The organism is Halanaerobaculum tunisiense, assembly GCF_054657635.1.
Genome location: NZ_BAAHYI010000011.1, coordinates 1 through 56,133 on the forward strand (window position 1 = coordinate 1; position 56,133 = coordinate 56,133).

Below are 56,133 nucleotides of genomic sequence, written 5' to 3' on the forward strand. Positions count from 1 at the left end.
AACCTACCAGAAGATGTAGATATGGTAATGCCAGGAGATAACATTGAGATGGATGCAGAATTAATTTCACCGATTGCAATGGAAGAAGGATTAAGATTTGCAATTCGGGAAGGTGGCAAGACTGTAGGCGCTGGTGTGGTAACTGAAATCGTTGAATAATGACAGGATAACAAGAAAATGAGGAGCTTTTTCTCCTCATCTTTTTTTCTGTCTAATTAATGTTAATCGGAGGTGAAGATAAATGGCTGAAGAAGGTAGAGAGAAAGTTAGAATCAAACTCAAGGGTTATGAACATCAATTATTAGATAATTCAGCAGAGAAGATTGTAGAAACAGCTAATCGAACTGGTGCTGGGGTTTCTGGTCCTGTTCCTTTACCTACTAAAAAAGAAGTATTTACTATTTTGCGTTCTCCCCATGTAAATAGTAAATCAAGAGAACAATTTGAAATTAGAACTCATAAACGATTAATCGATATTAAGGAACCGACACCAAAAACAATTGATTCACTAATGAGATTAGATTTACCTGCTGGTGTCGATATCGAGATTAAATTATAATAGCTTGTTAGCTTGAGGAGGTGTAGTCAAATGAAAGGTATTTTAGGAAAAAAGATTGGTATGACGCAAGTGTTTGCTGATAATGGAGAAGTCATACCGGTAACAGTTGTTGAAGCAGGTCCTTGTCCTGTTATTCAGAAAAAGACAGAAGAGGTAGATGGATATACTGCTGTACAGTTAGGTTTTGAGGATGCTAAGGTGTCTAGAGTAAATAAACCATTACAGGGTCATTTTGAGAAGTATGGGATTGAACCTAAAAAATATATTAAAGAATTTCGGATTGATGGTGTAGAAGAATTAGAAACAGGAGCTGAAGTTGCAGTCGATACTTTTACTCCTGGTGATAAGATTGATGTAACTGGTACTTCTAAAGGGAAAGGGTTTACTGGTACCGTTAAGAGATGGAACTTTAATATGGGGCCTAAGACTCATGGTTCTAGAAATTATAGGTTACCAGGTTCTATCGGCCAGAGTGCTGATCCATCAAGAGTATTCAAAGGTAAGAAGATGGCTGGACGTATGGGTCGAGAGAAAGTAACAATTCAAAACTTAGAAGTAGTTAAAGTTGATCCGGAAAAGAATTTATTATTGGTTAAAGGTTCTGTACCAGGACCTAAAGAAAACTTATTAACTATTACAGAAGCAGTAAAGTAGTCTTAGAAAGGAGGATAAATCATGCCCGAATTACCTGTATATAATACTGAGGGCCAACAAGTAGGAAGAAATGTAGGCCTGAAAGAAGATGTGTTTGCTGTAGAAATAAATGAGCATGTTGTTCATGAGGCAGTTACTGCTCAATTAGCTGCTAAAAGAGCTGGTACTGCTAAGACAAAAACACGGGGAGAAGTAAGAGGAGGTGGCCGTAAGCCTTGGAGACAGAAAGGTACCGGTCGAGCTCGTCACGGAAGTATTCGTTCCCCAATCTGGGTTGGTGGTGGAACAACATTTGGACCTCAACCACGTAGTTATGAGAAAGATATTCCGAAGAAAGTTAAAAAGTTAGCAGTTAAGTCTGCTTTAACTTCTAAACTTGAGGAAGAAGAATTAACTATTGTTGATGGTTTTGAGTTTAATCAACCTAAAACTAAACAAATGATTTCTGTTTTGGAGAATCTTGATGCAGCTGATAAAAAGGTATTAATTGTGCTTGATGCTCGCGATTATAATCTTTACAAGTCAGCTCGCAATATTCCAGAAGTTAAAGTTATTGGTTCCCAACAGGTAACAGTTTATGATATCTTAAATAGTGACCGAGTACTAATGACTGAAGATGCTATTAATCAAGTTGAGGAGGTGCTTGTAGTATAATGGATTTACGAGATATTGTGATTGCACCTCATATTTCCGAAAAGAGTATGGCCGATATGGAAGAGAGAAACTGGTATACTTTCAAGGTTGTACTAGATGCTAACAAACCGCAAATTAAACAAGCAATAGAAGAGATCTTTGATGTGCAAGTAGATAAAGTTACTACTTGCAAGATGCCAAGTAAAAAACGAAGAATGGGCCGGCATGAAGGTACTACTGCAGCTTGGAAAAAGGCTCGAGTTAAATTAGCTGCTGACGATACGATTGAAATCTTTGAAGGTGTATAATCTTTAGAAAAAGGAGGGACTAAGAATGGCAATTAAAACATTTAAGCCGACTACCCCATCCCGAAGATATATGACAGTTGATACTTTTGAGGATGTTACGGCTGCTGAACCAGAAAAGTCTTTATTAGAACCACTAAAGAAGACTGGAGGTCGTAATAACAAGGGTAGAGTTACTGCTAGACACCGTGGTGGAGGACACAAGAGAAAATATAGAGTGATTGATTTTGCAAGAGATAAAGATGGAATTCCAGCTAAAGTGGCTACTATCGAATATGATCCAAATCGATCTGCCAGAATTGCTTTATTGAATTATGCTGACGGAGAAAAGAGATATATTCTTGCTCCGAGAGAACTAGAGGTAGGAGATCAACTTATGTCTGGTGCTGAAGCTGATATTAAACCAGGTAATGCACTACCTTTAGATAGAGTTCCGGTTGGTACTATAATTCATAATATCGAACTAAAACCAGGTAAAGGTGGTCAGTTAGTTCGAGCTGCTGGAGTTCAAGCACAGGTAATGGCTAAAGAAGAGGATTTTGTTCATGTTGAATTACCTTCTGGAGAAGTAAGGTTGATTAATGCTAACTGTAAAGCTACAGTAGGCCAGGTTGGTAATGTAGAACATGAAAATATTACAATTGGTAAAGCAGGACGAAGTCGTTGGTTAGGTCGCAGACCTAGTGTTCGAGGTGTAGTTATGAACCCACATGATCACCCACATGGTGGTGGTGAAGGTAAAAAGCCTGCTGGTAGACATCCTGTAACTCCATGGGGTAAACCTACTATGGGGAAAAAGACACGTAAAAACAAAAAGTCTGATAGAATGATTGTTAAAAGCAGACATGAGGATAAAGCTGGTAACAACCAAAAATAATAATTGGAAGGAGGCTAACTAGTGGCGCGCAAGAGGCCTTTCGTAAAACAGAAACTGCTGGATAAAATTAAAGAAATGAATGAATCTGGAGAAAAAGAAGTTATCAAAACATGGTCACGAAGTTCTACTGTTTATCCACAGATGGTAGGGCATACAATTGCTGTTCATGATGGACGGAAGCATGTTCCTATCTATATTACTGAAGAAATGGTAGGTCATAAACTAGGTGAGTTTGCACCAACTAGAATCTTTAGAGGTCACGGAGAGTTTACTGAACGATCTACATCACTTAAATAGTAAAGGGGGTTAAACTCGTGGAAGCAAAATCTATTGCTAAACAAGTACGAATTTCCCCACGTAAGGCAAGATTAGTAATTGATTTAGTGCGGGATAAAGATGTAGCAGAAGCAATTGGTATTTTAAAGAATACACCTAAGAAAGCAGCAGGAATGATAGAAAAGGTACTTAATTCTGCTATAGCCAATGCTGAGCATAATCATGGTATGATTGCTGATGAACTTTATGTTTCGGAAGCTTATGTAGATGAAGGACCAACAATGAAGCGTTATAAGCCAAGAGCTATGGGGCAAGCAAGCCCAATTAAAAAACGAACAAGTCATATTACTGTTAAAGTAGCAGAGAAGGAGGGATAATGAGATGGGAAATAAAATTAATCCGCATGGTTTAAGAGTTGGATATATTAAAGACTGGGATGCTAAATGGTATGCTGATAAAGACGAATACGCTGATTTATTACACGAAGATTTAGAAGTTAGAGAGCATATTAAAGAGAAAATGTACGAAGCTGGTATTTCTCGGATTGTAATTGAACGAGCAGCAGATAGAATTAAGATTGATGTTCATTCTGCTCGACCAGGAATGGTAATTGGTAAGGGTGGTTCTGAAGTAGCCCAATTACGGAATGAATTAGAGGAAATTACTGATAAACAAGTCCAAGTTAATGTAGTAGAGGTTAATCGGCCGGATAAGAATGCTCAATTAGTAGCAGAAAATATTGCCCAGCAGTTGGAAAATAGAGTATCTTTCCGAAGAGCTATGAAGCAAGCACTTAATCGGGCAATGCGCCAGGATGATGTAGAAGGATTTAAGATTGAATGTGCTGGTCGTTTAGGTGGGTCTGAGATGGCTCGGACTGAAGAATATAATGAAGGTAGTGTTCCACTTCATACTTTACGAGCAGATATTGATTACGGATTTACAGAAGCATATACAACTTATGGTAAGATTGGAGTTAAAGTTTGGATTAATAAAGGTGAGATATTACCAGAAGTTGAGGATGAAGAAGAGTAATAGAAAGGAGGCCGTAAAATGTTAATTCCAAAGCGTATCAAGCATAGAAAACAGCATCGTGGGCGATTAAAAGGTAAAGCTACACGGGGAACTGAAGTTAATTTTGGTGACTTTGGACTACAAGCTTTAGAACCAGCTTGGATTACAAATCGTCAGATTGAAGCTGCTAGAATAGCCATTACGCGTCAACTTGAAAGTGATGGTAAGATGTGGGTTAATATTTTCCCTGATAAACCAGTTACTTCTAAACCTGCTGAAACAAGAATGGGTAGCGGTAAAGGTGAAACAGAAGAATGGGTTGCTGTTGTCAAGCCGGGACGGATTATGTTTGAAGTGGGCGGTATCAGTGAAGAAGTTGCCCAAGAGGCTATGCGATTAGCAACACACAAACTACCTATTAAGACTAAATTTGTAAAACGGGGAGAAATGGACGGTGAGCAAGATGAAAGCTAAAGAATTACGTCAGCTAACGGATCAGGAATTAGACCAGAAGTTAAGTGAGTTAAAAGAAGAATTATTTAACTTACGTTTTCAGAATGCTACAATGCAATTGGATAATCCAAGTCGGATTAAGCAAGTTAAGCGTACAATTGCTAGAGTAAAGACGATTATGAATGAACGAGAATTAGGTATTAACCAAGCTTAATAAGGGGGGAGTATTATGGCTGATAAACAGACAAAAGAGGAAATAGGCAAAGTAGTTAGTGCCAAAATGGATAAGACTGCTGTAGTAGCCGTGGAAAGAAAGCAACAGCATCCTCTATATAAACGAGTAATTAATAAAACTTCTAAGTTTAAAGCGCATGATGAGAATAATGAATGTAGCGAAGGAGATAAGGTCAAGATTGTGGAGACTCGTCCACTAAGCAAGACTAAAAACTGGAAAGTTGCTGAAATAATTCGGCAAGCTAAATAATTTAAATTGTCTGATCGGAAGGAGGGACTATAATGATCCAAACAGAATCTACATTGCAAGTAGCAGATAATTCAGGTGCTAGAGAATTATTATGTGTTAAAGTTTTAGGTGGTTCTGGAAAACGCTATGCTTCGTTAGGAGATGTAGTGATTGCTACAGTTAAGGAAGCAATTCCCGATGGTATGGTAGGTAAAGGTGAGGTTGTTAAAGCTGTAATTGTACGTACTAAACGTAAAGTAAAACGAGATGATGGTTCTTATATTAGCTTTGATGAAAATGCAGCTGTAATAGTTGATGACAATGATGCCCCTACTGGAACTCGAGTCTTTGGTCCAATTGCTCGGGAATTAAGAGATGAAAATTATACTCGCATTATTTCTTTAGCTCCTGAAGTTTTATAATTGGTTGTTTGAATTCAGAAAGGAGGTTGACAGTATGTCTAAGCCTAAGGTACACGTTAAAAAAGGTGATCAAGTAGAAGTTATTGCTGGTAAAGATAAAGGACGCCAAGGAGAAATCTTAAAAGTGATTCCGCAGGAGAGTCGTGTGATTGTAGAAGGGATTAATATTATTAAAAAGCATGCTCAACCAACACAGGATAATCCGCAAGGTGGTATTGTAGAAAAAGAAGCTCCGATTCATAGTTCTAATGTGAAATTAGTCTGTGAACATTGTAATCAACCAGCCCGGACTGGTAAGCAGTTTTTAGATAGTGGAGAGAAAGTACGTTACTGTAAAAATTGCGATGAGATTGTAGATTAATTGGTGGAAAGGAGGTAGCAAATATGTCAGTACTAAAAGAAAGATATACTGAAGAAATAGTAGCTTCGTTAATGGATGAATTTGACTATGATAATGTGATGGAAGTTCCTGAGCTAGAAAAGGTTGTAGTTAATATGGGTCTAGGAGAGGCACCGGAAAATGCTAATTTATTAGATGAAGCAGTTGCTAATTTAGAGGCAATTACCGGTCAACAGCCAGTTGTTACTAGAGCTAAAAAGTCTATAGCTAATTTTAAGGTTCGAAAAGGAATGCCAATTGGATGCAAGGTTACTTTACGAGGTGAAGGAATGTATGAGTTTTTATATAAATTAGTTAGCGTTGCTTTACCACGTGTTCGTGACTTTAGAGGGGTTCCTACTAATTCTTTTGATGGCCGAGGTAATTATTCTTTAGGTCTTGATAACTACACAGTTTTTCCTGAACTTGAAGTTGATGATATTACTACAGTCTTAGGTATGGATATTACGATTGTAACTAGTGCAGAGACTGATGAAGAAGCTAAAGAAATGTTGGCCCAGATGGGTATGCCTTTTAGAAAATAACTAAAGGAGGGAAAATAGTGGCTAAAAAATCCAAAATAGAAAAGGCTAAGAGAAAGTCTAAGTATGAGACTCGCGAAGAAAGAAGATGTAGACGTTGCGGTCGATCTCATGGTGTACTACAAAGATTTGAATTATGTAGAATTTGTTTTCGAGAATTAGCTCACGCTGGTAAATTACCAGGCGTGCAAAAATCTAGTTGGTAAAATAAGTGATTATTTGAAGGGAGGTTAGTATTTATGTCTGTAAACGATCCGATTGCTGATATGTTAACGAGAATTAGAAATGCCAATCAAGTTTATGATGATCAAGTAGAGATCCCAGCATCTAACTTAAAAGAAGAAGTTGCTCGGGTATTAACTGAAGAAGGTTTTACTAACGATTACAACAGACAAGAGGATACTGCTCAAGGAACGATAACTCTTGATCTGAAGTATGGTTCTAAGGGAGAAAAGGTGATTACTGGTTTAAAGAGAATTAGTAAACCAGGTTTAAGAGTTTATGCTGATAAAGAGGAATTACCAAAGGTATTAGGTGGATTAGGTATTGCAATCATTTCTACTTCGCAAGGTGTAATGACAGATAAGGAAGCTCGTAAAGCTGGAATTGGTGGCGAGGTTCTCTGTTACGTTTGGTAATTAAAAATCAAGGGGGGTGTAGATTATGTCTCGAGTCGGTCATATACCTGTTGAAATCCCAGAAAAAGTTGAAATATCTGTAGAAGGTACTGCTGTTACGGTAGAAGGTCCTAAAGGAGAACTAGCGGAAGAATTCAGTTCTAGACTAGATATTGAGGTTAATGAGGAAGAATTAGTTGTTACTAGATCTACTGATTCTAAAGAAGATAAATCTTTACATGGTTTAGCTCGGAGCCAGATTGTTAATATGGTTGAAGGAGTAACTGAAGGTTATGAGAAAAAACTAGAGCTAAATGGTGTTGGTTATAGAGCTGTTAAGAAAGGAAATAAATTAGAATTGCAAGTTGGTTATTCTCATCCAGTAGTTATTGAGCCAGAAGAAGGAATTGAATTTGAAGTGGAGGAGAATGAAATCACTGTTAAAGGTGCTGATAAACAACTTGTAGGTCAGGTAGCAGCTGATATTAGAGAAGTTAGAAAGCCGGAACCTTATAACGGTAAAGGAATTAAGTATGTTGACGAAAAGATTAGACGTAAAGAAGGTAAAACTGCTTAATAATTGTTAATTTTGGTGGAAAAGGAGGGAAAGCCATGAGTAAACTAGATAAAGAAGAAGCTAGACAGCGAAGACATAAACGAGTTCGGAAAAAGGTAGAAGGAACTCCTACTCAACCTCGTTTGCATGTTTCTAAGAGTTTGAATCATATTTATGCGCAAGTTATTGATGATTTTAGAGAAATAACTTTAGCGTCAGCTTCCACTGTTGATACTGAAATTAGAGATGAGATTGAGAATGGTGGTAATGTTGAAGCTGCTCAAATTGTAGGGCAGTATATTGCTGAGCGTGCTTTAGAAGAAGGAGTCGAAGAAGTTGTCTTTGATCGTGGTGGTTATAAGTATCACGGTCGGATTAAAGCATTAGCTGAAGCAGCTCGTGAAGGCGGGCTCGACTTTTAAGATAAAGGAGGGAAGAAAATGAATAAAGCTAAAAGAGAGATTATTGATTCCAGTGATTTAGACTTAGAGGAACGTGTTGTAGATATTCGTCGAGTTTCTAAAGTAGTTAAAGGTGGACGTCGGTTTAGTTTTAGTGCTTTAGTAGTTGTAGGTAATGGTAATGGTTATGTAGGAGCTGCAATTGGAAAAGCTAATGAGGTTCCAGCTGCTATTCGAAAAGGGATTGAAACTGCTAAGAATCAATTAGTGGAAGTTCCGTTAACTGATACAACTATTCCTCATGAGATCACTGGTGTCTTTGGGGCTGGGCAAGTATTGTTAAAGCCTGCTTCTGAAGGTACTGGAGTAATTGCTGGTGGTCCAATTCGTGCTGTTATTGAATTAACTGGTATCCAAGATATTTTAACTAAGTCATTAGGTACTGATAACCCAATTAATATGGTCCGAGCAGCAATTCAAGGTTTAAGTAGCTTGAAAGATGCCGAAAATGTTGCTAAACTAAGAGATAAGTCAGTAGAAGAATTATTAGGATAGTAAGTTATTAATTTTTTAAAGGAGGTGACAACTATGGGATTAGACTTACATGATCTACAGCCAGCTGAAGGTTCTAAGCAGGATAAAAAACGTGTTGGACGAGGAGTAGGTTCTGGTAAAGGTAAGACTAGTGGTCGTGGAACGAAGGGCCAAAATGCTCGTTCAGGAGGTAGCGTAGGAGTTATCTTTGAAGGTGGTCAGACTCCTTATTTTAAACGCTTCCCTAAGCGAGGATTTTCCAATGCTGAGTTTAAGACGGAGTATGCTATTGTTAATATCAAGGATCTTAATCGGTTTGAGGAAGAAGTTACTATTGCTGATTTAAAAGACGCTGGATTAATCAATAAAGAAAAAGATGGCGTTAAGATTCTTGGCGATGGCGAATTAGACAAGTCTTTAACTGTTAGAGCACATAAGTTTAGTAAATCTGCAGTTAAAAAAATTGAAGCTGTTGGGGGAAAGGCTGAGGTGATTTAATAAATGTTATCAGCGTTAGGGAATGCCTTAAAAATTGAGGAATTACGTAATAAGCTGTTATTTGTGTTAGCTATGATAGTAGTTTATAGAATTGGGGCCCACATTCCAGTTCCTGGTATAGATACTGAAGTATTAGGTCAACTCTTTGCCGGTCAAGGTGTGCTGGAGTTTTTAGATATGTTTGCTGGTGGTGCTCTGAGAAGATTTACTATCTTTGCTATGAGTATCAGTCCCTATATTACTTCTTCGATTATTATGCAATTATTAACAGTAGTAATCCCTAAATTAGAGGAACTATCACAACAAGGTCAAGAAGGGAAAAAGATCATTAACCGTTATACTCGGTATGCTACTGTAGTATTAGGATTAGTCCAGGGAACTGGTATTACAATGATGATCAAAAGTCAAGGGGCAATTGCTAACCCAACATTTTTCAATTTAGCTACTATTGTAATCACTTTAACGGCTGGAACTATCTTTTTGATGTGGTTAGGTGAACAGATCACAGATAAAGGCATCGGAAATGGTATCTCAATAATTATTTTTGCATCAATTATTTCTCGGTTTCCAACAGCAGTGATGACAACCATTGAAGGACTAAGAGCAGGAACAATTAATATTTTTAATGTATTAGTCTTTATAGCAATTGCAGTACTAGTGATTGGAGTAGTAATTTATATCCAAGAAGGGCAAAGAAAGATACCAGTCCGTTATTCTAAACGAGTAGTAGGGAATAAAGTATATGGAGGTCAAAATACTCATATTCCGATGAAAGTAAATCAGGCTGGGGTGATTCCAGTTATCTTTGCTTCTTCTGTTTTATTATTCCCAGCTACTATTGCTAGGATTATCCAGTATGATTGGGCTCAATCTATTGCTGAAGCTTTAAGTCCGGGGTCAACATTATATATAATTTTATATGCAGTGATGATTGTCTTCTTTACTTATTTTTATACTGCAATTCAGTTTGATCCCCGAGAAATCGCAGAGAATATGAAACAAAAAGGTGGTTTTGTACCTGGGCGTCGTCCTGGGAGACCTACTTCTGAGTACTTGGATAAAATCTTAACTCGGATTACTTTAGCAGGAGCTATTTTCTTAGCTGCTGTGGCTGTATTACCAAACTTTGTTATTAAGTTAACTGGGATACAAGCCCGGTTTGGCGGAACAGCTTTATTGATTGTTGTTGGTGTTGCTTTAAGAACTATGAAGCAGATTGAGACTCACTTGTTATCTCGACATTACGAGAGCTTTATGCAGTAATTCGTAGGGAGGGATAGTTATGCGTCTAGTATTACTTGGTCCACCAGGAGCAGGGAAAGGTACTCAGGCTGCTCGTCTAGAAGCAGCTTATGACCTGCCCCAGATTGCTACCGGAGATATATTCCGTCAGGCAATGCAAAATGAAACTGAATTAGGCCAGAAAGCTAAAGAATATATTGACCAAGGACAGTTGGTGCCTGATGAAATTGTAGTAGGTATTGTAGAAGAGAGACTACAAGAAGAAGACTGTCAAGCCGGATTTATTCTTGATGGTTTTCCGAGAACAATTGAGCAAGCTGAAGCACTAGCTGAGTTGGATTTTTCTTTGGATGCTGTCTTGAATATTGAAGTCAGTGACCAGGAAGTAGTTAATCGCTTATCTGGTCGTAGAGTTTGTGAAGATTGTGGAGCTACTTTCCACTTAGAATATGATCCGCCTGAGAAGGATATGATTTGTGATCAATGTGGTGGAGAATTGTACCAAAGAGAAGATGATACTCCAGAGACAATTAAAGAAAGACTAGAGGTCTATCAAGAGAAAACTGCTCCTTTAGTTGATTATTATCAAGATAGAGATCTGTTGTACTCAGTAACTGGTGAACAGGATCTGGAGCAAGTTTTTGCTGAGATAACTTCTGTTTTAGAGGAGTTAAAGTAGATGATTATCAGAAAATCTCAACGTGAGATCGAGCTGATGAAGCAGGCTGGTCAGATAGTTGCTGAGACTCATAAATTATTAGCTGATAAAATTGAACCAGGGATTACAACGCAGGAAATTGATCAGTTGGCAGAAGAATTTATCTTAGACCAGGGGGCTGAGCCTGCCTTTAAAGGTTATCAAGGATTTCCTAATACCGTTTGTGTTGCTATTAATGAACAAGTAGTCCATGGGATTCCCGGTTCTTATTCTCTCAAGTCAGGTGATATTATTGGTCTGGATATTGGAGCAGTAATTAATGGTTATTATGGTGATGCTGCGCAAACTTTAGCAGTTGGTGAGGTATCTTCTACTGCTCAGGATCTATTACAGGTAACTAAAGAATCACTCTTACAAGGAATTGAAGAGGCTAAGATTGGTAATAGAGTCTCTGATATTTCACATGCTATTCAGCAACACGCTGAAGGTAATGGTTATTCTGTAGTCCGCAAATTTGTAGGCCATGGCATCGGAAAGAAGATGCATGAAGATCCCCAAGTTCCTAATTTTGGTGCTCCCAATCGCGGGCCTAGATTAAAAGAAGGAATGGTCTTAGCTATTGAACCTATGATTAATCTTGGTACCCCACGGGTTAAGACTTTGGATGATGGTTGGACTGTAATAACGCAGGACGAAGAATTATCAGCTCATTTCGAGTATACAGTAGCTATTACAGAGTCAGGACCCCAAATTTTAACTCAGTTTTAGTTAAGATTGCATAAAATGATTCATTTGTGATATAATCATATATTGAGAGTCTGTAAATCAAGGTGGACTGAATTTAACTTAATCTTTATTTATAGAGGAGGTTTAATAGACTTAATGTCTAAAAAAGAGGAACCTATTGAAGTTGAGGGTACCGTAGTTGAGACACTGCCAAATGCTAAGTTTAAAGTGGAGTTAGAAAATGACCATGAAGTGTTGGCCCATGTGTCCGGTAAGATGAGAATGAACTTTATTAAGATTTTACCTGGTGATACGGTAACTGTTGAATTGTCTCCTTATGATTTAGAACGAGGTCGAATCACTTATCGTCATGAATCCTAAATAGATCTAAAGGAGGGGTAGCATGAAAGTTCGACCATCAGTTAAACCTATTTGTGATAAATGTAAAGTAGTTCGTCGGAATGGTACAGTTTATGTTATTTGCGAGAATCCTAAACACAAACAGCGACAAGGATAGAGAACAGTTGATAATTGATAGTTAAAATTCAAAACAATTAAAGTAATTTTAAAACGACTTTAATTCTTAAGGTTTTAACTATAAATTACTACCAGGAGGTGTAATAGTTATGGCACGGATAGAAGGTGTCGATTTACCAAAGGATAAAAAAGTAAAGGTTGGATTAACTTATATTTATGGTATTGGTCGCTCTTCTGCTTTAGATATTCTAGAGGAAACAGAAGTTGACCCAGAGATTAAGGTACATGAATTATCAGAAAGCCAGATTGCTAAGCTACGATCAGCAATTGATGAAGAATATGTAGTTGAAGGTGAGTTACGTCGTCAGGAAAAGGCTGATATTAAAAGATTAAAAGATATTGGAAGTTATCGAGGTATTAGACACAGAAAAGGTTTACCAGTTAGAGGACAGCGGACACAGACTAATGCCCGAACTAGAAAAGGACCAAATCAATCAGGAGAATAGATAATTAAGGAGGGATAATATGGCTCAAAATACTAATAGGAGAGTAGAAAGAGGGCAAGCACATATTCGTTCTACTTTCAATAATACAATTATTACTTTAACTGATCAAAAAGGTAATACACTTACTTGGTCAAGTGCTGGTAATTTAGGATTTAAAGGCTCTAGAAAAGGGACTCCTTATGCTGCACAACAAGCAGCTGACGAGGCCGCTAAAGAGGCAGCTGAGTATGGATTAAAAGAAGTTAAGGTCTTTGTTAAAGGACCTGGGTCTGGTCGTGAGTCTGCTATTAGAGCTTTGCAGGCTGCTGGGATTGAGGTTACTTCTATTAAAGATGTAACACCTATTCCCCATAATGGTTGTCGACCACCAAAACGTCGGAGAGTATAACACTAGACAATAATATACTTTGGAGGTGTAAGGAATATGGCAAGATATACTGGACCGGTTTGTAAATTATGTCGACGAGAAGGAGAAAAATTATTCTTAAAAGGTGAGAGATGTCACACTGATAAGTGTGCTATCGAACGTCGTCCTTATGCGCCGGGAGATCAAGGACAGAATAGAAGAGGTAATTTATCTGAATATGGATTACAATTAAGAGAAAAGCAGAAAGTTAGAAGAGCTTATGGTGTGTTAGAAAATCAATTTAGACGTTACTTTGAGGAAGCAGAGACTGAACCAGGAATCACTGGTGAACAGTTCTTACAGCTATTAGAAAAAAGATTGGATAATGTTGTTTATAGATTAGGTTTTGCTACTTCCCGTAATGAAGCTCGTCAACTTGTAAAGCATGGTCATATTGAAGTGAATGGTGACCGAGTTGATATTCCATCTTATCGTGTTGAAGTAGATGATGAGATTGAGATAGCAGAAGGTAGCAAAAATATGAAGCGGATGAAAGAAGTTAGAGAGTATAACCAAGATGTAGAAGTTATTTCTTGGTTGCAGGTTAACTTAGAAAAATTAACTGGTAAGGTATTAGCTGAACCAGTAAGAGAAGAAATTGATCTACCAATCCAAGAGCAGTTAATTGTAGAGTTCTACTCTAGATAATAGCAGGTAGGTGGTTCAGATCTGAACCACTTTATATTACCCTTAAAGTTGATTAATAAACAAAGGGGGAGAAATACTAATGATTGAGATTGAAAAACCGACTATTGAACGTGTTGAATCCGATGATACTTATGGTGAATTTGTGATTACTCCCTTAGAAAGAGGTTATGGTACTACTCTTGGTAATTCATTACGTAGAATTATGTTATCTTCTATGCCAGGGGCGGCAATAACTTCAATCAAAATTGAAGGAGTCCAGCATGAATTTTCTACTGTACCAGGGGTTAGAGAAGATGTAGCTGATATTATTTTGAATTTAAAAGATTTAGTTATTAGGATGGAAGAAGAAGAACCCCAAACAATTAGGATTAATACTGATCAAGAAGGTACAGTGACTGCTGATCAATTTCAAGTTAGTGGTAATTTAGAAATTCTTAATCCAAAATTAGAGATTGCTACATTATCTGGTGAGGGAGAATTCAACTTAGAAGCAGTGGTAGAAGAAGGTCGAGGTTATGTTAGAGCGGAAGATAATGAATCCGAAGAGGATGTAATTGGAGAGATTGCTGTTGATTCTGATTTCTCCCCTATTCGTAGAGTTAATTTTGATGTTACTGATACACGAGTAGGAGATAGAAGTGATTTAGATGAATTAACTCTTAAAGTGGAGACAGATGGTAGTCTGGATGCTGAAGATGCTATCAGCTTAGCCTCTAAGGTGTTAGATGAACATCTGGATATGTTAATTAACTTAAATGAAGAAATCAGTGAATCTGATGTGATGGTAGAAAAAGAAGAAGAAGAAAAGAATGAAATCTTAGAAACTACTATTGAAGAGCTTGATTTATCAGTCCGTTCTTCTAACTGCCTCAAGAGAGCTGGTATTGATACAGTAGAGGAATTAACGTCCACTACTGAAAATGAGTTAATGCAGATTAGAAACTTAGGTAAGAAGTCATTACAGGAGATCAAGGCCAAGTTAGCTGAACTGGATTTAACTCTAAAACACCCTGAATTATAATAGAATATAGGAGGTGGATGCTATGTCACAACGTAGTTTAAATCGCAAAAGTGCTCCCCGCAAGGCATTATTAGTTAACTTAGCTAATTCCTTGTTCCAAGAAGGTAAGGTGGAGACAACTCTTCCTAAAGCTAAAGAAGCAGGAAAGTTTGCGGAAAAGATAATTACTAAAGCTAAAGAAGGTAGTCAGCATGCTAGAAGACAAGTTATGAGTAAGTTGCAGGATCAAGAAAGTGTTGATCTGTTATTTGATGAGCTGGCTGACCAATTTGCTGATAGAACTGGTGGATACACAAGAGTTATTAAGTTAGGGCCAAGACGAGGAGATAGTTCTCAAATGGCTATTTTAGAATTAGTAGAGTAGTAGTTGGATTATTATTTGGAATAGAATTAATTTAGAATTTAATACTTCTAAACAGCCATGACCAGTTATTTGGTACTGGACTGATGTCCGGTATAAATGGCTGTTTTTTTATATCAGGTTGGTGAGATTATGCCATTAATTAAAATTAGTGATGTCTCCTATAGATATAACCAAGCAGATGATTGGGTACTACAAGAAATTGATTTAGAGATTGAGGCAGGCGAGTTTGTTGCTATTGTAGGCCACAATGGATCAGGTAAATCAACCCTGGCTAAAATGTTAAATGGATTATTAGTACCTAAGCAAGGTCGAGTCCAGGTAGCTGATTTAGAGACCAGTAATCAGGACCAACTGTGGGAGATTAGACAACAAGTAGGAATGGTCTTTCAAAATCCTGATAACCAATTAGTAGCTAATATTGTAGAAGAAGATGTAGCTTTTGGCCCGGAAAATTTAGGGTTAGAATCAGCTGTGATCCAGCAAAGAGTTACTGCAGCCTTACAAAGGGTAGGTATGGAAGAGTTACGCCGCGAGGCACCTCATGATTTATCAGGAGGGCAAAAACAACGGGTAGCAATTGCTGGTATTTTAGCTATGCACCCCGAGTGTCTAGTGCTAGATGAGCCAACAGCTATGTTGGATCCAGTAGGTAGAGAACAGGTGATGAGTACTATCCAAGATTTAAATCGTAATTTGGATATGACAGTAGTCCACATTACTCACTTTATGCAGGAAGCAATTCAGGCTGATAGAATTATTGTTCTAGAGCAAGGAGAAGTTGCTCTAGAAGGTACTCCGCAACAGATATTTAGTCAAGTTGATCAGCTGCAAGAATATAATCTTGATCTACCTCAAGTAACTGAATTAGCTGTCAGATTACAGCAGGCTGGAGTCGATATAGCAACTGATATTCATCAGGTGGATAGGTTGGTGACAGAATTATGTTCATTGAAGTAAGTAATTTAAGTCATAATTATAACCCTGATTTAGCTCCAGATGATTACACTTTAGAGAATATTAATTTTACTATTGAGCATGGTGAATTTGTGGGGCTAGTTGGACATACTGGCTCTGGTAAATCAACTTTAGTTCAAACCTTAAATGGTTTAGTGGATCCTACGGCTGGGCAGATCAATATTGCTGGAGTAGATATTACTGCTAGTGATAATTTACAAGAAATCAGACAGCAGGTAGGATTGGTTTTTCAGTATCCTGAACATCAGCTATTTGAGGAGACAGTATTTGCTGATATTGCCTTTGGCCCGCGGAATTTAGGAGTAGCTGAGGATGAAATCGAGCCTCGAGTTAAGGAAGCTTTACAATTGGTTAATTTGGAGTATGAATCTTTTAAAGATCAGTCTCCTTTTCGGTTATCAGGTGGACAGCAAAGACGGGTAGCAATTGCTGGTGTTTTAGCTATGAAGCCAGAAGTTTTGATTTTGGACGAACCTACCGCTGGGTTAGACCCTAAAGCCAGAAAAGATTTGTTAGCTGAGATTGTTAGACTCCAAGAGGAGTTTTCGTTGACTATTATTTTGATCTCTCATCGGATGGAGGAAATAGCTCAGTTAGCGGATAAGGTATTAGTTTTAGAGGATGGGGAGTTAGTTTTACAAGGATCGCCTAGTGATATTTTTGCTCAGAGTCAATTTTTAGAGAAGATTAATCTAGGGGTTCCACAAGTAACAGAAGTTTTACAAAAGTTAAAAGCTCAGGATTTTGCTGTGGCTTGTGATCTATTTGATGTTACAGAAGCTGCTGAAGAAATACTACAAGCACTGCGAGGGTAGATTATGTTAGATGATATTATGATTGGTCAGTATATTGAACAGGATTCTGTAGTGCATAAACTGGATCCCAGAATAAAGATTATAGTTATTGCTTTATTTATTCTGTCTATTTTTCTGCTAGATACTTTTGGAGGGTATTTGGTCCTGGCTGCTTTTATTTTGTTAACAGTGATGTTAGCTAAATTAGAAGTTAAGTATCTAGTGCGGAGTGTAAAACCATTGTTATTTATTATTTTATTTACCTTCGGGATCCATATCTTTATGACTAGAGGAGGTCAGGTGTTGTGGCAGTGGAAGTTATTACGGATTGAAGAAGAAGGCTTGAGGTTAGGTTCCTTTATGGCTTTACGGCTGATCTTTTTAATCAGTTATACTTCCCTATTAACTTTAACCACCTCTCCTTTAGAGTTGACTGATGGTTTAGAGAAGTTGTTGGATCCTTTTAAGCGCTTTGGGGTGCCAGCTCATGAGTTAGCAATGATGATGACTATTGCCTTGCGTTTTATTCCTACTTTATTAGAGGAAGCGCAAAAGATTATGAAGGCTCAGAAAGCCCGGGGAGCTGATTTTGAAAGTGGTAATTTAGTCCAACGGGCCAAGAGCCTACTGCCGTTATTAGTTCCACTATTTGTTAACTCTTTTCGCCGAGCAGATGACTTAGCCTTAGCAATGGAGGCTAGATGCTATCGGGGAGGCGAGAATAGAAGTCGGATGAAGGTCCTCAGGTTAGCCAGACGTGATTATTTAACTTTAGCAGTTAGTACAGTTTATTTACTAGGGTTTGGCATTTGGTTATAACTTAATGGAGTGGAAATAATGCGTAATTTAAAGTTTACTGTAGCTTATGATGGATCTAATTATCATGGGTTCCAAAAACAACCTAAACAGCCTCAAGTAGCAACTATAGAAGGTAAGTTAGAGCAGGCGCTGGAAGAATTAGTTGCTAAGGAAGTGGAGATCGTAGGTGCTAGCAGGACTGACGCTCAGGTACATGCTAAGGGTCAAGTTTTTAATTGTCAGTTAGAAACTCCAATTCCTACTGCTAATTTTAGTGTAGCTTTAAATGGTTTACTACCAGCTGATATAGTGATCTTAGAAGTTACAGAGGCTAGTTCCCAATTTCATGCTCAATATAGTAATCAAGGTAAAAGGTATTACTATCAGATTTATCAAGCTGAATTGCCGTCTCCGTTTTTACGCAATTATGCCTATCATATAACTGATTCACTTGATCTGACAGCAATGAAACAGGCAGCGCAGTATCTAATAGGAGAGCATGATTTCACTTCTTTTAGAGCAGCAGGTTGTAATGCATATAGTCCATGGCGAACTCTGTATAATATAGACATTACAGTGCAAAATAAATTAGTAGTGATTGATGTGGCTGGAGATGGTTTTTTGTATAAGATGATGCGGGCTATTGTAGGTACTTTAGTTCAAGTAGGTCGTGGTCGGTTAGCTGCTAGTCAATTAGAGGAAATCATTCAGGCTAAGGATAGAAGCCAAGCAGGACCCTCAGCTCCGGGACATGGTTTATTTTTAGCTGAGATATATTATTGAGATTAACTTATTAATTTTGAATATATCTTGACAGCTAAGAACTGGTATCATAAAATTAGTTTGTGAGTCTGTTAGCCACTGCAGAGGTTAAGTTACTCTGCGTTAAAGCCCCGCTTATAAATTGTAGTTTATTAAAATATTTTTTTGTTAAGGAGGTAAGAATAATGAGTACTTATATGCCTAGTCCAGAAGATATTGAAAGAAACTGGTATGTAGTTGATCTTGCTGATAAAACTTTAGGGCGTGCTACTACTGAGATCGCTAAGGTTCTACAAGGTAAGCATAAGCCTACTTATACACCTCATATGGATACTGGCGATTTTGTGATAGTAGTTAATGCTGCAGAGGTACATTTAACAGGGAATAAATTAGAACAAAAACAATATCGTAAACATTCTGATTACCCTGGTGGGTTAAAAGAGACAGCTTATGATGAATTATTAAAAGATGCACCAGAAAAAGCCATTAAGAAAGCTGTTAAGGGAATGTTACCTAGTACTAAGTTAGGTAGAAAAATGATTAAGAAGTTAAAGGTTTATGCTGGTGCTGAACATCCACACCAAGCTCAAGAACCTACAGAGTTAGAATTATAATAAATTTTGAAAGGGGGAAGTTATAATGGCAGCAGAAGTTGAATATTTAGGAACTGGTCGACGCAAGACTTCAACAGCAAGAGTTAGATTATTACCAGGCGATGGTAAGGTTATTATTAATGACACACCATTAGATGATTATTTTAATCGAGATAGTTTAAGACAGATTGTTCAACAACCATTAGAAATTACAGATACAATTGGTACTTTTGATCTAGTAGTTACTGTAGATGGGGGAGGAATCTCTGGTCAAGCAGGAGCTATTCGTCATGGGGTTTCTCGTGCTTTATTAAAAGTAGATGAAAATCATAGAGAAGTACTAAAGAAGGCTGGCTTCTTAACTCGTGATCCACGAATGAAAGAGCGTAAGAAGTATGGTCGTAAGAAAGCTCGTAAGTCTCCTCAGTTCTCTAAAAGATAATCAATTTATTTTACTCCAAGGAAGGGTGTTTACTCTTCCTTTTTTTGTTTTTAGAGGGGGAATAATTAGTGACGAGGGATCAGTGATGAGTGACAAGTAACGAGTGGCGAGTAAGAAAGGTGGGCTATAAATGAGTGCTCAGTTGGAGATTGATTTAACAGCAATTAGAGATAATGCTGCGCAGATAGTTGCTTTAGCAAGTGATCATGAGATAGATATTTGGGGCGTAACTAAAGGAGCTGCTGCTGATTTAGAGGTAGCTAAAGCTATGTTAGATGGTGGTGTAGTTGGTTTAGCTGATGCTCGGTTAGCTAACCTAGAACAATTAGCTACTTTAAATAGTCCTTTATTATTGCTGAGAATCCCTAGTTTAAGTGAAGTAGGTTCAGTGGTAGAGTTAGCTGATATTAGTTTAAATTCTGAATTACAGGTGATTCAAGCCTTAAATCAAGCAGCTCAAGTTAAAGATAAGTTACACCAGGTTATTCTGCTAGTTGATTTAGGAGATAGACGCGAGGGGTTATTACCAGAGGAATTATTCGAGACAATACATAAAGTTAAACAATTGAGTAATATTAAGTTAGTAGGTCTAGGTACTAATCTAGCGTGTCTGCGCGGGGTGTTACCTACTGCAGATAAGATGCAACAGTTAGCTCAGTTAGTTGCTAGAGCTCGGCAAGAATTTGCTCTGGAGTTACCTGTTATCTCCGGGGGCAATAGTAGTTCACTACCTTTACTATTAGAAGATGATTATCAAGCCTCGAGTAATCAATTACGGGTTGGAGAGACGATTCTATTAGGTCGGCAAGTACCTGGGGGCCAACCTTTTACTAACACTAGTCAAGATACTTTTAGGCTTAAGGCAGAAGTGATTGAATTAAAAGAGAAACCAACAGGTGCTACAGACCAGGTAGGTCCTAATGCTTTTGCCGAGACAAAAGAAATAGTTGATAAGGGAGTTCGCCAGAGAGCAATTTTAGCTGTAGGTAGACAGGATATTAGCCCGCAAGGATTAGTTCCTCTAGATAAGGGGTTAACTATAGAAGGAGCTAGTAGTGATCATTTGATTTTGGATGTACCAGCTAGTAGGAAGCTTGCTTTAGGTGATCAAGTGGAGTTCAAACTAGATTATGCTGCTTTATTACAAGCTGTAACTAGTCCTTATGTAGAAAAAGTTTATCAGGAGGATTAAATGTGGAAGTTAAAATATTAGGAGTGCCAACAGATTTTGGGGCCAACCGTCGGGGGGTTGATATGGGCCCTAGTGCCATTAGATACGCTAATTTAGCAGCTGAATTAACTGCTCTGGATTTAGCAATAGAGGATATAGGTAATCTCAGAGTGCCTATCATTAATCAACAAAATACTAATCAAATAGCTAAGTATAGAGAACAAGTGATTAATATTTGTGAGGAGTTATCTTTAGTAGTTAGTCAAGTTGTTAGTACTGGTGGTCTGCCTTTGATTTTAGGAGGCGATCATAGTATTACTATAGGTAGTCTAGCAGGTATGGCCCAGGAGCAAGAGATGGGGTTGATTTGGTTTGATGCTCATGGTGATTTTAATACGTCTCAGACTAGTACCAGCGGAAATATCCACGGGATGCCCTTAGCTGCTTCAGTAGGGCGGGGCGAAGAGGAATTAGTTACCTGTGGGGGCATTAATCCTAAAGTGGAAGAGCAAAATACTGTAGTTATTGGAGTGCGAGATCTAGATCCAGGAGAACAAAGACTGCTCCGAGAATCCCAAGTCACTGTCTTTACTATGGATGATATAGATAAATTAGGTATCCATCAGGTACTACAGGAAGCAATTAAGATTAGCAGTCAGAAAGTAGCCGGAGTACATATTAGTTTTGATATTGATGTTTTAGATCCGCTAGAAGCTCCAGGAGTAGGTACCCCAGTTAAAGGTGGTTTGACTTATCGGGAAGCTCATTTAGCTTTAGAGATGATAGCTGAAGCTGGTATCTTAGCTTCACTGGATTTAGTCGAGGTTAATCCGATCTTGGATAAGCATAATCAGACAGCAGAGCTAGCAGTGGAATTAATTACTTCTGCTTTAGGTAAGCGGATATTGTAAAATTGACAATTGAAAATGTACAATTTACAATTAAATAGCGATTTCGGAAAAGCTACAAAGTAGCTTTTTTCCGAGTAACTTTTATTGAACTACACCCCAAGAGTACTTCTTCGTTTTACTCAGGGCGTAAAAGTAACCAAAAGATTTCAAGGGAGAACAATCAATGTTTTCTGCCAAAAAAAATTGCTATAATATTTAGGCAGTTTTAGTTCATAATATTCTTTTAAGTTTTTTGAACTTTACTGTAAATTGTAAATTGTAAACTGTAAACTAAAATAGGGGAGTGATAAAATGGCTGGAGTTGTATTTGCTGGTTTGTCGCCACATCCTCCTGTAGCAGTACCAGAAGTAGGAGGATCTGAGAGAGAAGAAATTGCTGATACAGTAGCTAGTATGGAAGAGTTAGCCAATCAGGTCCAGGAGGCTGATCCTGATTTAATAGTTACTATTGGCCCGCATGGCCCAGTTTTTTCTGATGCTATCAGTATTTTAAACAGAGATCCATTAGTAGGTGATTTAAGTGATTTTGGGGCTGAGGATGTTCAGCTGGAGTATCCTTTAGCAGAAGAATTTATAACAGAAATTGCTCAGGCTTGTCATACCCAAGATATTCAGGTAGCTCGGATTGATCAGAGAGCGGCTCAGAAATTTGATATTGAACTTAAGTTAGATCACGGAGCAGTAGTTCCGCTTTCTTATCTTAAAGAGGCAGGAGTAGATGTGCCTTTAGTACCGATTACTATGGGAATGTTATCCTATGAGGATCTGTATAAGTTTGGGAAGATAGTTCAACTATTGGCTCGAGAGTTAGATTATAAAATAGCAGTGATTGCTAGTGGGGATTTATCCCATCGGTTGACTCCTAATGCTCCGGCAGGTTTTAATCCGCGGGGTAGTGAATTTGATGAGAGTCTAGTTCAGTATTTAGATGATTTAGCTATTGAGAAGATTCTTAACCTTGAATCCTCGTTGATAGAAAAGGCTGGCGAGTGTGGTCTGCGGCCAATTACAATGATGTTAGGAACCCTAGATGCTTTAGAAGTAACAGGAGGAGTTTTATCTTATGAAGGACCTTTTGGGGTTGGTTATGCAGTAGCTAGCTATCAAGTAACAGGCAGAGATCAGGATAGATCCTTGTTAGAGACAATCGAGCAACAAAAAAAGGATAAACTAGCCGAGATTAGAGAAGAGGAGAGTAAACTAGTGAAGTTGGCCCGTAAAGCTGTAGAGGAGTATGCTCTCCAGGAAGAAGTTGTTAGTCCGCCAGCAGAATTAAGTCCTGAGTTAGTAGACCAAGCTGGAGTCTTTGTTTCAATTAAAAAAGATGGTAATCTGCGCGGCTGTATTGGTTCTACTAAACCAACAGAAGCAAATATAGCCCAAGAAATTATTAAAAATGCTATTAGCGCTGGTTTTAAAGATCCTCGTTTTGAGGCAATTGAACCTGAGGAGTTAGAAAAGTTGACTTATTCTGTAGATGTATTAGGAGAGCCAGAAGAAGTAGCAAGTATTGATCAGCTTGATCCTGAGCAGTACGGAGTAATTGTTAAGAAAGGAGCTGCTACTGGTCTATTATTGCCTAATATAGAAGGAGTTAATGATGCTCATAAACAGGTAGAGGTTGCCAAACGAAAGGCAGGTATTCCTGAGGAAGATGATGAAATAGAATTAATGAGATTTGAAGTTACTAGATACAAGTAACGGAGGGATTTAAGTGGCCGAAGCACTCTATTATACAACCAAGCAAGGGCAAGTTGAGTGTCAGTTGTGTCCCCACTTTTGTCAGTTGAGGGAAGGAGAAACAGGCCGGTGTCAGGTAAGACAGGTAACTGCTGGTCAGCTAAGGGCTACTACTTATAATCAAGTTAGCTCTCTAGCACTGGATCCGATAGAAAAGAAACCGCTCTATCATTTTCAGCCTGGGAGTCAGATTTTATCTTTAGGAACGGTGGGTTGTAATCTAGAGTGTAAGTTTTGTCAGAATTATCAACTAGCCCATAATCTAGAAGCGCCAACTAAAGAAATAACTCCCCAGCAAGCTGTTGATATTGCCTGTCAGGAGGACTGTATAGGATTGGCTTATACTTATTCGGAACCTGCTGTGTGGTACGAATATATTTTAGAGACAGCTCAGTTGGCCCAGCAGGCAGGATTGAAAAATGTCTTAGTGACTAATGGAATGATTAATCCCGAGCCACTAGAAGAATTAGTGCCTTATATTGATGCTATGAACTTAGATATCAAAGCTTTTCAGGAAGAGTTCTACCAGGAGATCTGTCAGGGGAGTCTTGCTCCAGTCAAAAGAACAGCCCAGCTAGTTCAGCAGGAGCTGTTGTTGGAGTTAACTACTTTAGTAATTCCTGGGTTAAATGATAGTCCAGCGGAAATAAAAGAGTTGGTAAGTTGGATTAAGCAACTAGGAGTGGAGATTCCACTTCATTTGTCCCGCTATTTTCCTCGTTATCAATTAAATAAGAATCCTACCCCAGTAGCTACTATGTTACAGGCAGCAGAGATTGCCTCGGAGCATTTAAATCATGTTTATCTAGGTAATTTGGAACAACCTAAGTATCAAACTACCTATTGTCCTAGTTGTCAACAGCCAGTTATTAAGCGTGATCACCAGGTTGAGATAAATCTTCCCGAAGGTGTCTGTCCTAAGTGTCACCAGGAACTTAATCTTATTCTCTAAAAAGACCAATTAGTAAAGGAAAAAAGGTACAGAGTTAAACTAGCCTGGTAGATAGTCTGAAAGAGAACAGAAGCTACTAATGATTTGGTTTTATAATAAAGATAAGTAGTGATTAGCCCGACTAAAAGATAGATAATAAGATGTCCTAGAGTAAAGTCAAAGTAGCTAATGACATAATAGAGATTACTGATTAGCAAGCCTATTGTCCAGCCTAATTTTGTTCTCCAATAATGATAAACAATCCCTCGATAGAGTAATTCTTTGCTTAAGGCAGGGATCAGATAGCCTATAACTAGCAATGGTAGGTATAGTAAAGTGGTAGTTAAATCTTTTAAATCATTGATCATTACTAGTGGATTGATTTCTGCTGTAGTTAAGGATAGATTAATAATGATGATCCCTGCTAATAAGACTAAACTTATTTTAGTACCTAACTTGAGATTCAGCCATAGATTATTAGTAGTAATTCCCAAGTCTCTAAAGGATAGGTCATGGATAGTAGCCCAGTAGAGTAAATAGGGAATAAAGAAGCTGCGACCGATAACTTTAAAGATAATATGATAAAAATCATTGAAGTAAGGAATTTCAAACTGAACGTAATGTTGACAGAAAATAATTAAAAAATTGATTAAATACCAGATTGCTTGTAATTTGAGTAGCTGCAAAATAGTGAACTCTTGTTCTTTAGTCATATTGAGGCCCCCCAGTAGTTCTTCTAATAGAATAATTCTATATTTGTAATATTTTTCCTGGTAATTCCAGAAAAAAACTTTGTTTAGCAGTAAGGAGATTGCTTATCAATTAATTTTCTGTTACAATGTCTACAACTAAGCTTGTTAAGGAGGAGAGAAGATGCGTAGTAACCAAGTTACGACCAAAGTTGATAATGCTCCGCAGCGTTCTTTGTTTAAAGCAATGGGCATGACGGATGAAGAATTAGAGAAGCCTTTAATTGGAGTTTGTAATTCAGTTAGTGAATTAATTCCTGGTCATGTTGATTTAGATAAAGTAGCTCAAGCAGTTAAAACAGGAGTCAGAATGGCTGGTGGAACTCCAGTAGAGTTTGGTTCTATTGGGGTCTGTGATGGAATTGCTATGGGCCATCAAGGAATGCATTATTCTTTAGCTAGTCGTGAACTGATTGCTGATTCAGTGGAGACAGTAGCGAGAGCTCATTCCTTAGATGGATTAGTTTTGATTCCTAATTGTGATAAAGTAGTACCCGGGATGTTAATGGTAGCAGCTAGATTAAATATTCCTACAATAATAGTTAGTGGCGGGCCAATGTTAGCCGGACGTCACCAGGGAGAGAATATTGACTTAAAGACAGTTTTTGAAGGAGTGGCAGCTCAGAAGACTGGTCAGATGTCCGAAGAGGAATTACTGGAGATAGAAAATAGCGCTTGTCCGGGCTGTGGTTCCTGTTCAGGGATGTTTACGGCTAATTCTATGAACTGTCTAACAGAAGTTTTAGGTTTAGGTCTGCCTGGCAATGGAACTATCCCTGCTGTCTATGCCAGTCGATTAAGGTTAGCTAAAAGAGCTGGGGCTCAAGTGATTAACTTATTAGAGCAGGATATTAAACCATTGGATATTTTAACTAAAGAGTCATTTAGGAATGCTTTAAAGTTAGATATGGCGCTAGGTTGTTCTACTAATACAGCTCTTCATCTACCTGCTATTGCTCATGAAGCAGGAATTGACTTTGATATTAAATTGATTAATCAAGTTAAGGAAGAAGTTCCTCATCTTTGTAGTCTAAGTCCAGCCGGTAAGCATCATATTCAAGACTTACATGAGGCTGGTGGTATTCCTGCTGTAATGAAAGCCTTAAGTGCTGAAGGAGTTTTGAATGAAGAATTACAGACAGTTACTGGGCAGCCAATTAGTCAGAATTTGGCCCAGGTAGAAGTACTAGATAATGATGTTATTCGTGATTTTGCAACAGCTTATCATGAAACTGGTGGTTTATCATTTTTAGAAGGAAATCTGGCTCCTGATGGAGCAGTAGTTAAACAAGCTGCTGTAGCTGAGGAGATGTTAGTCCATAAAGGACCAGCTAAAGTCTTTACTTCAGAAGAAGAAACAGTAGAGGCTATTCACCAGGGAGAAATTGAAGCTGGAGATGTAGTTGTTATCAAGCATGAAGGTCCTAAAGGTGGACCAGGCATGCGAGAGATGTTAACACCTACTTCTGCTGTAGCAGGAACTGGGTTGGATAAAGAAGTGGCTCTGATTACTGATGGGCGTTTCTCCGGAGCTACTCGTGGTGCTTCTATTGGTCATATTTCCCCAGAAGCTATGGAAGGTGGGCCAATTGCTATTATAGAAGATGGAGATATGATTGAGATAGATATTCCTAACGGTAAGTTAAATGTCCAGCTTAGTGAAGAAGAGATAGCAGATAGATTAGAGGATTGGGAGCAACCAGAACCTAAGATTAAAACAGGATATTTAGCAAGATATGCTAAGTTAGTTAGTTCAGCTAGTACAGGAGCAGTCTTTGCATAGCAGATTAAGGGGCCAGGAAGTTGGCCCCTTTTTTTAGTTTTACATAGTCGTGTGTCGTTTGCTAGGAGTCTTTAGCTAATTCAAAACATTTAAATTCAAAATCTAACCCTTTAAAATTACTATAATAAAAGATATTTGTAGATGGATGATGAACGAGCTATTTTCCTAATGAAAAATAGCTATAGTGACAAACTAACAGTAGATTATAGTTAGGGAGGCTATAGCTATGACAAAAGGATCTAGCAGTTATATCCAGTCTGTATTTGAAACTATTGCTTCTGATTATGATTTTATGAACTGGGTTATTAGTTTAGGGCTCCATCAATTTTGGCGAACTAGTTCCCTAAATCAGTTAGATATTCAATCGGGTGATAAAGTCTTAGATGTCTGTTGTGGTACCTGTAATTGGACAGTAAAGTTGGCCCAAATTGTAGGAGAGCAAGGAAAAGTTATAGGCCTTGATTTTAGTCCTAGTATGTTGGAAGTGGGCCAGCAAAAACTTAAAGAACAAGGGCTAAATAATCAAGTAGAATTAATTAAAGGGAATGCTTTAGAGCTCCCCTTTGCTAGTAATAAATTTGATTATGTAGTTATTGGTTTTGGACTCAGAAATGTAACAGATATTTACCAATGTTTAGCTGAAATGAGACGAGTTGTTAAGCCAGATGGTTTAGTTGCTTCTTTGGATATTTCTAAACCACTAGGCCTGATTTATCGGAGGTTATTCTTCTTTTATGTATACAAGGTAGTACCAGTCTTAGCTAAATTGTTAGTGGATAAACCCCAACAATACACCTGGTTACCACAGTCTTTAACTAAATTTCCTAATAGTGAACAACTGAAGAATATTTTTTATGAAGTTGGACTGAGAGAGGTACAGGTAGAACATTTCGTAGGAGGCGGAATAGCTTTACATCTAGGTCTGAAATAGTGCAACAAGATTTAAAACAAGGGTTAGATGTAAAGAAGTTTTTCAATTGACTAGAATCAATCTTACCGATTTTAATCCTAGGAATTTTCTTTACAAAACAAATCTGTTGGGGCTGTTTATGCTGAGCGAGATTAGTCTGACAGAAAATATCATCTGCTCGGGCATAACTAATATGGCCTAATTCATTAGCCCCATAATACTGATAGATTTGCGCCTGGGGAAAGTAAGATTGGAGTTTTTTAACTGTGGTAAGATCCAGTTTGGCTCCAATACTGACTAGATATTTTAATTATTAGATTGGTTTCTTTATCCATTTTTCGACAAATCATATACCTTAATTCTGCAAATATATCTATATTATATTTCTTAACTGCTCTTGATACAGTAGTTGGTAATGTGAAAGGATGTATTAGATAAATTAAATTAAAGTTATTTCCACATTAATCTGGAAACTATCGTTAGTATTAAAACCTAGTATATAAAAAAGTGATATGTTATTATGTAATTGAGTTAAAAAGGAGCAAGGGTTGTTGGTACTAATAACGAATCAGTAAACTAAGGAAAGATGAGAAACAAAAGTTAAAAAATGAAATCAGACTAGAATTATTTAAAACAGAAGACCAATATCTTTCAAACAGAGATAATAATATATTTTAAAAGCTTTGAATTATTTAAAAAATCACTTTTAGCATTTAAAATTAAATCTATTTCCACATTAATCCGGAATCTATTGTTAGTATTGAACCCTAGTATATAAAAAAGTGGTATGGTATTATGTAATTAAGTTGAAAAGAAAGATGATTTGTAATTTAGAAAATCAGTAGTTATGTGGTGATAACAAATGTCAAAATTACCTAATAAGAGAAGTGGGGAAATATTATCTATTTTATTAAACAAAGATAATCCAATTATCATTAAAGAATTAGCTAAACAATGTAATGTATCTGCAAGAACAATTAGAAGCGATCTAAAAAAGTTGAAAGAGTGGTTGTCAAATTGGAAAGTTGACTTAATAAAAAAACCAAGAGTTGGGGTTTGGTTAGAAGGAAGTAGTTTAGAAAAAACAAAATTAGAACAAGTTTTATTTAAAACGTTAGATTATAAAGATTCATTATCTCCTAAGCAGAGACAACAGTATATTTTAAAGTCATTATTACAAGAAAATAATAAACATACTGTTGACTCATTAGCTAATAAATTATACGTAAGTGAAACTACTATTTATAAGGATTTAAAAGAAATAAGTAAGTGGCTAAAAAAGTATAATTTATTACTAAATAAAGATTATGAAATAAATGTTACTGGAAAAGAAAAAGATTTGAGAAAGGCAGTAGCTGATTTACTAGCTCAATTAAAAAATAGTCAAGAATTAAAGAAGATGTTAGAAGAAGTAGATGAAGTAGAACCAGAAAGTAGAATAGATAAAGAAACTTATCAGCAGTTAAGAAATCTTTTTGGTGAAATTGGATTTAGAAAAATTGAAGAAGTTTTAGATAAAACTGAAGAAAAGTTAGATTTTTTATTTACTGATGAGGCTTTTGTGGGATTGGTGATTCATATAGCTATTAGTCTTGAAAGATTGAAAAAGGATAAAGATATTGTAATGGAAGAAGCCCAATTAGATAAATTAAAGAAAAAAGAAGAATTTGAAGTAGCAGAATTTATTGTTAAAGAATTAGAAGAAAATTTAGATTTTGAAATTCCACAAGCTGAAATTGGATATATTTCTCTTCATGTTTTGGGATCTAAATTACAACAAAATGTTGGAAGCACAAATATAACTGATATTTTACGTAATGGAGATAGTAAAATTATTGAAATTACTAATGATATAATCACCACAGCTGAAGAAGTATTAAATGTAGATTTAAGTCATGATGAAGAGTTATTAGTAGGACTAGCGTTACATTTACGACCTGCTATTAATCGAATGAAGTATGGAATGAGTTTAAGAAATCCTCTCTTGGATAGGATAAAAAATAATTATCCTAGTATTTTTGGAGCAGCTTGGGCTACTAGTGTAGTATTTGAAAATCATTTAGGAATTAAGGTTAAAGAAGAGGAAATTGGTTATATTGCTCTACATTTGGGAGCAGCGTTAGAAAGAATAAATAATAAAAATCGAGTAATTATTGTTTGTGGTAGTGGAATAGGGACTTCTCAATTGGCAGCTACTAAGTTAAAAAACCAATTAGCAGGAATAGAAATAGTAGATATTGTGTCTGCTCATAAGTTAAAGAAGAGAAATTTAGAGGATATTGAACTTATTATTAGTACTGTTCCTTTAAAAAAACAAGCTGAAAAAGTGGTTAAAATTAGTCCTTTGGTTACTCAAAATGATATTGATTTAATTAAAAATGAAATTAATTATATAGAAGAATATAATCAAAAACAAAGTTTATTAAATGAAAATATTAATGAATTATTTGATGAAAATTTAATATTTATTAACTTAGATTTAGATTCTAAAGAAGAGATTATTAAATATTTAAGTAATAAACTTTTGAAAAAAAATAAAGTAACTGATGGATTTATAGATTCAGTACTAGAAAGAGAAGATTTTACTTCAACGAAGATGGCAAATAATATAGCAATTCCTCATGGAACAGAAGAAGATCATATTTTAAGTTCTGCTATAGCTGTAGCTACTTTGTCTAATTCAGTAGATTGGGGAAATGGAAGTGTTGATGCAGTTTTTTTACTTGCTCTTAAAAGGGAAAAAGGGAAGAGATTTTTTAAACATTTTCATTTGGTCTTAGAAAATCAAAGATTATTAAACAAAATAAAAAGAGCAAATACAAAGCAGGATGTAATACAAACTATTTTAAATAAAAATTAAATTACTTTGATTATTAAGGGGGAAAATAATGGAAAATATAATCATTGATCAAGATTTAATAAAGTTAGGAGTAAATAAAGAAAAGAAAGAAGATATGCTTAAATTATTAAGTGATTCTTTATTGGAAAAAGGACTGGTAAAAGAAAGTTTTTATGAAGCTATCATTAATAGAGAAAAGAAAAATCCTACTGGTTTAAAAGGAAGACATACTAATTTTGCTTTACCTCATACAGATGCAAATCATGTTAATAAGACAGCTATTGCTATAGCAACTTTAGATAATAGTGTTGAATTTTATAGTATGGAGGATTCAGATGAAAAAGTAATGGTTGATCTAATTATATTATTAGCAGTAAAGAATCCTTCCCAACAAGTAAAAGTTTTACAGAAGTTATTAGGAGCAATTCAAAATGAGGATGTGGTTAAAAGTATTAAGGAGGCAACTGATATTCAGAATGTTCAGAAGATTATAAAAAAAGAATTAAGTTTAAAGGAGGTGAAAGCGTCATGAAAAAAGTTATTGTAGCTTGTGGAGGAGCAGTAGCAACTTCAACTGTTGCAGCTAGTAAAATTAAAGAGTTGTGTAAAGAGGAAGGAATTGAGGTTAATATAGTTCAATGTAGACTTTCAGAAATCAAATCAAATTCTGATGATGCAGATTTAATAGTTCCTACTGGAAAAGTAGAGAAAGATTTTGGTGTACCAGTAGTTACTGGAATGGCATTTATTTCAGGAGTAGGTGTAGAAGAAACAAAGCAAAAAATCCTTAACCATTTAAAATAATAAAATAACTAGAGGAAGGTGAAGTATATATGGAAGCTATTCAATTCTTATTAGATCTTGGTCCAGCTGTAATGTTACCAGTAGTAATTTTTATATTTGCTATTTTATTAGGACAAAAACCTGGTAAAGCTTTTAAATCTGGGGTAATGATTGGAATCGGATTTATTGGAATTGGGCTTGTAATAGGTTTAATGTTAGATAATTTAGGACCTGCGGCTAAGGATATGGCAGAAAGATTTGGAGTTGGTTTAAGTGTAGTTGATGTTGGATGGCCTGGTTCTTCTCCAATGGCTTGGAGTTCTAGAGTGGGGACTTTAGCTATTCCAGTAGCTGTTGGTGTAAATGTATTAATGTTAATGCTAGGTTGGACTAAAGTAGTAAACGTAGATATTTGGAATATTTGGCATATGACTTTCACTGGTGCTTTGCTTCATATAGCAACTGGAAGTTTTGCACTGGGAATAGCAGGAGTAGCTATCCATGCTGCGATCATCTATAAACTTGGTGATTGGTTTGCTCCAGTAGTAGAAGATTATTTTGGGTTAGAGGGCATAACCATCCCTCATGGAACTTCAGCTTATTGTGCTCCCATTGCTGTACCAATTGACTGGTTACTTGATAGAATACCTGTAATTAAAGATATTAATATCAATCATGAAAATATCGAAGAAAAATTTGGTGTACTTGGTGAACCTATGATTATAGGATTATTTTTAGGAGGATTAATTGGAGCTTTAGCAGGATATGAATTTAAAAGTGTTTTACAGTTAGGTATGAAAATGGCTGCAGTTATGGTTTTGATGCCTAAAGTAGTTAAATGTATAATGGATGGTCTAATGCCTGTATCAGAAGCAGCTAAAGAATTATTACAAGAAAAGTTTAGTGGAAAGGAATTTTATATAGGATTAGACCCTGCTTTATTACTTGGAAAACCACAAGTTGTAGCAGCTAGTTTAATATTTGTTCCTTTAACTTTAATAATTGCTGCAATTGTTCCTGGAAATAGAGTTCTTCCATTTGGAGACTTAGCTACTATCGGATTCTTTGTAGCAATGGCAGTAGGAGTTCATAAGGGTAATTTATTTAGAACATTAATTTCTGGTTCTGTAATTATGTTTGGAACAATCTGGATTTCTAATCAAACTGTAAAATTGCATACTATTCTTGCTCAACAAGCTGATAAGTTACCTGAAGGAGCAAGTCAAGTAGCTTCTTTAGACCAAGGTGGAAGTCCAATAACTTATATTTTAACCCAACTATTTGATACAACTAATATGATTGGATTAATTGTAATAGGTACAATCTATATAGCTTCTATAATCTTCACTATTAATTATTATAAGAAGGAAGAGGAAAATTTAAGTGAAATTCAAAGTGAGGTTGAAGCTTAAGTAAATTATAAGAATAAAGGCTAGAGTAAAGTTCTCTAGCCTTTTTAATCAAGGAGGCTGATTGTTAATGAAAGCAGCTGTTTTACATGGAAAAAGAGATTTAAGATATGAAGAAATAGAGAAGCCTAGTATTAATGATGATGAAATTCTGATTAGAGTTAAAGCTAGTGGAATATGTGGTTCAGATATGCCAAGGGTCTTAGATGATGCTTCTCATTATTATCCTAATGTTTTTGGTCATGAATTTGCTGGTGAAGTAGCTGAAACAGGAAATAATGTAGCTGATTTTGAAGCTGGAGATAAGGTAACAGTAGCTCCTTTAAAGCCTTGTCATGAATGTGAAAATTGTTTACAAGGTGATTATGCTTTATGTGATGACTATTCATTTATAGGTTCTAGAGAGTTTGGTGCCTGGGCTGAATATGTAAAGGTACCTGCAATGAATGCTGTGAAGTTGCCAGAAAATGTATCCTATGTGGAAGGGGCTTTTTTAGAACCTATTACTGTAGCATTACACGGTTTATTGTTAATGGATTTTAAACCTATGAGTAGTGTTGCTATAACAGGAATGGGTACAATTGGACTATTGACTTTACAATGTGCAAAAATTATGGGAGCTAAAGAAATAACAGTTTTTGATATTGATGAAGAAAAATTAGAAGTAGCAAAAGAATTAGGGGCAGATTATGCTATTAATACAAGAGATGAAGACTTTAGAGAACAAGTAAAAGAAATCTCAAATGGTAATGGATTTGAAATGGTTCTTGAAACTGCAGGTGTACCACAAACTGAACTATTATGTTTAGAAATTGCTGCAAATAAAGGTAGTGTAATGTATATTGGAACACCTCATGTTGATTTTACTATTACTCCAGAGCAATTTGAATGCATGAATAGGAAGGAATTAATAGTTAGAGGGTCTTGGATGTCCTATTCTGCTCCGTACCCTGGTAAAGAATGGACTCTTGGAGCCCATTATTTGGGAACAGGACAGATAAAAGTAGAAAAACTTTTGGATAGAGTAATTCCATTAAAAGAAATATGGAGTGCTTTTGAAGATATTGATGCTCAAAAAGTACAAGGAAAAGTGATGTTAGAAGTATAATCAATTTTAAAATATTTATTATGGAGGTATAAAAATGTCATTAGTAAATCCTTTATCATTTATAAGAAAAGCACAAGAAAATGGTGTAGCTATACCAGCTTTTAATATTCATAATATGGAAACTGTTCAAGGTGTTATAGCAGGAGCTGAAGAAGAAAAATCACCAGTAATGATAGCTACTACTCCTGGTACTTTAAGACATGCAGGAGTTTCATGTATTGCGAATATTGTCAAGACAGTTGCAGAAAAGGCTAATATTCCTGTTGCTCTTCATTTAGATCATTGTTCATCTTACGAAATTATTGTTAAAGCTATTAGGAACGGATATACTTCAGTAATGATTGATGCAGCAGAATTACCTTATGGTGAAAATGTTGCCTTAGTTAAGGATGTTGTTAAGGTAGCTCGTGCTGCTGGGGTAACTGTCGAAGCGGAATTAGGTAGAATAGGTGGAACCGAAGATGATGTTACAGTTGCTGAAAGAGAAGCTACTTTAACAGTTCCAAAAGAAGCTAAAGATTTTGTTGATGCTACAGGCGTTGATACTTTGGCAGTTGCTATTGGAACTGCTCATGGTGTATATAAAGGAGAACCAAAGTTAGATTTTGATAGGTTATCTGCAATTGAAGAATTAGTAGATTTACCTCTTGTTTTACATGGGGCATCAGGAGTACCAAGTGATAGTGTTCAGGAAGCAATTAAGAGAGGGATTTGTAAAGTAAATGTAGCTACTGAACTTAAAATCCCTATGGCAGAAGCTGTGCAAAATTGTTTTGCTGACAATCCCCAAGAGAATGACCCACGTAAGTATTTAGGGGTAGGTAGAGAAGCTGTTAAGAAAGCAGTTCAGAAGAAAATAAGAATGTGTGGTTCTAATGGATTAGTAAATAAATTGGATGAATATATATGCTATTAACTATTACCATGAATCCTGCTATAGATAAGTTTTATGCTGTAGATGACTTTTCAGTAGATAATGTTTTTAGACCTAAAGAAATGATAGCAACTGCTGGAGGTAAAGGTTTAAATGTAGCAAGGGTAGCTAACTTACTTGGAGAATTCGTAATGGCTTCTGGTCTACTAGGTGGAATTAATGGTGAATTTATTGATAAGGAAGTTAAAAAGCAAGGAATTGAAAGTAAATTTATTAATGTTAATGGAGAAACACGAATCTGTATTAATATAACGGATCAGAAGAATACTACTTCAACAGAAATCTTAGAAAATGGACCAACTATATCTTCTGATGAATTAGAAAACTTTTTAGAATATTATGATAAATTACTAGATAAATGTGAAGTGGTTGTAGCTTCAGGAAGCTTACCAAAAGGAGTTCCAAGCGATTTTTATCAGAAACTAATTAAACTTGCTAAACAGAAAGAGAAAAAATTTATTCTGGATACTAGTGGAGATTATTTTATGGAAGGTCTTAAGGCAATTCCTTATATGATAAAGCCAAATGAGGATGAAATTGAGAAAATTATCGATAAAGAAATTTCCAGTATAAATGATTATGCAGAAGTTTTATTAAATTTTAAAGAACAAGGAATTGAATTACCAATTATATCTCTTGGAAAAGATGGTTGTATTACTATTATAAATAATCAAATTTATCACTTTAAGCCTCCTGTGGTAGAAGTTAAAAATACTGTAGGTTCTGGAGATTCCTTTATAGCAGGTTGTGCTGTTGCTTTAGATGCTGGAGAAAAGACAGTTGATGTTGTTAAATTAGGTATGGCTTGTGGAATAGCTAATACTCAGTTTTCTAAAACTGGTTTTGTTTCAAAAGAATTAGTAAATGAGCTTTTAGATCAAATAGAAGTGAACAAGCTTAGTATATAATATCCTGGTAAACTACTTTGTCAATTTTTAGCTTTAAAATATCCCCCTTTATTAAAGGGGGATAAATTTTTAATATGATTTGTTTGAAGTATACATATTAAACTTAGATTTAAAGAGTAGGAGTAGATAATTATGTTAAATTTAGAATAATCATTAGAAAATATTAAGCAGTGGTGTAAAGAGATTGGTAAATTACAGGTTGAAAAATCAATTTTAATCTAAATATTAGTACAAAATCTGCTGAAATTGATTTAGTAACAGAGATAGATTTGTGCAGTTCAGCTTGTGCTGGTGATTCAGCTCTGGCAGTATTTTTATCTGAATGGATATATAGTAATATTTAGAAGTAGCTTTAAAGAAAGCATCAGCTACAGAGGCTAATGTTGCTGAATCAGAAGGACGAGGTAAGTTAGAAAAAGCTAGATGGTCAACAGGTTATCTAGCTTTGTTTCATCTAGAGACTGAGGGAAGGAGAATCTGAGTACAGGTGAGGAATTTTTCAACTGTGGTAAGATCCAGTTTGGCTCCAGCACTGACTAGAGATTTTAGTTATGGAGTTTTTTGGCTGTTTTAGATAAAGACTTCTCTCATTGTAATCTTCTTGCTAGGCGGTTCATAATAGGTAGACTAATTATAGTAGCTAGGGCTGCTTTTAGTAAATCCCCTGGCAGAAAAGGGATGCTTCCCGACATAAATGCTTCCTGGAGGCCCATATTAGTAATTATATTGAGCCAGATGATACCACATAGATGGACAACTAGAATTCCTCCGCTAATATTAGCTAATCCAATTCGCAGATAAGATTTTTTATTCTGGACAAGCAGACTAATTACTATAGCTCCTATTAGATAGCCTACTAGATAGCCACCACTAGGCCCCATAAATACTCCAATACCTCCTCTTCCTTGGGAGAAGACAGGCAATCCAATTGCACCTAGTAGTAAAAAGACGCTCATACTGAGCCCAGCTCGTTTAGTACTTAAAATAGTCCCTGCTAACATAACAGCTAGTGATTGGCCAGTAACTGGTACTGGGCTAAAAGGAATCGGAACTGATACATAAGATAAAACACTTATTAAAGCAGCAAAGATGGCAGCATACACCATATCTTGAGTAGTTAATTGATTATTCATGATTAATCCCTCCAGTTAAATTTAAAACATAGTTGTTGATTGACAATTCCTGAATTTAGCCAGTTGTTTAGTTGTGGTTGAGTTAAAGTTACAAATTTTGCTTCATAGTATCCCTCCTAGACTAGATCTGATATTGATATTATAGTGAATTAATTCAGGATTGTCAACCCAAAATATTTATAGTTTACAGAAATAATAAAGACTCTTTTATTGAATTCTCTTGACAATTGTAGTTGAGTAGCATATACTAGGGGCAACAATCTAACTAAGTGGAAAGTAGTGATAGGGACTGAAATAGTTAATGAGATTACAGAGAATTGGGTTAGCTGAGAACCAAGATCTTGATTAATTATTTCTCTCGCCCTGGAACTGTTTAGCTGAAATAAATTGACTTTCTGGAAAAAATATTGACAAATTGATTATAGTTTTTTATACTTATTAACAACAAGTTAATGATATCAAAAGTGTTGAAGGGGTCTAGTAGGTAGGATTATTTTATTTACAGCGAGCTGGGTTGGTGTAAGCCAGTAATAAAATAGTCTATTGAATATCTCCCTCGAGCTGCAAGCCCAAAGTCAATTTTAAGTAGGCTACGCCGGTAATCCTAAGTAATATAACTTAGGAAGACAGCATCCGTTATCATATGCTGGAGTATGAAGTATGCTTAAGCATACGAGTACTTAATGAGGCCATTGTCGTAAGGGGATGGCAAATTTGGGTGGTACCACGTGAGAAGACCTCTCGTCCCAATTAACAGTTTTTACTGTTGATTGAGATGAGAGGTTTTTTTATTATATTGAGTATTTTTGAAGTAAAAGTAGATGAGTAATAAGTAGTAAAGAAAATCAATTAGTTAACAAGAGTAATGAGTAGGTAAGGAGTAGATTGGGATAGATCACCTAGGGGGGAGTATACCTAATTTCCTCTATCCAGTCTTTAGCTCTGAGTTACTACTCAGGGCTTTTATTTTTATCTAATAAAGAAAAAGGAGAAGTAGAGTAGTTAAAGGAGTGAAAAAAATGTCTGTAATGACTGGTGCTCAGATGTTTGTAGAGTCGCTTTATCAAGAGGAAGTGGAGACGATCTTTGGCTATCCAGGAGGTGCAGTGTTACCAATTTATGATCAGTTATATGATGCTGATTTTGAACACATTATGCCTCATCACGAACAAGGAGGCGTTCATGCTGCTGATGGATATGCTCGGTCTACTGGGAAGGTAGGAGTCTGCGTTGCTACCTCAGGACCGGGAGGAACAAATTTAGTTACTGGCTTGGCTACAGCTTATATGGATTCAGTACCGCTGGTAGCTTTTACTGGTCAGGTACCTAATTCTATGATTGGAACAGATGCTTTTCAGGAATCTGATATTACTGGAATCAGTCTTCCTATTACTAAGCATAATTATTTAGTTCAAGATGTAGAAGAGTTACCAAGAGTTATTAAAGAAGCTTTTCATTTGGCTCGGAGTGGTCGACCTGGTCCAGTATTAATTGATATTCCCAAAGATGTATTACAAGCTGAAGCAGAATTTAATTATCCAGCTGAAGTTAATTTACCAGGTTATAAGCCTAATTATGAAGGGCATAATTTACAGATTGAAGAAGCTGCTGAGGCTATTAATCAGGCTGAAAATCCTGTTTTATATGCTGGCGGAGGAGTGATTAATTCAGGAGCTAGTCAGGAATTAAGAGAATTAGCTAGCAAAGCTTCTATTCCAGTAACCACAACTTTAAATGCTTTAGGTGCTATCGATGAACGTGATGATTTAAGTTTGGGAATGTTAGGAATGCATGGCACTACAGAAGCTAATTTAGCTGTTTCTAAGGCTGATTTATTAATTGCAGTAGGAGCGCGCTTTGATGATCGAGTAACAGGGGATCTCGATTCTTTTGCCCAAGATGCTGAAATTATTCATATTGATATAGACCCTGCTGAAGTGGGGAAAAGGGTACCAATTGATATTCCAATTGTAGGAGATGTTGGGCAGATATTAACTGCTTTGAACCCGCAGATAGAAGGACAAAAGCATCAAGAATGGGTCAACCAAATAGCTGAATGGAGAAAATTAGACCAGCAAGAAGAAGAAAGTAAAGATAAATTACAGCCCCATCAAATCATTGAGACTATTGATGATTTAACACAGGGAGAGGCATTAATTACTACTGAAGTTGGGCAACATCAGATGTGGGCGGCTCAATTTTATAATTATAAAAACCCAGGTAGCTTTTTCTCCTCGGGTGGTTTAGGAACAATGGGGTATGGTTTCCCAGCAGCTATAGGGGTTCAGGTAGGAAATAAGGAACAGCCTGTCTTTGTTTTAGCTGGTGATGGAAGTTTTCAGATGAATGTACAAGAATTGGCTACAGTGGCTAAGAATGATTTGCCAGTTAATATTATAATCTTTAATAACCAGTATTTAGGCATGGTTAGACAGTGGCAGGAAATGTTTTATGAGAAAAGATATTCGGCAACTTGTTTAAGACAACAACAGTCTTGTCCTCCTGATTGTTCTTCTCCCGGTCAGGATTGTCCGGAGCTAGTTCCTGATTTTGCTAAGTTAGCTGCTAGTTACGGAATTAAGGGGCGCAGAGTTACTGAGGTGGAGGAGATTAGACCAGCTTTAGAGGAGGCTCTTAATAGTCCTGAAGCTTATGTGTTAGATTTCATAATTGAAGAAGAAGAAAATGTGTTCCCGATGGTGCCCCCCGGAGGTAGCTTAGATAAGATGGTCTTAAAGGAGGATGTAGAATGAAACACACTGTAGCTGTAAGAGTAGCTAATGAATCTGGAGTGTTGGCCCGGATAGCAGGTTTATTTAGTCGGCGTGGTTTTAATATTGATAGTTTATCAGTTAGTAAGACTGAAAGAGATGATGTCTCCCGGATTACACTAGTAGTAAAGGGGGATGAGCAAGAATTAGAACAGGTAACTAAGCAGCTCAATAAATTAATTGTAGTTTACAAAATTAGTGACTTAACTACTGATGAAACAGTTGATAGAGGTTTAGCCTTAATTAAAGTGCAAGCTAATTCTGATACTAGATCAGAAATTATGCAGATTGTTGATAGCTTTAGAGGTAAGATTGTTGATGTAGCTTCTAATTCACTAACTGTTGAGATTACTGGTGATGAAGGTAAGATTAATGCCATTGAAGAATTATTAAAACCTTTTGGGATTAAAGAGTTAGTTAGAACAGGTAAGATTGCTATGGGACGAGGGAAGAAGTAATTAACAGTTTACAATTTACAGTTTACAGTTAAATTCTTAAAACAAAATAAATGATAAGCTTAAACTAAAATATTGTTATGTGAAACAGTTTGATGGTGTTCAGTTATTTAGAATTTGATTTTAACTGTTCACTGTCAACTGTTCACTGTACACTAAAACTAATAGAGGAGTTGAGTAGATATGGTACAAATGTATTATGAAGAAGATGCTGATTTGAGTTATTTAGAAGGAAAGAAGGTTGCAGTTATTGGTTATGGAAGTCAAGGTCATGCCCAAGCTCAAAATCTAAGAGAGTCAGGAGTAGATGTTATTGTAGGACAGAGAAAAGGAGGAAGTAGTTATCAGCAGGCAGTTGCTGATGGTTTTGAGCCGGTAACAGCTGCTGAAGCTACTCAGGAAGCTGATATAGTGCAAGTTTTATTACCTGATGAAGTGCAAAAGAAAGTTTATGAATCTGAGATTAAACCTAATTTAGAAGCTGGAGATGCTCTTGTCTTCTCTCATGGGTTTAATATTCACTTTGAACAGGTTGTTCCACCTGCAGATGTAGATGTTTATATGGTTGCTCCTAAGGGACCAGGCCATTTAGTAAGAAGAGTTTATGAGGAAAATTCTGGTGTGCCATGTTTAATTGCTGTTTATCAAGATGCTACAGGAGAAGCTAAGGATTTAGCTTTAGCTCATGCTAAAGGTGTAGGCGGTACTCGAGCTGGAGTTATTGAGACTAGCTTCCAGGAAGAGACGGAAACAGATTTATTTGGGGAGCAAGCTGTCTTATGTGGAGGAACAACTGAATTAGTTACAGCTGGGTTTGAGACTCTAGTTGATGCTGGTTATCAGCCGGAGATTGCTTATTTTGAGTGTCTTCATGAACTGAAGTTGATTGTTGATTTAATGTATGAAGGCGGAATCTCTACTATGCGAGATTCTATCTCTGATACTGCTGAGTATGGTGACTTAATTGCTGGAGAACAGATAATTAACCAACAGTCTAGAGAGGCAATGGAAGAATTGTTAGAGAATATCCAGACAGGAGAGTTTGCTAAACAGTGGTTGTTGGAGAATCAAGTTGGCCGACCTAGTTACTCTAAGCGCAAAGAGATTGCGGAGAATCATCAAATTGAACAAGTAGGAGAGAAGTTAAGAGAAAAGATAAATTGGAGTGAGGAATAGTTAGGAATCAGTAACATAAAGCTGTGAGCTATGAGTCGTGAGCTATTAGTTAGCTCATGACTCAAGACTCATCACTTATAACTAGCAGATAAGGAGTGGAGTAGATGGGAGTCAAGATCTTTGATACAACGTTACGTGATGGTGAACAATCTCCTGGAGTTAGCTTAAATGTTAAGGAAAAGGTAGAAGTTGCTAAGCAATTAGCTGAATTAGAGGTTGATGTTATTGAAGCTGGATTTCCAGTTGTTTCTCAAGGGGATTTTAAAGCAGTAAAAAAAATAGCTCAAGAAGTTTCAGGTCCGGTAATAGCTGGATTAGCTAGAGCTACTAAAAAGGATATAGATCGAGCTTGGGAAGCGTTACAGGCGGCTAATAAACCTAGAATTCATACCTTTATTGCTACTTCTCCAGTTCATATGGAATATAAATTACAAAAGAAACCACAAGAAGTATTAGAGTCAGCTGTTAAAGCAGTAAAGTATGCTAAAACATATACTAATAATGTTGAGTTTTCAGCTGAAGATGCTTTTCGAACGGATAAAGATTTTTTATGTGATATTGTTGAAGCAACAATTGATGCTGGAGCAACAATTGTTAATATTCCTGATACGGTAGGTTATGCTACCCCAGAAGAATTTGGGGGACTTATAAAATATATTACTGATAATGTACCTAATATTAATCAAGCAGAGATCAGTGTGCATTGTCACAATGATCTTGGTTTAGCAGTAGCTAATTCTTTAGCTGCTATTAAAAATGGAGCTCAGCAGGTAGAATGTGCAGTTAATGGTTTAGGTGAACGAGCTGGTAATACAGCTTTAGAAGAAATTGCATTAGTTTTAAATACTAGACATGATCGTTTTGATCAGCAAACAACTCTCAAGTTAGATGAGATTTCTCGTATTAGTAGGTTAGTTAGTCATTTGACTGGTATGCCTATTCAACCTAATAAAGCTATTGTTGGAAAGAATGCTTTTGCTCATGAATCTGGTATTCATCAGCATGGAGTAATTGAAGAACGAACAACTTATGAGATTATGGATGCTCAAACAATTGGGTTAGAGAAAAATAATATTGTATTAGGTAAGCATTCAGGCCGCCATGCTTTTAAGGATAAATTAGAAAAATTAGGTTATCAATTAGATCAGGTTGAGTTAGATTCTGCTTTTAAAAGATTTAAAGAGTTAGCTGATAAGAAAGAAGAGTTTACTAGCCTTGATTTAGAAGCAATTATTGAGGATGAAATCAGTCAAGTTAGTCAAGTTTATCAGCTTGATCTGTTGCAGGTAACTAGCAGCTCTGGCTTAGCTACAGCTACTTTGCAGATGGAGAAAGCAGGAGAAGAGATAACTGAATCAGCTTGTTCAGAAGGTGGGCCAGTAGATGCTATCTACCAGGCAATTAATCGGATCACTGGGCTAGATTGTACATTAAATGATTACAATATTGATGCTGTTACTGGTGGTAAAGATGCCTTAGGAGAAGTTGTTGTTAAGTTAGAGCATCAGGAAGAAATATTTATTGGTCGTGGAGTAGATACTGATGTAATTAAAGCTAGTGCTAAAGCCTATAATAATGCTATTAATAAGATTGCTGGAGAATAGTGTGGCACTTTTGTGCCACAGCTATCTGCCGTCTGCAAATGGTTTTTATTACGGAAGGTCTGTTTTCTAGACCTGTAGGGTGTGTCGTGAGCTAATTCAAATTCAAAACGACTAATTCAAACCCTTAAAACATAGTAGTTTTAAAGGGGTTAGATTTTGAATTTAAAGGTTTTGAGTTAGCTGATAGCTCATAGCAGATAGCTGACGACTCTGTCACCTGCGGTGACACAATATATCAATCTAGTTATAATTTTATCTTTAGATTTATTGTTTTAACTGTAAATTATATATTAATTAAAGAAGTCGAGGAGGAAGTAGTTATGGGAATGACGATGGTAGAAAAGATATTAGCTGATCATGCTGGTCAAGATAAGGTAAAGCCAGGTGACTTAGTTACTGCAGAAGTTGATTTGGTACTAGGAAATGATGTAACTACTCCAGTAGCTATCAAGGAGTTTAATAAGATTGGAGTAGATCAGGTGTTTGATCAAGATAGAGTAGCTATTGTGCCTGATCATTTTGCGCCTAATAAAGATATTAATTCTGCTCAGCAATGTAAGATGATTAGGAATTTTGCTCAGGATAAAGAGATTACTAATTATTTTGAACTAGGAGAAATGGGGATTGAACATTGTTTACTACCAGAGAAAGGATTAGCTTTACCAGGAGATATTATTATTGGGGCTGATTCTCACACTTGTACTTATGGTGCTTTAGGTGCGTTAGGTACTGGTGTAGGTAGTACTGATATGGCAGCAGGTATGGCTAATGGTGAAGCTTGGTTTAAGGTGCCCGAAACAATTAAATTTGTTTACAACGGAGAACTACAAGACTGGGTTAGCGGCAAAGATCTAATTTTATATACTATTGGTGATATCGGTGTTGATGGGGCTCTTTATAAAGCTATGGAGTTTAGTGGAGAAGTAATTGAAGATTTTTCTATGGCTAATCGAATGACAATGTCGAATATGGCTATTGAGGCTGGAGGTAAGTGTGGTTTGATTGAGCCTGATGAGACTACTTTAGAGTATGTTCAGGATCGAGCTCAAAGGGATTATACAGTTTATGAGAGTGATCAAGATGCTGACTATGATGATGTAATTGAGTATGATGTCAGTGAAATTGAACCACAAGTTGCTTTCCCTCATTTGCCGGAGAATACAAAAGGGATTAGTCAAGTAGGAGATGTTAAGTTAGATCAGGCAGTGATTGGTTCTTGTACTAATGGCCGATTAGAGGATTTAAGAGTTGCAGCTGAAGTACTAGAAGGAAACAAAAAGGCCGATCATTTACGGTTGATTGTCTTCCCGGGAACGCAAGAAATTTATCGGCAGGCAATGAAGGAAGGCTTAGTCGATATTTTCTTAGATGCTGGAGCAGCAGTTAGTACACCAACTTGTGGCCCTTGCTTAGGTGGTCATATGGGTATTTTAGCTGAAGGAGAACGAGCTATTGCTACAACTAATCGAAACTTTGTTGGTCGAATGGGCCATCCGGAAAGTGAAGTTTATCTGTCAAATCCAGCAGTAGCAGCAGCTTCAGCTATCAAAGGTAAGATTGTTAGTCCAAAGGAGGCAATGTAGGATGGAATTTAAAGGGACAGCATGGAAATATGGAGATGATGTAGATACTGACGTGATTATTCCCGCTCGCTATTTAAATACATCTCAGCCAGAGGAATTAGCTAAACATTGTTTAGAAGATCTAGATGAAGAGTTTACTACTAAGATGTCAGAGGGAGATTTAATTGTAGCAGAAGATAATTTTGGTTGTGGAAGTTCTCGGGAACATGCGCCATTAGCTATTAAAGTAGCAGGAGTTTCTTGTGTAATTGCTAATTCTTTTGCTCGGATCTTTTATCGGAATTCAATTAATATTGGACTACCAATTTTAGAATGTCCAGCTGCTGTAGAGGGGATTGCTGAAGAGGATGAAGTTAAAGTGGATATTGAGTCAGGAACAATTAAAAACCTAACGCAAGATGAAGAATATCAAGCGGAACCGTTTCCTGGATTTATGCAGGAGATAATGGATCAAGATGGGTTAGTGAATTATGTTAGAGAAATGATTAAAAATTAAAAAATCAAAACCATTCTAAGTCTGATTTGAGTAAAATCATAAGCTTTTATGATTGACTTAGACTTAATCTCAAACTTAAACTTTTTATAGTTGTTTATCTATATAAATATTTTAATGGGGGTTAATTGTCAATTTTAAATTGTAAATTTATTATTGAAGGGAGAAGTGAGTAATAATGACGGAAAAGATTGCATTAATACCTGGTGATGGGATTGGCCCGGAAGTAGTTAGTCAAGGAGTTAAAGTATTAGAAAAGTTAGAAGAGGTTAGTGATTTGGATTTTGAATTTAAGGAGTTTCCACTAGGAGCAGATCATTATCTAGAAACTGGTGAATTAATAACTGATGAAGTAAAAGCTGAATTAGAGGAATTTGATGCTATTTATTTAGGTGCTGTAGGTGATCCTCGAGTTGAGCCCGGTGTTTTAGAGCATGGAATTTTGCTTGATCTAAGATTTTCTTTTGATCAGTATATTAATTTAAGACCGATTAGACTGTATGATTCTCGCTTCACTCCACTAAAGGATAAGAATCCAGCGGATATTGATATGATGATTATTCGCGAAAATACAGAAGGACTATATTCTGGAGTAGGTGGTTTCTTAAAGAAAGATACTGAAGATGAGGTAGCTACTCAAGAGATGGTTAATACCTATAAAGGAGTAGAACGAGTAACGCGTTATGCCTATGATTATGCTGCTGACCAAGGACCTGATACTAAATTAACGTTATGTGATAAGAGTAATGTTTTAACTTATGCTCATGACCTTTGGCAACGAGTATTTTCTGAATTAGGAGCAGAGTATAAGTCAGTTGAACAAGATCATATGTTAGTTGATGCTATTACAATGAAGTTGGTCCGTAATCCAGAGGACTTTGATGTAGTAGTTACTTGTAATATGTTTGGTGATATTATTACGGACTTAGGAGCAGAGATCCAAGGCGGGATGGGTCTAGCAGTTTCTGGTAATATTAATCCCGAGGGAGTATCTATGTTTGAACCAGTCCATGGTTCAGCCCCTGATATTGCAGGCGAGAATAAAGCTAATCCACTAGCTGCTATACTAGCAGCCAGTATGATGGTGGAAATTCTTGGTTATCCGGAGGAAGCTGCTCAGATAGAAGATGCTGTTCAGAAATCATTACAAGAGGATCAAACTACTCCTGATATGGGTGGTAATTTGACTACAGAGCAAGCAGGAGATCAAATCTGTAGTTTGTTAGAATAGAGGTGATGGAGTAATGTTACAGATCTATGATACCACCTTACGAGATGGAATCCAGCGCCAAGGTATTTCTTATTCAACCAAGGATAAATTAAAAATCACTCAACAGCTGGATGAGTTAGGTGTTGATTATGTAGAAGGGGGCTGGCCGGGTTCCAATCCTAAGGATATTGAATACTTTAAAAAAGTACAAGATTTAGACCTGACTAGTACTCAAGTAGCTGCTTTTGGTAGCACTAGACGAGCTAATATTAAAGCTAAAGAAGATAAAAATTTAAATGCTATTTTAGACTGTGGTGTTCAGGTAGCAACTATCTTTGGGAAAGCTTGGGATCTTCATGTTACTGATGCTTTAGAGACGACTTTAGCAGAAAATTTAAAGATGGTAGAAAGTTCAGTTAGATATTTAAAAGACCATGGGTTAGAGGTTAATTTTGATGCTGAACATTTCTTTGCTGGTTTTAAAGCTAATGTTGAATATGCTCTTAAAGTGTTACAAGCAGCTGAAAGAGGTGGAGCTGATTCTTTAGTTTTATGTGATACTAACGGAGGGACAATGCCTTTTAAAATTAGAGAAATCATTACTGAGGTTAAAGAAAGGTTATCCACTCCTTTAGCAATTCATGCTCATAATGATTCAGATGTAGCTGTAGCCAATTCTTTAGTAGCAGTAGAAGCAGGAGTGAAGCAGATTCAGGGAACAATTAATGGGTTTGGAGAACGATGTGGTAATGCTAATTTATCTGCTATTATACCTAATTTAAAATTAAAGTATGGTTATGACCTAGTTACTAAGCAAGAACTAGAGCGGTTAACAGAAGTTTCTCGTTATGTAAGTGAAGTTGCTAATTTAAATCCACCAACTCATAGTCCCTATGTGGGAGACAGTGCTTTTGCTCATAAAGGCGGAATTCATGTTAGTGCAATTTTAAAGGAACCTGATACCTATGAACATATTGAGCCGGAATTAGTAGGAAATAAAAGGAATGTGTTAGTTTCTGAGTTATCAGGGAAGAGTAATTTAGTTTATAAAGCGCAAGAATTAGGAATTGATATTGATCCCGATACAACTGATTTCCGGCAAGTGTTAGATAAGATAAAAGAGTTAGAACATCAAGGATATCATTTTGAAGGAGCAGAAGCTTCTTTTGAATTATTAGTTGCTAAGGCAACTGGAACTTATGAAAAGTTGTTTGAATTAGAAGGAGTTAGGATTATTACTGAAAAGCGGGGAGAGTTGGCCCCGGTTTCCGAGGCAACGATTAAAGTTCATGTTGATGATCAGGAAGTCCATACAGCTGCAGAGGGTAATGGTCCAGTCAATGCTCTTGATAGTGCTTTAAGAAAGGCTTTAGTCAGATTTTATCCAACTTTAGAGGAAATTCACTTGATTGATTATAAGGTACGTGTCTTAGATGGGAATGATGGTACAGGTTCTAAAGTTAGAGTCCTGATTGAATCGGGAGATGGACACAATACTTGGGGAACTGTAGGAGCTTCCACAAATATAATCGAAGCCAGTTGGCAGGCTTTAGTAGATAGCATAGAATATGGTGTGAAACTTAAACGCGACAAAGATATATAAACTTTTTCTTAAGAGTTTAAAGTAGCTGGAATCACGATAGCTTTTTTGGTTTATAAAAAAGCTAGAGTAGATAGTATAGAGTATGGCGTAAAATTAAAGAGAGATGAAAAATAATATTTTTATAATGTTAGGGCAACTGTTAAAGGTTGCTCTTTTTTTGTTAAAATGAATAATTTAGTTTAAAATAAAATTAAGTATTAAATACATTTTTTGCAAGTGAGGGATCTTATGATAGAAAAATTATTTAGCATTGATGGGAAATCATTTATCAAGTTAGTCTATCGGAAGTCTAAAGAAGTAGATCTCTTTGTTAATGCTATGAGTCTGGTGTATACTACTTTACTCTCAATCATTCCTGTATTAATCTTTTCTTTTTATCTTCTAACTTTATTTAACTTTGGAGGCTTGAGTGATTTAATTGCTAGATTAAAGTTAGCTATTCTGAATAATTTAGCCACTGGCACAGGCCACGAAGTAATCAACTATCTGGAACAGCATGTGACTAATATTGATATCAATCAGTTAGGAGCTATTAGTTTCTTTTCTTTAGTTATGGTAGTGATCTTTTTATTAGCTAGAGTAGAAAGAACTTTTAATAAAATTTGGGGGATCTCTCAACACCGTGACCTATTTACGAGATTTGTTTATTTTTGGACTTTGATTACTTTAGGTACTTTTTTAGCTACTCTATCTTTGAGTTTGGCTTTAGCAGTAGGTAGTATGTATCTAGGTAATTTGCCTATAGGACAAAATATGATCTTTCGGGTGGTTTCAGTAGTTTCCTATTTTATAATCTTTTTTCTAGCTTACTATTTAATCCCTAATACTGAGGTAGAAGTTTTAGCTGCTTTAGTAGGAGGGCTGACTAGTGGGTTGTTATTTCAGTTAGCTCGTAACTTATATACTTTCTATACTACTCATATAGTAGGTTATAATCAGATTTATGGTTCTTTGGCAGCTGTGCCTTTATTTTTAGTTTGGTTATATTTAATCTGGGTCATTTCTTTGTTAGGGGCTGTTGTTTCTTATGTCTTTCAGCATCGGAAAAACCTTTATTATTTTACTGATCTAGAGGAGATAACATTAGAGATTAGAGTCTTGATTCCGTTAGCTATTTTAGTTATTTTATATAAAAAGTTTATTAGTAAAGGAGAAACAGGAGTTATACTGAAAGAATTAATTGAGCGGATTAATCTTCCTTCGCCAGTGATTGAGGAGGAATTAGACAGGTTACAAGCAGAGGATCTGATAGCTGCAACTAAAGATGGTAAGTATATTCTAGCTTCCTCTGCCCCAGATATTCCTATCTGGCAGGTGTGTAAAGAGGCAATTGTAGAAAAGGATTTAGATATTACTCAAGTCTTTTGTGATCGGGAGGTCTGGCAAGTTTATGAGTTACTACAGAGTAATTTAGAGGATAACTTTGCTCAGTTAACTATTGCTGATTTACTAAAAGATTAAAGGAGGGCCAACATGAAGTTAGTACGTTTTCAAAAGGAAGGGCAAGTTAATTATGGTGTCTTAGAGAAGAACCAAGTACAGGTACTAGAAGGAGAAATTGCTGGTGATTATCAGCTAACAGATAAGTCTTACTCTTTAGCAGATGTGGAGTTATTGGCTCCTTGTCAACCAAGTAAGTTAGTTTGTGCTGGCCTTAATTATAGGGATCACGCTCAAGAGTTAGATATGGAGTTGCCTCAGGAACCAATTATTTTTTTGAAGCCAGCTACAGCAGTAGTTGGCCCAGGAGATACTATTAATTATCCGCAAATGGCTCAGCAAGTTGATTACGAAGCAGAATTAGCAGTAGTGATCAAGGATCAGATTAAGGATTTAAAAGCTAAAGAGGCTCCCAAACATATTTTAGGTTATACCTGTGCTAATGATGTAACAGCCAGGGATCTACAAAGTAAAGATGGCCAGTGGACAAGGGCCAAATCTTTTGATACTTTTGCTCCGCTCGGGCCAACTCTTGTAACAGATATTGATCCTGGTAACTTACAGATTCAATTATTTAAGAATAATAAATTACAGCAAGAATCTAATACAGCCCAGATGATTTTTTCTGTATCAGAATTAGTCAGTTTCATCTCCCAGATAATGACTTTAGAGCCTGGGGATGTAATTTTGACAGGTACTCCGCCAGGAGTAGGAGCTATGCAGCCACAAGATAAAATAAAAGTCCAGATTGAAGGGCTTGGTAGTTTACAAAATCTGGTAGATTAAGTGAGGGGAAGCAGATGGAGTTTAATTTGTTGACTGTAGTTGATTTGGCGGTTACTATTTTGATTTGTTATAAATTTATTACTTTAATTAAAGGGACTAGAGCTATTCAATTATTAAAAGGAGTTCTAGTTTTATTTTTAATTAGTTTTACTAGTCAACAATTAGGTTTTAAAATATTTAATTATCTATTACAGCAGCTTAGAACTATTGTTTTAATTGCTATTCCAGTTATTTTCCAACCAGAGTTAAGACGAGCGCTAGAAAAGATAGGTCGAGAGTATTTAACAAGACATGATAAAATTCAGACTGATGTTGATCAGTTAATAGCAGCAATTATGAGATTGAGTGAAGATCAGATAGGTGCTTTGATTGTACTTAAACGTAATACAGGATTACAGGATATAATTGATACCGGGGTGGAATTAGATGCTTCTTTATCAGCTGAATTATTAATTAATATTTTTACTCCGAAAACGCCTTTACATGATGGGGCAGTAATTATAGAACAAAATAGGCTTCTAGCTGCTAATTGTTTGTTACCTCTAACTGATAGGAAGGGCTTGAGTACTAGTTTAGGCACTAGACATCGAGCTGCTTTAGGGATTAGTGAAGAAAGTGATGCCCTAGCTTTAATTGTTTCGGAAGAGACAGGTACTATTTCTTTGGCTAGAGACGGAAAATTCAAGTATAATTTAGATGAGTTTTCTCTAAAAGAGGAATTATTTAAGGATTTTGATAACCCAGAATAGACTTAAGATCTAAGTGCTTTAAGAAGTTATTGACTTAGATCCTGTTACAAGGTTAGGTTAGAGGAACCATTTTTTGGAATGGTTCCTTTTCTTGGTATATTGTGCCACCTATGGTGACACAGTCGTGTGTAGATTTATCATGAAGTAGTCGTGAGACCCGAAAGGTGTGCTGTGAGCGGATGCTTTTTATCATGAAAAGTTTCTGGGAAACTTGTAGGCTCTGCTAATTCAAAACCTTTAAATTCAAAATCCAAACTTAAACCTTTATAATTGCTTATATCCTAAGGGATTATAAACTATATCTATGGTTTTGAATTAAGGAATTTGATTTCCTACGAGTCCTTTGGACTCTCCGTGAAGATCTGCTCACGACATACCCTACAGGTCTAGAAAACAGACCTTCCGTAATAGAAATCATTTGCAGATGACAGATAGCTGTGGCACGAAAATGCCACCTATCATTCAATTAGGTAATTTTAGTAATTATTACTAAATATTTAATAATATAACAAAGAATAGGGTAAAATCAAAAATAAATATTGAAATAAAATCTTAATTGCTATATAATTGAAAGTTGGATAGTTGTTATTAGTGTCACATTTTGTTTATAGAAGCATATGCTAAAATTAGAGGAGGTGACCAAGTGGGAGATTTATTTGGAACAGATGGTGTTAGAGGTGAAGCTAATCAAGATTTAACGCCTGAATTAGTTTTTAAGTTAGGTAAAGCAGGAGCTTATCACCTCTGTCAAGAGCAAGAAGATGCTACAGTATTAATTGGTAAGGATACTAGAGTATCTGGTGATATGTTGGAAGCAGCTTTAGTAGCTGGAATTAATGCAGTAGGGATTGATGTGGTTAAAGTAGGTGTAGTCCCCACTCCAGCAGTTGCTTATTTGACTAAGGAGTTAGAGGTAACAGCAGGAATTATGATCTCAGCTTCGCATAATCCAGCCCCAGATAATGGGATTAAATTTTTTGATCAGGCTGGCTTTAAGTTATCTGATCAAGTTGAAGAAGAGATTGAGGAAATTATCTTTTCTTCTCTAGAGCAAGCCCCTACTCCAGCTGGAGATGAGGTAGGAAGTACAGAATATCTGCATCATAGTTTAGAAGAGTATATTGATTATATAAAAACAACTATTGATAGTAATTTTGCTGGTTTAAAGATAGTTGTTGATACAGCAAATGGTGCAGCCTATCAAGTAACGCCGCAAGTTTTATCTCAGTTAGGAGCAGAAGTGATTACGTTAAATAATCAGCCTACAGGAAGAAATATCAATGTAGAGTCTGGTTCTACTCATCCTGAAGTAATCCAAGAAGCCGTAGTAGAACATGGGGCTGATTTAGGAATTGCTCATGATGGTGATGCGGATAGAGTAGTTGCTGTTGATGAAGCCGGAAATTTAGTTGATGGTGATTATATTCTGGCTATTTGTAGTCGGCAGCTGATAAAAGAAAATAGATTACCTCATAATAAAGTAGTAGCTACTAAATATAGTAACTTAGGTCTTCACCAGTCTTTATCAGAAGTAGATGGCGAGGTAGTAGTTACTAAAAATGGAGATCGTTATGTATTAGCTAAGATGCGTGAAGAAGGTTATAATCTTGGAGGCGAGAAATCAGGTCATATTATCTTCTTGGATTATAATACTACTGGTGATGGTTTATTGACAGCTTTACAATTGATTGATGTAGTTCAAAAGACTGGCGAATCACTATCTAAATTGCGGCAGCAGATGGAAGAGCTACCTCAGTTACTGGTTAATGTTGAAGTAGAGAGCAAAGATTGGGAGGATAATGAAGCAATTCAAGCAGCTATTAGTGAAGTAGAAGCTACTTTAGCTGAGCAGGGTAGAGTTTTTGTTAGAGCTTCAGGGACTGAACCAGTAATTAGAATTATGGTTGAAGGTTCAGACCAAGACCAGTTAGAAGAGTTGGCTGCGGAGATTGCTGAAGTGGTTAGGCAAGAATTAAATTAACAATTGATAATTGACAATGTATAATTTACAATCAAGACGTTTAAACCCTTTAAAATCAGAATCGTAAGATAAATTAATTGTTATATAATTAAATTAGTATTAAAATCTAAGATTAAGATATTTAAATTATTAGTTTAAATAAAAAATTAAATTTAATGATATTATTTTAACTGAGAATTGGTTTTGAAGTGGATTTGTTATAAAGGGTTTGACTTTAATTGTCAATTGTCAACTGTAAATTGTAAACTATAATTACAGCGCCCGGACTCACGAATTGTGAGTTGACGAGGAAGGGGACTATCGATCCATCGGCGGATGCCCCTAGGTTAGTGGCTATTAACCTGAGAGTCGGAACTCTTTCAACTAGACTCTTAACACTTGTGAGTAATCATAAGGTGAAAGGAGTCTAGGATAGCCTCTGAATTTGAAATTTAGAGGAGGTTGCCAATCATGTGTGGAATTGTCGGTTATATTGGTCAACAGGATGCTACTTCTGTATTGGTTGATGGGTTAAAGAGATTGGAGTATCGTGGTTATGATTCAGCCGGAGTAGCACTTTATCAAGATCAAGAAATTGATGTGGTTAAAACAGTAGGTAAGTTAAATGAATTAGAGGAATTAGTAACAGAGGAGAAACCAACAGGTAACATTGGGATTGGACACACTCGCTGGGCTACACACGGTAAGCCATCCACTCCTAATGCTCACCCGCATACTAGTGCTAATGGTGAATTTGTAGTAGTCCATAACGGAATTATTGAAAATTATGTTGAGTTAAAAGAAGAATTACAGGCTAAAGGTTATCAGTTTGAATCAGAAACTGATACTGAAGTAGTACCTCACTTGTTAGAAGAGTACTATACAGGTGATTTAGAAGAGACGGTCAGAAAAGTGGCTGCTATGTTGGAAGGTTCTTATGCTCTAGGGATTTTATCTGCTCAAGATCCTGATAAATTGATTACTATTCGAGAGGATAGTCCTTTAATAGTTGGTTTAGGAGATGACGAGTATTATGTTGCTTCTGATATCCCAGCTATTTTAGAGTATACTGACCAAGTTTATATTTTAGATGATGGAGAAATGGCAGTTATAACTCCTGAGGAAGTAAGCTTATCCACAATAGATGGTAAGCCAGTGGAGAAGGAAGTATTTGAAGTTGATTGGGATCCTGGAATGGCTGAAAAGGCTGGTTATGACCACTTTATGTTAAAAGAGATTCACGAACAACCAGAAGCACTAAACAAGTGTACTACTGGTCGGTTAGCTGGAACAGATATTGACCTAGATGATGTTGATTTAACTGCTGAAGAACTGAATGAGTATGATAGAATCCAGGTTATAGCTTGTGGTACAGCGTATAATTCTGGTTTAGTTGGTAAGTATGCTATCGAGAAATTAGCTCGAATTCCAGTTGAAGTTTATATTGGCTCTGAATATAGATATCGTGATCCAATTATTGATGATCGGACATTAGTAATTGTAGTTAGTCAGTCTGGTGAGACGGCTGATACTTTAGCTGCTCTGCGCGAGGCACAAGATAAGGGTGCTAAAGTAATTGCTATCTGTAATGTAGTTGGTAGTACTATTCCTCGAGAAGCTGATGAAGTATTATATCTACATGCTGGGCCAGAGATTGCAGTGGCCTCTACTAAGGCTTATATTACTATGTTGATGGCCTTTTACATGTTGGCTATTTATTTTGCTCGAGCTAAAGACTTATTAGCAGATGAAGATAGTCAGAGGTTGATTTCTGCTTTAGAGGCACTGCCTGACCAAGCCCAAGAGTTAATTGATAATAATGAAGCTAAGATTGCAGAGTTAGCAACTGAATTTGCTGACCAAGAGAATAGCTTCTTTATCGGTCGTAGTATTGATAATGCAGTGGCAATTGAAGGTGCTTTAAAACTAAAGGAAATTTCTTATATTCATGCTGAGTCCTATGCAGCTGGAGAGTTAAAACACGGTACTTTGGCTTTAGTAGAAGAGGGAGTTCCTGTAGTAGCACTAGCAACTCAAGAGTCTGTACTAGATAAGACCTTAAGTAATGTTAAGGAAGTTAAGGCTCGTGGAGGAGTTGTTACAGGCATAACTCTTGCTGGGGAACAAGAAATTGGAGATCTTGATTATCGAATTGAGATTCCCGAGACAGAAGAGTTATTTACTAGTATCTTATCGGTAGTTCCTTTGCAGTTATTAGCTTATTATGTAGCAGTAGAGCGCGGTTGTGATGTTGACCAACCACGTAACTTAGCTAAAAGTGTAACAGTAGAATAAATTGAGTGCCCTGGGGATTTTTTCCAGGGTTTTCTTATTTTTAAGTAAAGGAAAAATAAGAAAAATATAGAATTAATATACTAGGTGATAGTAATGAAAGGATTAGGAGTCGATATTATAGAGATTGAACGAATTAAGCAAGCGATTAAGAAACGGGATAGATTTAAGAATAGATTTTTTACAGCAACTGAGGTAGAGTATTGTGCAGATTATCAACATCCTTGGGCCCATTATGCTGGCCGATTTGCTGCTAAAGAAGCAGTCGTTAAGGCGTTAGGAACTGGATTTCGGGAATTTAAGTGGCAGGATGTGGAGATAATTAATGATAAGGTGGGCAAACCCGAAGTTATCTTGTATAATAAAGCTAAGAAGATAGCACAAGATAAAGAAATAAAAGAAATCATGCTTAGTATTTCTCATAGTCGAGATTATGCTATAGCAGAGGCAATAGCTTTATAGTGTACAGTTTACGGTTAACAGTTTACAGTTGAAATCAAAGTCATAAAATGAAATCTATAAAAATTACTAATATAATTGGTTATAGGTTTGATTTAGATTTTGAATCTGTTGAATTTAACTTTAAATTGTACATTGTAAACTGTCAATTGTATTGTAGGGAGGGAGAGAATGAAACTAGTTACAGGTAAGCAGATGGCAGAGATTGATCGTCAGAGTATTGAAGAGATAGGAATTCCAGGGGTAGTCTTGATGGAGCGAGCTGGCCTGAAAGTAGCTGAGGCTGTGAAAGAAGAATTAGCAACTACAGAAGCTAAAGTAATGATTATGGCTGGTCGCGGGAATAATGGTGGTGATGGCTTTGTTGTAGCTAGATTGCTAGCCGAAGCAGGATATAAAGTAGAGACAGTTTTATTAGGGACTAAAGATGATATTAGTGGTGATGCTCGGGTTAACTTAGATAGTCTAGTTAATTTAGGTTATTCAGTTAAAGAAGTAACTAGTGAAGCTGAGATAACTGTTTTAAAAAGCAGATTGAGTAGAACAGATATAGTAGTAGATGCTTTATTAGGCACAGGAATTAAAGGGAATTTGCGCGGATTATTTCCCCAGCTGATTCAATTGATTAATCAGGTAGCAACTAAGGTA

General features: G+C 36.3%; 67 protein-coding genes and 1 other annotated feature (1 of these 68 only partly in view). Of the genes, 65 read left to right on the forward strand and 2 right to left on the reverse strand.

All coding sequences use genetic code 11. The features are described 5' to 3' along the window. The 41 genes from ACYQ3D_RS09700 to amrS form a co-directional block, all read left to right on the forward strand. The coding region (locus ACYQ3D_RS09700; protein WP_459838254.1) for an EF-Tu C-terminal domain-related protein at positions 1-159 on the forward strand (159 nt) is incomplete at its 5' end. A gap of 82 nt (positions 160-241) precedes the next feature. Continuing rightward, positions 242-559, forward strand: coding sequence for a 30S ribosomal protein S10 (gene rpsJ / locus ACYQ3D_RS09705; RefSeq protein ID WP_459838164.1), 318 nt, complete (start codon positions 242-244; stop codon positions 557-559). A gap of 30 nt (positions 560-589) precedes the next feature. Beyond that, positions 590-1,213 (forward strand): 50S ribosomal protein L3, encoded by a 624-nt coding sequence (rplC, locus tag ACYQ3D_RS09710; protein WP_459838165.1) that lies wholly within the window; start codon positions 590-592, stop codon positions 1,211-1,213. A gap of 21 nt (positions 1,214-1,234) precedes the next feature. After that, positions 1,235-1,867: a 50S ribosomal protein L4 gene (gene rplD, locus ACYQ3D_RS09715; protein WP_459838166.1), complete on the forward strand. Its 633-nt coding sequence runs from the start codon at positions 1,235-1,237 to the stop codon at positions 1,865-1,867. Beyond that, positions 1,867-2,154 (forward strand): 50S ribosomal protein L23, encoded by a 288-nt coding sequence (rplW, locus tag ACYQ3D_RS09720; RefSeq protein ID WP_459838167.1) that lies wholly within the window; start codon positions 1,867-1,869, stop codon positions 2,152-2,154. Before rplD ends, rplW begins: the two co-directional genes overlap by 1 nt. A gap of 25 nt (positions 2,155-2,179) precedes the next feature. Continuing rightward, the gene (rplB, locus tag ACYQ3D_RS09725) at positions 2,180-3,028 is read left to right on the forward strand and encodes a 50S ribosomal protein L2 (RefSeq protein ID WP_459838168.1); all 849 of its coding nucleotides are present in this window, start codon (positions 2,180-2,182) and stop codon (positions 3,026-3,028) included. Positions 3,029-3,049: 21 nt separating this feature from the next. Next, entirely contained in the window at positions 3,050-3,325 is a 276-nt protein-coding gene (gene rpsS, locus ACYQ3D_RS09730) for a 30S ribosomal protein S19 (protein ID WP_459838169.1), read from the forward strand. Positions 3,326-3,342: 17 nt separating this feature from the next. After that, a complete protein-coding gene (gene rplV, locus ACYQ3D_RS09735; RefSeq protein WP_459838170.1) occupies positions 3,343-3,681 on the forward strand; it encodes a 50S ribosomal protein L22 in 339 nt (112 codons plus the stop codon). 4 nt (positions 3,682-3,685) lie between these two features. Continuing rightward, a complete protein-coding gene (rpsC, locus tag ACYQ3D_RS09740; protein WP_459838171.1) occupies positions 3,686-4,339 on the forward strand; it encodes a 30S ribosomal protein S3 in 654 nt (217 codons plus the stop codon). A gap of 18 nt (positions 4,340-4,357) precedes the next feature. Beyond that, complete coding sequence (rplP, locus tag ACYQ3D_RS09745; protein ID WP_459838172.1) at positions 4,358-4,792, forward strand: 50S ribosomal protein L16; 435 nt, start codon at positions 4,358-4,360, stop codon at positions 4,790-4,792. Continuing rightward, on the forward strand, positions 4,782-4,985 hold the full coding sequence (gene rpmC, locus ACYQ3D_RS09750) for a 50S ribosomal protein L29 (protein ID WP_459838255.1): 204 nt from the start codon (positions 4,782-4,784) through the stop codon (positions 4,983-4,985). The genes rplP and rpmC overlap by 11 nt, the downstream gene beginning before the upstream one ends. A 15-nt stretch (positions 4,986-5,000) precedes the next feature. Beyond that, positions 5,001-5,255, forward strand: a complete 255-nt coding sequence (gene rpsQ / locus ACYQ3D_RS09755) for a 30S ribosomal protein S17 (protein ID WP_459838173.1) — start codon at positions 5,001-5,003, stop codon at positions 5,253-5,255. Between the two features lie 32 nt (positions 5,256-5,287). Next, positions 5,288-5,656 carry a 50S ribosomal protein L14 gene (gene rplN, locus ACYQ3D_RS09760; protein WP_459838174.1) on the forward strand — a complete coding sequence of 123 codons (369 nt, stop codon included), beginning with the start codon at positions 5,288-5,290 and terminating at the stop codon, positions 5,654-5,656. 34 nt (positions 5,657-5,690) lie between these two features. Then, positions 5,691-6,017, forward strand: coding sequence for a 50S ribosomal protein L24 (gene rplX / locus ACYQ3D_RS09765; protein ID WP_459838175.1), 327 nt, complete (start codon positions 5,691-5,693; stop codon positions 6,015-6,017). A gap of 23 nt (positions 6,018-6,040) precedes the next feature. Then, complete coding sequence (gene rplE, locus ACYQ3D_RS09770; RefSeq protein WP_459838176.1) at positions 6,041-6,580, forward strand: 50S ribosomal protein L5; 540 nt, start codon at positions 6,041-6,043, stop codon at positions 6,578-6,580. A gap of 17 nt (positions 6,581-6,597) precedes the next feature. Beyond that, positions 6,598-6,783 carry a type Z 30S ribosomal protein S14 gene (locus tag ACYQ3D_RS09775; RefSeq protein WP_459838177.1) on the forward strand — a complete coding sequence of 62 codons (186 nt, stop codon included), beginning with the start codon at positions 6,598-6,600 and terminating at the stop codon, positions 6,781-6,783. 33 nt (positions 6,784-6,816) lie between these two features. Next, a complete protein-coding gene (gene rpsH / locus ACYQ3D_RS09780; RefSeq protein ID WP_459838178.1) occupies positions 6,817-7,215 on the forward strand; it encodes a 30S ribosomal protein S8 in 399 nt (132 codons plus the stop codon). 25 nt (positions 7,216-7,240) lie between these two features. Further along, the gene (rplF, locus tag ACYQ3D_RS09785; RefSeq protein WP_459838179.1) at positions 7,241-7,771 is read left to right on the forward strand and encodes a 50S ribosomal protein L6; all 531 of its coding nucleotides are present in this window, start codon (positions 7,241-7,243) and stop codon (positions 7,769-7,771) included. Positions 7,772-7,806: 35 nt separating this feature from the next. Continuing rightward, a complete protein-coding gene (gene rplR / locus ACYQ3D_RS09790; protein ID WP_459838180.1) occupies positions 7,807-8,172 on the forward strand; it encodes a 50S ribosomal protein L18 in 366 nt (121 codons plus the stop codon). A gap of 18 nt (positions 8,173-8,190) precedes the next feature. Next, positions 8,191-8,706 (forward strand): 30S ribosomal protein S5, encoded by a 516-nt coding sequence (rpsE, locus tag ACYQ3D_RS09795; protein WP_459838181.1) that lies wholly within the window; start codon positions 8,191-8,193, stop codon positions 8,704-8,706. 33 nt (positions 8,707-8,739) lie between these two features. Next, positions 8,740-9,183, forward strand: a complete 444-nt coding sequence (rplO, locus tag ACYQ3D_RS09800) for a 50S ribosomal protein L15 (RefSeq protein WP_459838182.1) — start codon at positions 8,740-8,742, stop codon at positions 9,181-9,183. Positions 9,184-9,186: 3 nt separating this feature from the next. Beyond that, complete coding sequence (gene secY, locus ACYQ3D_RS09805) at positions 9,187-10,446, forward strand: preprotein translocase subunit SecY (RefSeq protein ID WP_459838183.1); 1,260 nt, start codon at positions 9,187-9,189, stop codon at positions 10,444-10,446. A 19-nt stretch (positions 10,447-10,465) separates the two neighbouring features. Further along, on the forward strand, positions 10,466-11,104 hold the full coding sequence (locus tag ACYQ3D_RS09810) for an adenylate kinase (RefSeq protein ID WP_459838184.1): 639 nt from the start codon (positions 10,466-10,468) through the stop codon (positions 11,102-11,104). Next, positions 11,105-11,851 carry a type I methionyl aminopeptidase gene (map, locus tag ACYQ3D_RS09815; RefSeq protein WP_459838185.1) on the forward strand — a complete coding sequence of 249 codons (747 nt, stop codon included), beginning with the start codon at positions 11,105-11,107 and terminating at the stop codon, positions 11,849-11,851. A 114-nt stretch (positions 11,852-11,965) separates the two neighbouring features. Further along, the gene (gene infA, locus ACYQ3D_RS09820; protein WP_459838186.1) at positions 11,966-12,190 is read left to right on the forward strand and encodes a translation initiation factor IF-1; all 225 of its coding nucleotides are present in this window, start codon (positions 11,966-11,968) and stop codon (positions 12,188-12,190) included. Positions 12,191-12,212: 22 nt separating this feature from the next. Continuing rightward, a complete protein-coding gene (gene rpmJ, locus ACYQ3D_RS09825; protein ID WP_459838187.1) occupies positions 12,213-12,326 on the forward strand; it encodes a 50S ribosomal protein L36 in 114 nt (37 codons plus the stop codon). A 109-nt stretch (positions 12,327-12,435) separates the two neighbouring features. After that, complete coding sequence (gene rpsM, locus ACYQ3D_RS09830) at positions 12,436-12,792, forward strand: 30S ribosomal protein S13 (protein WP_459838188.1); 357 nt, start codon at positions 12,436-12,438, stop codon at positions 12,790-12,792. 19 nt (positions 12,793-12,811) lie between these two features. Beyond that, positions 12,812-13,180: a 30S ribosomal protein S11 gene (gene rpsK, locus ACYQ3D_RS09835; RefSeq protein ID WP_459838189.1), complete on the forward strand. Its 369-nt coding sequence runs from the start codon at positions 12,812-12,814 to the stop codon at positions 13,178-13,180. A gap of 36 nt (positions 13,181-13,216) precedes the next feature. Continuing rightward, positions 13,217-13,846: a 30S ribosomal protein S4 gene (gene rpsD, locus ACYQ3D_RS09840; RefSeq protein ID WP_459838190.1), complete on the forward strand. Its 630-nt coding sequence runs from the start codon at positions 13,217-13,219 to the stop codon at positions 13,844-13,846. A gap of 79 nt (positions 13,847-13,925) precedes the next feature. Then, the gene (locus ACYQ3D_RS09845; RefSeq protein WP_459838191.1) at positions 13,926-14,867 is read left to right on the forward strand and encodes a DNA-directed RNA polymerase subunit alpha; all 942 of its coding nucleotides are present in this window, start codon (positions 13,926-13,928) and stop codon (positions 14,865-14,867) included. Between the two features lie 22 nt (positions 14,868-14,889). Next, positions 14,890-15,231, forward strand: coding sequence for a 50S ribosomal protein L17 (gene rplQ / locus ACYQ3D_RS09850; RefSeq protein WP_459838192.1), 342 nt, complete (start codon positions 14,890-14,892; stop codon positions 15,229-15,231). A gap of 129 nt (positions 15,232-15,360) precedes the next feature. Next, positions 15,361-16,188 (forward strand): energy-coupling factor transporter ATPase, encoded by an 828-nt coding sequence (locus tag ACYQ3D_RS09855; protein WP_459838193.1) that lies wholly within the window; start codon positions 15,361-15,363, stop codon positions 16,186-16,188. After that, positions 16,173-17,021: an energy-coupling factor transporter ATPase gene (locus tag ACYQ3D_RS09860; protein WP_459838194.1), complete on the forward strand. Its 849-nt coding sequence runs from the start codon at positions 16,173-16,175 to the stop codon at positions 17,019-17,021. The genes ACYQ3D_RS09855 and ACYQ3D_RS09860 overlap by 16 nt, the downstream gene beginning before the upstream one ends. A 3-nt stretch (positions 17,022-17,024) precedes the next feature. After that, positions 17,025-17,819: an energy-coupling factor transporter transmembrane component T family protein gene (locus tag ACYQ3D_RS09865; RefSeq protein ID WP_459838195.1), complete on the forward strand. Its 795-nt coding sequence runs from the start codon at positions 17,025-17,027 to the stop codon at positions 17,817-17,819. An 18-nt stretch (positions 17,820-17,837) separates the two neighbouring features. Beyond that, the gene (truA, locus tag ACYQ3D_RS09870) at positions 17,838-18,581 is read left to right on the forward strand and encodes a tRNA pseudouridine(38-40) synthase TruA (RefSeq protein ID WP_459838196.1); all 744 of its coding nucleotides are present in this window, start codon (positions 17,838-17,840) and stop codon (positions 18,579-18,581) included. Between the two features lie 164 nt (positions 18,582-18,745). Beyond that, positions 18,746-19,174, forward strand: a complete 429-nt coding sequence (gene rplM / locus ACYQ3D_RS09875) for a 50S ribosomal protein L13 (RefSeq protein ID WP_459838197.1) — start codon at positions 18,746-18,748, stop codon at positions 19,172-19,174. Positions 19,175-19,199: 25 nt separating this feature from the next. Beyond that, positions 19,200-19,595, forward strand: coding sequence for a 30S ribosomal protein S9 (gene rpsI, locus ACYQ3D_RS09880; RefSeq protein ID WP_459838198.1), 396 nt, complete (start codon positions 19,200-19,202; stop codon positions 19,593-19,595). A gap of 130 nt (positions 19,596-19,725) precedes the next feature. Next, a complete protein-coding gene (locus ACYQ3D_RS09885; protein ID WP_459838199.1) occupies positions 19,726-20,787 on the forward strand; it encodes an alanine/ornithine racemase family PLP-dependent enzyme in 1,062 nt (353 codons plus the stop codon). 2 nt (positions 20,788-20,789) lie between these two features. Then, positions 20,790-21,677 carry an arginase gene (rocF, locus tag ACYQ3D_RS09890; RefSeq protein ID WP_459838200.1) on the forward strand — a complete coding sequence of 296 codons (888 nt, stop codon included), beginning with the start codon at positions 20,790-20,792 and terminating at the stop codon, positions 21,675-21,677. Between the two features lie 291 nt (positions 21,678-21,968). After that, a complete protein-coding gene (gene amrA, locus ACYQ3D_RS09895; RefSeq protein ID WP_459838201.1) occupies positions 21,969-23,378 on the forward strand; it encodes an AmmeMemoRadiSam system protein A in 1,410 nt (469 codons plus the stop codon). A gap of 13 nt (positions 23,379-23,391) precedes the next feature. Then, positions 23,392-24,369, forward strand: a complete 978-nt coding sequence (gene amrS, locus ACYQ3D_RS09900) for an AmmeMemoRadiSam system radical SAM enzyme (RefSeq protein WP_459838202.1) — start codon at positions 23,392-23,394, stop codon at positions 24,367-24,369. Here amrS and ACYQ3D_RS09905 read toward each other — a convergent pair. Further along, on the reverse strand, positions 24,366-25,061 hold the full coding sequence (locus ACYQ3D_RS09905) for a CPBP family intramembrane glutamic endopeptidase (RefSeq protein ID WP_459838203.1): 696 nt from the start codon (positions 25,059-25,061) through the stop codon (positions 24,366-24,368). The genes amrS and ACYQ3D_RS09905 overlap by 4 nt on opposite strands. A 160-nt stretch (positions 25,062-25,221) precedes the next feature. On the opposite strand from ACYQ3D_RS09905, the gene ilvD reads away from it, so the two are divergent. From ilvD to pfkB, 9 genes are all read left to right on the forward strand, one after another. Beyond that, positions 25,222-26,880, forward strand: coding sequence for a dihydroxy-acid dehydratase (gene ilvD, locus ACYQ3D_RS09910; protein ID WP_459838204.1), 1,659 nt, complete (start codon positions 25,222-25,224; stop codon positions 26,878-26,880). A gap of 226 nt (positions 26,881-27,106) precedes the next feature. Continuing rightward, positions 27,107-27,811, forward strand: coding sequence for a demethylmenaquinone methyltransferase (locus tag ACYQ3D_RS09915; protein ID WP_459838205.1), 705 nt, complete (start codon positions 27,107-27,109; stop codon positions 27,809-27,811). A gap of 841 nt (positions 27,812-28,652) precedes the next feature. Then, complete coding sequence (locus ACYQ3D_RS09920) at positions 28,653-30,650, forward strand: BglG family transcription antiterminator (protein ID WP_459838206.1); 1,998 nt, start codon at positions 28,653-28,655, stop codon at positions 30,648-30,650. 28 nt (positions 30,651-30,678) lie between these two features. After that, the gene (locus ACYQ3D_RS09925) at positions 30,679-31,161 is read left to right on the forward strand and encodes a PTS sugar transporter subunit IIA (RefSeq protein WP_459838207.1); all 483 of its coding nucleotides are present in this window, start codon (positions 30,679-30,681) and stop codon (positions 31,159-31,161) included. Continuing rightward, on the forward strand, positions 31,158-31,433 hold the full coding sequence (gene gatB, locus ACYQ3D_RS09930) for a PTS galactitol transporter subunit IIB (protein ID WP_459838208.1): 276 nt from the start codon (positions 31,158-31,160) through the stop codon (positions 31,431-31,433). Before ACYQ3D_RS09925 ends, gatB begins: the two co-directional genes overlap by 4 nt. Positions 31,434-31,462: 29 nt before the next feature. Next, the gene (locus ACYQ3D_RS09935) at positions 31,463-32,824 is read left to right on the forward strand and encodes a PTS galactitol transporter subunit IIC (RefSeq protein ID WP_459838209.1); all 1,362 of its coding nucleotides are present in this window, start codon (positions 31,463-31,465) and stop codon (positions 32,822-32,824) included. 67 nt (positions 32,825-32,891) lie between these two features. Continuing rightward, entirely contained in the window at positions 32,892-33,929 is a 1,038-nt protein-coding gene (locus ACYQ3D_RS09940; protein ID WP_459838210.1) for a galactitol-1-phosphate 5-dehydrogenase, read from the forward strand. Between the two features lie 34 nt (positions 33,930-33,963). Continuing rightward, entirely contained in the window at positions 33,964-34,845 is an 882-nt protein-coding gene (gene fba, locus ACYQ3D_RS09945) for a class II fructose-1,6-bisphosphate aldolase (protein ID WP_459838211.1), read from the forward strand. Then, positions 34,836-35,771, forward strand: a complete 936-nt coding sequence (pfkB, locus tag ACYQ3D_RS09950; RefSeq protein ID WP_459838212.1) for a 1-phosphofructokinase — start codon at positions 34,836-34,838, stop codon at positions 35,769-35,771. Before fba ends, pfkB begins: the two co-directional genes overlap by 10 nt. Positions 35,772-36,358: 587 nt before the next feature. On the opposite strand, the gene ACYQ3D_RS09955 is transcribed toward pfkB, so the two are convergent. Next, positions 36,359-36,904, reverse strand: a complete 546-nt coding sequence (locus tag ACYQ3D_RS09955; protein ID WP_459838213.1) for a biotin transporter BioY — start codon at positions 36,902-36,904, stop codon at positions 36,359-36,361. 458 nt (positions 36,905-37,362) lie between these two features. Continuing rightward, positions 37,363-37,656: a binding site (T-box leader), on the forward strand. 267 nt (positions 37,657-37,923) lie between these two features. Here ACYQ3D_RS09955 and ilvB point away from each other — a divergent pair. The 15 genes from ilvB to ACYQ3D_RS10030 form a co-directional block, all read left to right on the forward strand. Beyond that, positions 37,924-39,657, forward strand: coding sequence for a biosynthetic-type acetolactate synthase large subunit (ilvB, locus tag ACYQ3D_RS09960; RefSeq protein ID WP_459838214.1), 1,734 nt, complete (start codon positions 37,924-37,926; stop codon positions 39,655-39,657). Continuing rightward, positions 39,654-40,133, forward strand: coding sequence for an acetolactate synthase small subunit (gene ilvN / locus ACYQ3D_RS09965; RefSeq protein ID WP_459838215.1), 480 nt, complete (start codon positions 39,654-39,656; stop codon positions 40,131-40,133). Before ilvB ends, ilvN begins: the two co-directional genes overlap by 4 nt. A 180-nt stretch (positions 40,134-40,313) precedes the next feature. Beyond that, complete coding sequence (gene ilvC / locus ACYQ3D_RS09970) at positions 40,314-41,306, forward strand: ketol-acid reductoisomerase (protein ID WP_459838216.1); 993 nt, start codon at positions 40,314-40,316, stop codon at positions 41,304-41,306. A 104-nt stretch (positions 41,307-41,410) separates the two neighbouring features. Next, complete coding sequence (locus ACYQ3D_RS09975) at positions 41,411-42,910, forward strand: 2-isopropylmalate synthase (RefSeq protein WP_459838217.1); 1,500 nt, start codon at positions 41,411-41,413, stop codon at positions 42,908-42,910. 320 nt (positions 42,911-43,230) lie between these two features. Continuing rightward, complete coding sequence (leuC, locus tag ACYQ3D_RS09980) at positions 43,231-44,493, forward strand: 3-isopropylmalate dehydratase large subunit (RefSeq protein ID WP_459838218.1); 1,263 nt, start codon at positions 43,231-43,233, stop codon at positions 44,491-44,493. Position 44,494: 1 nt separating this feature from the next. Further along, complete coding sequence (gene leuD, locus ACYQ3D_RS09985) at positions 44,495-44,989, forward strand: 3-isopropylmalate dehydratase small subunit (RefSeq protein WP_459838219.1); 495 nt, start codon at positions 44,495-44,497, stop codon at positions 44,987-44,989. Positions 44,990-45,164: 175 nt separating this feature from the next. Continuing rightward, entirely contained in the window at positions 45,165-46,217 is a 1,053-nt protein-coding gene (locus tag ACYQ3D_RS09990) for a 3-isopropylmalate dehydrogenase (protein ID WP_459838220.1), read from the forward strand. Between the two features lie 13 nt (positions 46,218-46,230). Beyond that, positions 46,231-47,799, forward strand: coding sequence for a citramalate synthase (gene cimA, locus ACYQ3D_RS09995; RefSeq protein WP_459838221.1), 1,569 nt, complete (start codon positions 46,231-46,233; stop codon positions 47,797-47,799). A gap of 228 nt (positions 47,800-48,027) precedes the next feature. Next, positions 48,028-49,260 (forward strand): YihY family inner membrane protein, encoded by a 1,233-nt coding sequence (locus tag ACYQ3D_RS10000; RefSeq protein ID WP_459838222.1) that lies wholly within the window; start codon positions 48,028-48,030, stop codon positions 49,258-49,260. Positions 49,261-49,272: 12 nt separating this feature from the next. Continuing rightward, entirely contained in the window at positions 49,273-50,025 is a 753-nt protein-coding gene (locus ACYQ3D_RS10005; protein ID WP_459838223.1) for a fumarylacetoacetate hydrolase family protein, read from the forward strand. Positions 50,026-50,039: 14 nt separating this feature from the next. Then, entirely contained in the window at positions 50,040-50,774 is a 735-nt protein-coding gene (cdaA, locus tag ACYQ3D_RS10010) for a diadenylate cyclase CdaA (RefSeq protein WP_459838224.1), read from the forward strand. Between the two features lie 643 nt (positions 50,775-51,417). Beyond that, positions 51,418-52,755: a phosphoglucosamine mutase gene (gene glmM, locus ACYQ3D_RS10015; protein WP_459838225.1), complete on the forward strand. Its 1,338-nt coding sequence runs from the start codon at positions 51,418-51,420 to the stop codon at positions 52,753-52,755. A 450-nt stretch (positions 52,756-53,205) separates the two neighbouring features. Next, positions 53,206-55,029: a glutamine--fructose-6-phosphate transaminase (isomerizing) gene (gene glmS, locus ACYQ3D_RS10020; protein WP_459838226.1), complete on the forward strand. Its 1,824-nt coding sequence runs from the start codon at positions 53,206-53,208 to the stop codon at positions 55,027-55,029. A 93-nt stretch (positions 55,030-55,122) separates the two neighbouring features. Continuing rightward, positions 55,123-55,488 carry a holo-ACP synthase gene (gene acpS, locus ACYQ3D_RS10025; RefSeq protein ID WP_459838227.1) on the forward strand — a complete coding sequence of 122 codons (366 nt, stop codon included), beginning with the start codon at positions 55,123-55,125 and terminating at the stop codon, positions 55,486-55,488. Positions 55,489-55,656: 168 nt separating this feature from the next. Next, a protein-coding gene (locus ACYQ3D_RS10030) for an NAD(P)H-hydrate dehydratase (RefSeq protein WP_459838228.1) crosses the window boundary here: on the forward strand, positions 55,657-56,133 show its 5' end (the start). It continues 1,083 nt past the right edge of the window; 477 of the gene's 1,560 nt are visible here — the first part of the coding sequence; it begins with the start codon at positions 55,657-55,659; the stop codon falls past the right edge of the window.

What these genes read in the sequence shown, in the direction of transcription:
- rpsJ (WP_459838164.1), top strand. Translation starts at nt 242, where the DNA reads ATGGCTGAAGAAGGTAGAGAGAAAGTTAGAATCAAACTCAAGGGTTAT.
- rplC (WP_459838165.1), top strand. Translation starts at nt 590, where the DNA reads ATGAAAGGTATTTTAGGAAAAAAGATTGGTATGACGCAAGTGTTTGCT.
- rplD (WP_459838166.1), top strand. Translation starts at nt 1,235, where the DNA reads ATGCCCGAATTACCTGTATATAATACTGAGGGCCAACAAGTAGGAAGA.
- rplW (WP_459838167.1), top strand. Translation starts at nt 1,867, where the DNA reads ATGGATTTACGAGATATTGTGATTGCACCTCATATTTCCGAAAAGAGT.
- rplB (WP_459838168.1), top strand. Translation starts at nt 2,180, where the DNA reads ATGGCAATTAAAACATTTAAGCCGACTACCCCATCCCGAAGATATATG.
- rpsC (WP_459838171.1), top strand. Translation starts at nt 3,686, where the DNA reads ATGGGAAATAAAATTAATCCGCATGGTTTAAGAGTTGGATATATTAAA.
- rplP (WP_459838172.1), top strand. Translation starts at nt 4,358, where the DNA reads ATGTTAATTCCAAAGCGTATCAAGCATAGAAAACAGCATCGTGGGCGA.
- rpmC (WP_459838255.1), top strand. Translation starts at nt 4,782, where the DNA reads ATGAAAGCTAAAGAATTACGTCAGCTAACGGATCAGGAATTAGACCAG.
- rpsQ (WP_459838173.1), top strand. Translation starts at nt 5,001, where the DNA reads ATGGCTGATAAACAGACAAAAGAGGAAATAGGCAAAGTAGTTAGTGCC.
- rplN (WP_459838174.1), top strand. Translation starts at nt 5,288, where the DNA reads ATGATCCAAACAGAATCTACATTGCAAGTAGCAGATAATTCAGGTGCT.
- rplX (WP_459838175.1), top strand. Translation starts at nt 5,691, where the DNA reads ATGTCTAAGCCTAAGGTACACGTTAAAAAAGGTGATCAAGTAGAAGTT.
- rplE (WP_459838176.1), top strand. Translation starts at nt 6,041, where the DNA reads ATGTCAGTACTAAAAGAAAGATATACTGAAGAAATAGTAGCTTCGTTA.
- rpsH (WP_459838178.1), top strand. Translation starts at nt 6,817, where the DNA reads ATGTCTGTAAACGATCCGATTGCTGATATGTTAACGAGAATTAGAAAT.
- rplF (WP_459838179.1), top strand. Translation starts at nt 7,241, where the DNA reads ATGTCTCGAGTCGGTCATATACCTGTTGAAATCCCAGAAAAAGTTGAA.
- rplR (WP_459838180.1), top strand. Translation starts at nt 7,807, where the DNA reads ATGAGTAAACTAGATAAAGAAGAAGCTAGACAGCGAAGACATAAACGA.
- rpsE (WP_459838181.1), top strand. Translation starts at nt 8,191, where the DNA reads ATGAATAAAGCTAAAAGAGAGATTATTGATTCCAGTGATTTAGACTTA.
- rplO (WP_459838182.1), top strand. Translation starts at nt 8,740, where the DNA reads ATGGGATTAGACTTACATGATCTACAGCCAGCTGAAGGTTCTAAGCAG.
- secY (WP_459838183.1), top strand. Translation starts at nt 9,187, where the DNA reads ATGTTATCAGCGTTAGGGAATGCCTTAAAAATTGAGGAATTACGTAAT.
- ACYQ3D_RS09810 (WP_459838184.1), top strand. Translation starts at nt 10,466, where the DNA reads ATGCGTCTAGTATTACTTGGTCCACCAGGAGCAGGGAAAGGTACTCAG.
- map (WP_459838185.1), top strand. Translation starts at nt 11,105, where the DNA reads ATGATTATCAGAAAATCTCAACGTGAGATCGAGCTGATGAAGCAGGCT.
- infA (WP_459838186.1), top strand. Translation starts at nt 11,966, where the DNA reads ATGTCTAAAAAAGAGGAACCTATTGAAGTTGAGGGTACCGTAGTTGAG.
- rpmJ (WP_459838187.1), top strand. Translation starts at nt 12,213, where the DNA reads ATGAAAGTTCGACCATCAGTTAAACCTATTTGTGATAAATGTAAAGTA.
- rpsM (WP_459838188.1), top strand. Translation starts at nt 12,436, where the DNA reads ATGGCACGGATAGAAGGTGTCGATTTACCAAAGGATAAAAAAGTAAAG.
- rpsK (WP_459838189.1), top strand. Translation starts at nt 12,812, where the DNA reads ATGGCTCAAAATACTAATAGGAGAGTAGAAAGAGGGCAAGCACATATT.
- rpsD (WP_459838190.1), top strand. Translation starts at nt 13,217, where the DNA reads ATGGCAAGATATACTGGACCGGTTTGTAAATTATGTCGACGAGAAGGA.
- ACYQ3D_RS09845 (WP_459838191.1), top strand. Translation starts at nt 13,926, where the DNA reads ATGATTGAGATTGAAAAACCGACTATTGAACGTGTTGAATCCGATGAT.
- rplQ (WP_459838192.1), top strand. Translation starts at nt 14,890, where the DNA reads ATGTCACAACGTAGTTTAAATCGCAAAAGTGCTCCCCGCAAGGCATTA.
- ACYQ3D_RS09855 (WP_459838193.1), top strand. Translation starts at nt 15,361, where the DNA reads ATGCCATTAATTAAAATTAGTGATGTCTCCTATAGATATAACCAAGCA.
- ACYQ3D_RS09860 (WP_459838194.1), top strand. Translation starts at nt 16,173, where the DNA reads ATGTTCATTGAAGTAAGTAATTTAAGTCATAATTATAACCCTGATTTA.
- ACYQ3D_RS09865 (WP_459838195.1), top strand. Translation starts at nt 17,025, where the DNA reads ATGTTAGATGATATTATGATTGGTCAGTATATTGAACAGGATTCTGTA.
- truA (WP_459838196.1), top strand. Translation starts at nt 17,838, where the DNA reads ATGCGTAATTTAAAGTTTACTGTAGCTTATGATGGATCTAATTATCAT.
- rplM (WP_459838197.1), top strand. Translation starts at nt 18,746, where the DNA reads ATGAGTACTTATATGCCTAGTCCAGAAGATATTGAAAGAAACTGGTAT.
- rpsI (WP_459838198.1), top strand. Translation starts at nt 19,200, where the DNA reads ATGGCAGCAGAAGTTGAATATTTAGGAACTGGTCGACGCAAGACTTCA.
- ACYQ3D_RS09885 (WP_459838199.1), top strand. Translation starts at nt 19,726, where the DNA reads ATGAGTGCTCAGTTGGAGATTGATTTAACAGCAATTAGAGATAATGCT.
- amrA (WP_459838201.1), top strand. Translation starts at nt 21,969, where the DNA reads ATGGCTGGAGTTGTATTTGCTGGTTTGTCGCCACATCCTCCTGTAGCA.
- ACYQ3D_RS09905 (WP_459838203.1), bottom strand. Translation starts at nt 25,061, where the DNA reads ATGACTAAAGAACAAGAGTTCACTATTTTGCAGCTACTCAAATTACAA.
- ilvD (WP_459838204.1), top strand. Translation starts at nt 25,222, where the DNA reads ATGCGTAGTAACCAAGTTACGACCAAAGTTGATAATGCTCCGCAGCGT.
- ACYQ3D_RS09915 (WP_459838205.1), top strand. Translation starts at nt 27,107, where the DNA reads ATGACAAAAGGATCTAGCAGTTATATCCAGTCTGTATTTGAAACTATT.
- ACYQ3D_RS09920 (WP_459838206.1), top strand. Translation starts at nt 28,653, where the DNA reads ATGTCAAAATTACCTAATAAGAGAAGTGGGGAAATATTATCTATTTTA.
- ACYQ3D_RS09925 (WP_459838207.1), top strand. Translation starts at nt 30,679, where the DNA reads ATGGAAAATATAATCATTGATCAAGATTTAATAAAGTTAGGAGTAAAT.
- gatB (WP_459838208.1), top strand. Translation starts at nt 31,158, where the DNA reads ATGAAAAAAGTTATTGTAGCTTGTGGAGGAGCAGTAGCAACTTCAACT.
- ACYQ3D_RS09935 (WP_459838209.1), top strand. Translation starts at nt 31,463, where the DNA reads ATGGAAGCTATTCAATTCTTATTAGATCTTGGTCCAGCTGTAATGTTA.
- ACYQ3D_RS09940 (WP_459838210.1), top strand. Translation starts at nt 32,892, where the DNA reads ATGAAAGCAGCTGTTTTACATGGAAAAAGAGATTTAAGATATGAAGAA.
- fba (WP_459838211.1), top strand. Translation starts at nt 33,964, where the DNA reads ATGTCATTAGTAAATCCTTTATCATTTATAAGAAAAGCACAAGAAAAT.
- pfkB (WP_459838212.1), top strand. Translation starts at nt 34,836, where the DNA reads ATGCTATTAACTATTACCATGAATCCTGCTATAGATAAGTTTTATGCT.
- ACYQ3D_RS09955 (WP_459838213.1), bottom strand. Translation starts at nt 36,904, where the DNA reads ATGAATAATCAATTAACTACTCAAGATATGGTGTATGCTGCCATCTTT.
- ilvB (WP_459838214.1), top strand. Translation starts at nt 37,924, where the DNA reads ATGTCTGTAATGACTGGTGCTCAGATGTTTGTAGAGTCGCTTTATCAA.
- ilvN (WP_459838215.1), top strand. Translation starts at nt 39,654, where the DNA reads ATGAAACACACTGTAGCTGTAAGAGTAGCTAATGAATCTGGAGTGTTG.
- ilvC (WP_459838216.1), top strand. Translation starts at nt 40,314, where the DNA reads ATGGTACAAATGTATTATGAAGAAGATGCTGATTTGAGTTATTTAGAA.
- ACYQ3D_RS09975 (WP_459838217.1), top strand. Translation starts at nt 41,411, where the DNA reads ATGGGAGTCAAGATCTTTGATACAACGTTACGTGATGGTGAACAATCT.
- leuC (WP_459838218.1), top strand. Translation starts at nt 43,231, where the DNA reads ATGGGAATGACGATGGTAGAAAAGATATTAGCTGATCATGCTGGTCAA.
- leuD (WP_459838219.1), top strand. Translation starts at nt 44,495, where the DNA reads ATGGAATTTAAAGGGACAGCATGGAAATATGGAGATGATGTAGATACT.
- ACYQ3D_RS09990 (WP_459838220.1), top strand. Translation starts at nt 45,165, where the DNA reads ATGACGGAAAAGATTGCATTAATACCTGGTGATGGGATTGGCCCGGAA.
- cimA (WP_459838221.1), top strand. Translation starts at nt 46,231, where the DNA reads ATGTTACAGATCTATGATACCACCTTACGAGATGGAATCCAGCGCCAA.
- ACYQ3D_RS10000 (WP_459838222.1), top strand. Translation starts at nt 48,028, where the DNA reads ATGATAGAAAAATTATTTAGCATTGATGGGAAATCATTTATCAAGTTA.
- ACYQ3D_RS10005 (WP_459838223.1), top strand. Translation starts at nt 49,273, where the DNA reads ATGAAGTTAGTACGTTTTCAAAAGGAAGGGCAAGTTAATTATGGTGTC.
- cdaA (WP_459838224.1), top strand. Translation starts at nt 50,040, where the DNA reads ATGGAGTTTAATTTGTTGACTGTAGTTGATTTGGCGGTTACTATTTTG.
- glmS (WP_459838226.1), top strand. Translation starts at nt 53,206, where the DNA reads ATGTGTGGAATTGTCGGTTATATTGGTCAACAGGATGCTACTTCTGTA.
- acpS (WP_459838227.1), top strand. Translation starts at nt 55,123, where the DNA reads ATGAAAGGATTAGGAGTCGATATTATAGAGATTGAACGAATTAAGCAA.